Annotated in this window: 49 protein-coding genes (1 of these 49 running past the window's edge); 33 read left to right on the top strand and 16 right to left on the bottom strand. The window is 61.2% G+C overall.

What is annotated here, in order from left to right:
* Positions 1-589, bottom strand: partial view of an Nramp family divalent metal transporter gene (locus ACH82I_RS09790; RefSeq protein ID WP_413332241.1) — the start only. It extends 719 nt beyond the left edge of the window; the window shows 589 of its 1308 coding nt (coding positions 1-589); the start codon lies at positions 587-589; its stop codon lies off the left edge, out of view.
* 117 nt (positions 590-706) lie between these two features.
* Here ACH82I_RS09790 and ACH82I_RS09785 point away from each other — a divergent pair, with 117 nt between their 5' ends.
* From ACH82I_RS09785 to ACH82I_RS09775, 3 genes are all read left to right on the top strand, one after another.
* Complete coding sequence (locus tag ACH82I_RS09785) at positions 707-4249, top strand: SNF2-related protein (RefSeq protein ID WP_413332239.1); 3543 nt, start codon at positions 707-709, stop codon at positions 4247-4249.
* A 106-nt stretch (positions 4250-4355) separates the two neighbouring features.
* Positions 4356-5033 (top strand): hypothetical protein, encoded by a 678-nt coding sequence (locus ACH82I_RS09780; RefSeq protein WP_413332237.1) that lies wholly within the window; start codon positions 4356-4358, stop codon positions 5031-5033.
* Between the two features lie 100 nt (positions 5034-5133).
* Positions 5134-6651, top strand: coding sequence for a PepSY-associated TM helix domain-containing protein (locus ACH82I_RS09775; protein WP_413332236.1), 1518 nt, complete (start codon positions 5134-5136; stop codon positions 6649-6651).
* Here the strand turns inward: ACH82I_RS09775 and ACH82I_RS09770 are convergent.
* Positions 6646-6999 carry a PadR family transcriptional regulator gene (locus ACH82I_RS09770; RefSeq protein WP_413332234.1) on the bottom strand — a complete coding sequence of 118 codons (354 nt, stop codon included), beginning with the start codon at positions 6997-6999 and terminating at the stop codon, positions 6646-6648. The genes ACH82I_RS09775 and ACH82I_RS09770 overlap by 6 nt on opposite strands.
* A gap of 2 nt (positions 7000-7001) precedes the next feature.
* Positions 7002-7463, bottom strand: coding sequence for a hypothetical protein (locus tag ACH82I_RS09765; RefSeq protein ID WP_413332232.1), 462 nt, complete (start codon positions 7461-7463; stop codon positions 7002-7004).
* 110 nt (positions 7464-7573) lie between these two features.
* Here ACH82I_RS09765 and ACH82I_RS09760 point away from each other — a divergent pair, with 110 nt between their 5' ends.
* From ACH82I_RS09760 to ltaE, 5 genes are all read left to right on the top strand, one after another.
* Positions 7574-9910, top strand: coding sequence for an MMPL family transporter (locus ACH82I_RS09760; RefSeq protein ID WP_413332231.1), 2337 nt, complete (start codon positions 7574-7576; stop codon positions 9908-9910).
* A 164-nt stretch (positions 9911-10074) separates the two neighbouring features.
* Positions 10075-10638 carry a MarR family winged helix-turn-helix transcriptional regulator gene (locus ACH82I_RS09755; RefSeq protein WP_413332229.1) on the top strand — a complete coding sequence of 188 codons (564 nt, stop codon included), beginning with the start codon at positions 10075-10077 and terminating at the stop codon, positions 10636-10638.
* A gap of 34 nt (positions 10639-10672) precedes the next feature.
* Entirely contained in the window at positions 10673-11764 is a 1092-nt protein-coding gene (locus ACH82I_RS09750; RefSeq protein ID WP_413332227.1) for a pirin family protein, read from the top strand.
* 28 nt (positions 11765-11792) lie between these two features.
* Positions 11793-12170: a GNAT family N-acetyltransferase gene (locus ACH82I_RS09745; protein WP_413332225.1), complete on the top strand. Its 378-nt coding sequence runs from the start codon at positions 11793-11795 to the stop codon at positions 12168-12170.
* Positions 12167-13183, top strand: coding sequence for a low-specificity L-threonine aldolase (ltaE, locus tag ACH82I_RS09740; RefSeq protein WP_230745285.1), 1017 nt, complete (start codon positions 12167-12169; stop codon positions 13181-13183). Before ACH82I_RS09745 ends, ltaE begins: the two co-directional genes overlap by 4 nt.
* Before the next feature lie 30 nt (positions 13184-13213).
* Here ltaE and arr read toward each other — a convergent pair whose 3' ends face one another.
* Positions 13214-13624, bottom strand: a complete 411-nt coding sequence (gene arr, locus ACH82I_RS09735; protein WP_413332222.1) for an NAD(+)--rifampin ADP-ribosyltransferase — start codon at positions 13622-13624, stop codon at positions 13214-13216.
* A 146-nt stretch (positions 13625-13770) separates the two neighbouring features.
* On the opposite strand from arr, the gene ACH82I_RS09730 reads away from it, so the two are divergent.
* Complete coding sequence (locus tag ACH82I_RS09730) at positions 13771-15081, top strand: Nramp family divalent metal transporter (RefSeq protein ID WP_413332220.1); 1311 nt, start codon at positions 13771-13773, stop codon at positions 15079-15081.
* A 15-nt stretch (positions 15082-15096) separates the two neighbouring features.
* Here the strand turns inward: ACH82I_RS09730 and ACH82I_RS09725 are convergent, their stop codons facing one another.
* Both ACH82I_RS09725 and ACH82I_RS09720 read right to left on the bottom strand, forming a co-directional pair.
* Positions 15097-16119 (bottom strand): aldo/keto reductase, encoded by a 1023-nt coding sequence (locus ACH82I_RS09725; protein ID WP_413332218.1) that lies wholly within the window; start codon positions 16117-16119, stop codon positions 15097-15099.
* Positions 16116-16607, bottom strand: a complete 492-nt coding sequence (locus ACH82I_RS09720) for a MerR family transcriptional regulator (protein WP_413332216.1) — start codon at positions 16605-16607, stop codon at positions 16116-16118. Before ACH82I_RS09720 ends, ACH82I_RS09725 begins: the two co-directional genes overlap by 4 nt.
* A 359-nt stretch (positions 16608-16966) precedes the next feature.
* On the opposite strand from ACH82I_RS09720, the gene ACH82I_RS09715 reads away from it, so the two are divergent.
* Together ACH82I_RS09715 and ACH82I_RS09710 are read left to right on the top strand one after the other, a co-directional pair.
* A complete protein-coding gene (locus tag ACH82I_RS09715; RefSeq protein WP_230745279.1) occupies positions 16967-17743 on the top strand; it encodes a carboxymuconolactone decarboxylase family protein in 777 nt (258 codons plus the stop codon).
* Positions 17744-17806: 63 nt separating this feature from the next.
* On the top strand, positions 17807-19087 hold the full coding sequence (locus ACH82I_RS09710) for a hypothetical protein (protein WP_413332214.1): 1281 nt from the start codon (positions 17807-17809) through the stop codon (positions 19085-19087).
* 121 nt (positions 19088-19208) lie between these two features.
* Here ACH82I_RS09710 and ACH82I_RS09705 read toward each other — a convergent pair whose 3' ends face one another.
* The 4 genes from ACH82I_RS09705 to ACH82I_RS09690 all read right to left on the bottom strand — a co-directional run bounded on the left by ACH82I_RS09705 (position 19209) and on the right by ACH82I_RS09690 (position 23136).
* Positions 19209-20027: an SDR family NAD(P)-dependent oxidoreductase gene (locus tag ACH82I_RS09705; RefSeq protein WP_413332212.1), complete on the bottom strand. Its 819-nt coding sequence runs from the start codon at positions 20025-20027 to the stop codon at positions 19209-19211.
* A gap of 166 nt (positions 20028-20193) precedes the next feature.
* Positions 20194-21717 carry a TRAP transporter large permease gene (locus ACH82I_RS09700; RefSeq protein ID WP_413332210.1) on the bottom strand — a complete coding sequence of 508 codons (1524 nt, stop codon included), beginning with the start codon at positions 21715-21717 and terminating at the stop codon, positions 20194-20196.
* A 13-nt stretch (positions 21718-21730) separates the two neighbouring features.
* Positions 21731-22267 (bottom strand): TRAP transporter small permease, encoded by a 537-nt coding sequence (locus ACH82I_RS09695; RefSeq protein ID WP_230745272.1) that lies wholly within the window; start codon positions 22265-22267, stop codon positions 21731-21733.
* Positions 22268-22350: 83 nt separating this feature from the next.
* Complete coding sequence (locus tag ACH82I_RS09690; protein ID WP_230745271.1) at positions 22351-23136, bottom strand: SDR family NAD(P)-dependent oxidoreductase; 786 nt, start codon at positions 23134-23136, stop codon at positions 22351-22353.
* A 306-nt stretch (positions 23137-23442) separates the two neighbouring features.
* Here ACH82I_RS09690 and ACH82I_RS09685 point away from each other — a divergent pair, with 306 nt between their 5' ends.
* From ACH82I_RS09685 to ACH82I_RS09610, 16 genes are all read left to right on the top strand, one after another.
* Positions 23443-24546 (top strand): LLM class flavin-dependent oxidoreductase, encoded by a 1104-nt coding sequence (locus tag ACH82I_RS09685; RefSeq protein WP_413332207.1) that lies wholly within the window; start codon positions 23443-23445, stop codon positions 24544-24546.
* Positions 24547-24644: 98 nt separating this feature from the next.
* The gene (locus ACH82I_RS09680; protein ID WP_413332205.1) at positions 24645-25886 is read left to right on the top strand and encodes an acyl-CoA dehydrogenase family protein; all 1242 of its coding nucleotides are present in this window, start codon (positions 24645-24647) and stop codon (positions 25884-25886) included.
* Complete coding sequence (locus tag ACH82I_RS09675; protein WP_413332203.1) at positions 25883-26674, top strand: enoyl-CoA hydratase/isomerase family protein; 792 nt, start codon at positions 25883-25885, stop codon at positions 26672-26674. The genes ACH82I_RS09680 and ACH82I_RS09675 overlap by 4 nt, the downstream gene beginning before the upstream one ends.
* A 5-nt stretch (positions 26675-26679) precedes the next feature.
* Complete coding sequence (locus tag ACH82I_RS09670) at positions 26680-27471, top strand: enoyl-CoA hydratase/isomerase family protein (protein ID WP_230745263.1); 792 nt, start codon at positions 26680-26682, stop codon at positions 27469-27471.
* Positions 27472-27518: 47 nt separating this feature from the next.
* Positions 27519-28805: a TRAP transporter substrate-binding protein DctP gene (dctP, locus tag ACH82I_RS09665; protein ID WP_230745261.1), complete on the top strand. Its 1287-nt coding sequence runs from the start codon at positions 27519-27521 to the stop codon at positions 28803-28805.
* Positions 28806-28919: 114 nt separating this feature from the next.
* Entirely contained in the window at positions 28920-29912 is a 993-nt protein-coding gene (locus tag ACH82I_RS09660; protein ID WP_230745259.1) for a phosphotriesterase, read from the top strand.
* A gap of 57 nt (positions 29913-29969) precedes the next feature.
* Positions 29970-31145 (top strand): flavin reductase, encoded by a 1176-nt coding sequence (locus ACH82I_RS09655; RefSeq protein ID WP_230745258.1) that lies wholly within the window; start codon positions 29970-29972, stop codon positions 31143-31145.
* On the top strand, positions 31142-32350 hold the full coding sequence (locus tag ACH82I_RS09650) for a CaiB/BaiF CoA transferase family protein (protein ID WP_230745257.1): 1209 nt from the start codon (positions 31142-31144) through the stop codon (positions 32348-32350). Before ACH82I_RS09655 ends, ACH82I_RS09650 begins: the two co-directional genes overlap by 4 nt.
* Positions 32351-32566: 216 nt before the next feature.
* A complete protein-coding gene (locus ACH82I_RS09645) occupies positions 32567-33265 on the top strand; it encodes a TetR/AcrR family transcriptional regulator (RefSeq protein ID WP_413332199.1) in 699 nt (232 codons plus the stop codon).
* Between the two features lie 188 nt (positions 33266-33453).
* Positions 33454-34905: an MFS transporter gene (locus ACH82I_RS09640; RefSeq protein WP_413332197.1), complete on the top strand. Its 1452-nt coding sequence runs from the start codon at positions 33454-33456 to the stop codon at positions 34903-34905.
* A 41-nt stretch (positions 34906-34946) separates the two neighbouring features.
* Complete coding sequence (locus ACH82I_RS09635; RefSeq protein ID WP_413332195.1) at positions 34947-36119, top strand: CaiB/BaiF CoA transferase family protein; 1173 nt, start codon at positions 34947-34949, stop codon at positions 36117-36119.
* A complete protein-coding gene (locus ACH82I_RS09630) occupies positions 36116-37354 on the top strand; it encodes an acyl-CoA dehydrogenase family protein (RefSeq protein ID WP_413332193.1) in 1239 nt (412 codons plus the stop codon). The genes ACH82I_RS09635 and ACH82I_RS09630 overlap by 4 nt, the downstream gene beginning before the upstream one ends.
* Positions 37355-37427: 73 nt before the next feature.
* Entirely contained in the window at positions 37428-38396 is a 969-nt protein-coding gene (locus ACH82I_RS09625) for a LysR family transcriptional regulator (RefSeq protein ID WP_413332191.1), read from the top strand.
* 299 nt (positions 38397-38695) lie between these two features.
* Positions 38696-39844 carry an acyl-CoA dehydrogenase family protein gene (locus ACH82I_RS09620; RefSeq protein WP_413332189.1) on the top strand — a complete coding sequence of 383 codons (1149 nt, stop codon included), beginning with the start codon at positions 38696-38698 and terminating at the stop codon, positions 39842-39844.
* A gap of 22 nt (positions 39845-39866) precedes the next feature.
* Positions 39867-40733, top strand: a complete 867-nt coding sequence (locus ACH82I_RS09615) for a MaoC family dehydratase N-terminal domain-containing protein (RefSeq protein ID WP_413332187.1) — start codon at positions 39867-39869, stop codon at positions 40731-40733.
* A gap of 9 nt (positions 40734-40742) precedes the next feature.
* Positions 40743-41480, top strand: coding sequence for a CoA transferase (locus ACH82I_RS09610; protein WP_413332184.1), 738 nt, complete (start codon positions 40743-40745; stop codon positions 41478-41480).
* A 74-nt stretch (positions 41481-41554) separates the two neighbouring features.
* Here ACH82I_RS09610 and ACH82I_RS09605 read toward each other — a convergent pair whose 3' ends face one another.
* Positions 41555-42286 carry a hypothetical protein gene (locus ACH82I_RS09605; RefSeq protein ID WP_413332182.1) on the bottom strand — a complete coding sequence of 244 codons (732 nt, stop codon included), beginning with the start codon at positions 42284-42286 and terminating at the stop codon, positions 41555-41557.
* A gap of 451 nt (positions 42287-42737) precedes the next feature.
* Here ACH82I_RS09605 and ACH82I_RS09600 point away from each other — a divergent pair, with 451 nt between their 5' ends.
* The 4 genes from ACH82I_RS09600 (at position 42738) to ACH82I_RS09585 (ending at position 49605) form a co-directional block, all read left to right on the top strand.
* Entirely contained in the window at positions 42738-43145 is a 408-nt protein-coding gene (locus tag ACH82I_RS09600) for a (deoxy)nucleoside triphosphate pyrophosphohydrolase (protein ID WP_413332180.1), read from the top strand.
* 2 nt (positions 43146-43147) lie between these two features.
* Positions 43148-46153 carry a DUF3427 domain-containing protein gene (locus ACH82I_RS09595; protein WP_413332178.1) on the top strand — a complete coding sequence of 1002 codons (3006 nt, stop codon included), beginning with the start codon at positions 43148-43150 and terminating at the stop codon, positions 46151-46153.
* A 236-nt stretch (positions 46154-46389) separates the two neighbouring features.
* On the top strand, positions 46390-47889 hold the full coding sequence (locus tag ACH82I_RS09590) for a peptide MFS transporter (protein WP_413332176.1): 1500 nt from the start codon (positions 46390-46392) through the stop codon (positions 47887-47889).
* A gap of 42 nt (positions 47890-47931) precedes the next feature.
* Positions 47932-49605, top strand: coding sequence for an amidohydrolase (locus ACH82I_RS09585; RefSeq protein ID WP_413332174.1), 1674 nt, complete (start codon positions 47932-47934; stop codon positions 49603-49605).
* A gap of 228 nt (positions 49606-49833) precedes the next feature.
* Here the strand turns inward: ACH82I_RS09585 and ACH82I_RS09580 are convergent, their stop codons facing one another.
* Positions 49834-50814 carry a helix-turn-helix transcriptional regulator gene (locus ACH82I_RS09580; RefSeq protein WP_413332172.1) on the bottom strand — a complete coding sequence of 327 codons (981 nt, stop codon included), beginning with the start codon at positions 50812-50814 and terminating at the stop codon, positions 49834-49836.
* Between the two features lie 128 nt (positions 50815-50942).
* Here ACH82I_RS09580 and ACH82I_RS09575 point away from each other — a divergent pair, with 128 nt between their 5' ends.
* Entirely contained in the window at positions 50943-51338 is a 396-nt protein-coding gene (locus tag ACH82I_RS09575; protein WP_413332170.1) for a RidA family protein, read from the top strand.
* A gap of 85 nt (positions 51339-51423) precedes the next feature.
* Here the strand turns inward: ACH82I_RS09575 and ACH82I_RS09570 are convergent, their stop codons facing one another.
* The 3 genes from ACH82I_RS09570 to ACH82I_RS09560 all read right to left on the bottom strand — a co-directional run bounded on the left by ACH82I_RS09570 (position 51424) and on the right by ACH82I_RS09560 (position 55757).
* Positions 51424-52101 (bottom strand): hypothetical protein, encoded by a 678-nt coding sequence (locus ACH82I_RS09570; RefSeq protein WP_413332168.1) that lies wholly within the window; start codon positions 52099-52101, stop codon positions 51424-51426.
* Between the two features lie 125 nt (positions 52102-52226).
* Positions 52227-54191: a primary-amine oxidase gene (locus tag ACH82I_RS09565; protein WP_413332166.1), complete on the bottom strand. Its 1965-nt coding sequence runs from the start codon at positions 54189-54191 to the stop codon at positions 52227-52229.
* Positions 54192-54197: 6 nt separating this feature from the next.
* The gene (locus ACH82I_RS09560) at positions 54198-55757 is read right to left on the bottom strand and encodes an APC family permease (protein ID WP_413332164.1); all 1560 of its coding nucleotides are present in this window, start codon (positions 55755-55757) and stop codon (positions 54198-54200) included.
* Between the two features lie 146 nt (positions 55758-55903).
* Between ACH82I_RS09560 and ACH82I_RS09555 the strand changes: the two genes are divergently transcribed.
* A complete protein-coding gene (locus tag ACH82I_RS09555) occupies positions 55904-56509 on the top strand; it encodes a TetR/AcrR family transcriptional regulator (RefSeq protein ID WP_413332161.1) in 606 nt (201 codons plus the stop codon).
* Positions 56510-56565: 56 nt separating this feature from the next.
* Here the strand turns inward: ACH82I_RS09555 and ACH82I_RS09550 are convergent, their stop codons facing one another.
* Positions 56566-57609, bottom strand: a complete 1044-nt coding sequence (locus ACH82I_RS09550; RefSeq protein WP_413332159.1) for a hypothetical protein — start codon at positions 57607-57609, stop codon at positions 56566-56568.
* Positions 57610-57671 lie beyond the last annotated feature (62 nt).

Below are 57671 nucleotides of genomic sequence, written 5' to 3'. Positions count from 1 at the left end.
CAAGGCCTTTGACCGCATCGAGGACATTCGGTGCCGCGAAGGCCGCCGAGCCGACGACGGTGAGGAACATCAGCCCGACGAAGACAGCGACGAGCTTCTCGATGGCGTGGTACTTCCCGATCCACACGAGTCCCGCGCCGACGAGGCCGGAGAAGATCGCGTAGACGATGAAGGGGATCTGCGGGAAGACGGTGTAGATCGGCAGCGCCGAGGCGGACATCGCCGTGGCACCGTAGACGAAGCCCCAGATCATGATGTAGGGACCGAAGTAGATCGACGTCCACCGGCCCAGCCTGCGCCAGCCCTCGAAGATCGAATGTCCCGTCGCCAGCGACCACCGGCCCGCTCCCTCGACGAGGAAGATCTTGATCACCACTCCGGCGATGACCGCCCAGAGCAGGGCATAGCCGAACTTCGAACCGGCGACGAGGGTCGCCACGAGGTCTCCGGCGCCGATGCCGGTGGCGGCGACCACGAGGCCGGGACCCAACAGCCTCCATCTGGGCGGCGGCCCGTCATCGTGCGTGTCGGCGGCGTCGATGCCGCTCGGGTTCTCAGGTGGTGTCTGATCTGCGCTCACGGCAACCATCCTCGTGAGATGTCGGTCACGGTCTGTGTTTCACTCTACATGCTGGTGCTGACATGATTCGGCCGTGCGGTTCGCCATGTCAGTGGGGCATGAGAAGCTGAGGCAATGGATCGAGCGATGAGCGTGGTGCCGACCGAGGTGCTCCTCGACCTCGCCGGCGAGGCGGCGTTCGCGCGGGGGCAGGCCTATCTCAATCAGGGTCGCGTCCTCCGTGCCGTGTGGTCGAGTGATGGGCAGGAGCTCGTCGGCGACGTCGTCGGATCGAGCGGCCTCTACAACGTCAGCGTCGTCTTCGATGACAATGAGGGCGAGGGACTGGGGGAGGTCGCCGGTGCCCATTGCTCCTGCCCGGTCGGTCGTAGCTGCAAGCACTGCGTGGCGCTGCTGCTGTTCAACAATGCACGTGTCTTCGATGACGACGCACGCGAGCGTCCACGGAGCGCTGAAGCCCACGGACAGGACGTCGCGGCTCCGCGCCGATTCCCCAGCATACGATCCTCGGGCAGACCGGCACCGACCCCGGAGTGGAGGAGGCGCCTCGACCGGATCGTCGAAGTCTCCCGTCCGCGCGCGACCGCGCCCGAAACCCCGCTGGCGCTCGGCTTCGAGCTCCACCGTCCGCAGAATCGCCGCTACTTCCGGTCCAAGGCTCCCGGCAGGCTCAAGGTCTCCGAACTCGCCGAGGAGGTCGAACCGGAGCTGCACATCCGCCCCCTCGTACCCGGGTCGAAGGATAATTGGATCAAGGGACAGTCCGGTTGGCACTGGTTCTCGACCCGAATGAATTCCGCCCGTTTCGATCCCGAACAGTTCGAGTGGTTCTTCCGCCTGGCCACCCTCGACGACGCGATCGGCTATCGCGGGTACTCGAACTCCTCGGCGACGATCATCCTCGACGACTTCTCCTCACCCTTCCTGTGGACCCTGCTTGCCCAGGCGAACGATGCCCACATCCCCCTGATCAGCGCCGATAAGCAGATCGACGTGCGCCTCGCCGAATCCGCGTCTTTTCGCATCGACATCACTCGGTCAGGAGATGAGCTCAACCTCGCCCCCGAAGTGGCGCTCGAGGGCCGGACTGTCCCGCTGGAGACGGTGCGTCCGATCGGTTCCGAGGGCGTCTACTCGCTGACCCTGACGGGACAGTCGAAGGCCACGATCACGCTCGCCCCGCTGAGCTCAAAGCTCAGCCCGGGGCAGCGGACGTTGCTGGCGACCACCTCGGCGACGGAGATCCCTGCCGAAGCCCACGAGAACTTCTTCAAACGGATCCTGCCGCTGCTGCGCTCGCCCGCCGGTCGCGGAGATACGGACTCGATCATCAGCAGCGACGACTCGGTCGAGCTGCCCGTGGAACGCCCTCCGCAGCTGAACCTGCAGCTCAGCTATGCCGGCCCGGCCGCCGGCGGCAAGGAGAAGGAAGGTCGTCGGACCGCGGCGGGACAAGGCCGGACAACCGGTCGACAGCTCGACCGGCAGTCCGGCGGAAGCCTCCGACTCGAATGGTCGTGGACCTACTTCTCGCCGAAGCGGACCTACCCCTTGGTCGGCCACCACAGCGAGTTCGCAGAGCCGAACCAGGGGCGTGATTCGAAGTTCGAACGCGCCACACTGGCGCGCGTGCACGGGATCGACCTGACCGCCGCCAGAACGGAATCGGCGAGCCTGACCGGCATCGAGGTGGCGACCTTCTCCACCCGCATCCTCCCGCAGCTCGAGGCACTCGAGGAGGTCGCGGTGAGCATCAGCGACCCGGATGCCGCCCCCGAGTTCCGTGAGCTCGAGGCCGAACCTGCGATCTCGATCCGGACCGAGGGCAGCGACGGCTCCGACTGGTTCGACCTCGGCATCGACGTGAGCATCGACGGCCACGAGATCCCCTTCGTCGACCTGTTCAGGGCCTTGGCCACCGAGGAGAGTCACCTGCTGCTCGAGGACGGATCGTACTTCTCCCTCGACGATCTCGCCTTCGACCGACTGCGTGAACTTCTCGCCGAGGCGGCCTCGCTCGACGGGTTCTCACCGGAGAAACCCCAGATCAGCCGCTACCAGACCGCCCTGTACGACGAGTTCGAAGACCTCGCCGACGACGTCGCCGAGGATCCGCGATGGGCCGGCCTGATGGATGGGCTCAGGCAGCTGGACTCCATCGCCGAGGCGGCGGTGCCGCAGACCGTGCATGCCGAGTTGCGGCCCTACCAGGTCGAGGGATTCCGGTGGTTGGCGTTCCTGCTCGAGCACAACCTCGGCGGGATCCTCGCCGACGACATGGGGCTGGGCAAGACCCTGCAGACGCTCGCACTCATCGACCACGACCGGACCAGGCGGAAGACCGCTGGGGGTGCGGCCGGGTCTGTCGTCGCCGGTCCAGTCAAGGGGCCGCGAGCGGGAGCCGGTGAGAGTGCAGCAGATGGGCTCCCGCCGTTCCTCGTCGTCGCCCCCACCTCGGTGGTGGCGAACTGGGTGCTCGAGGCCAGGAAGTTCACCCCGCACCTTACGGTGACCGCGGTGTCCGCGACGACGAAGAAGAGCAAAGTCCACGTCGCCCAGGCGGTCGCCGGTGCCGATATCGTCATCACCTCGTACGCGGTGATGCGGTTGGACATCGAGGAGTTCGCCGGACTCGACTGGGCGGGAGTGATCTTCGACGAGGCGCAGTTCATGAAGAACCACCAGGCGAAGACGCACCGCGCAGCCAGACGGCTCACGGCCCCGTTCCGCCTGGCGATCACGGGCACGCCGATGGAGAATTCGCTCACCGATGTGTGGTCGCTCGCGGCGATCACGGCGCCGGGACTGTTTCCGAATGCGAAGGCGTTCCGCGAAGACTACGTCAGGCCGATCGAATCGGGAGAGGACCCGGAGCGGATGACGCGGCTGCGCTCGCGGCTGCGGCCGTTCATGCTGCGGCGGACGAAGGACCTCGTCGCCGCCGATCTGCCGGAAAAGCAGGAGCAGGTGCTCTCCGTCGAACTCGAACCGGCGCACCGCAGGCTCTACGACACGGTCCTCCAGCGCGAACGCAAACAGGTGCTCGGCCTCCTCGGCGATTTCGAGAAGAACCGCTTCGCGATCTTCCGCTCGCTCACCCTGCTGCGGATGCTCGCCCTTGACCCGGGCATCGTCGCCGAGCATGCCGAGTCGGGGATCGGGTCGAGCAAGCTGCATGTGCTCATGGAATATCTGGGCGAGATCACCGCCGAAGACCACCGGGCGCTCGTGTTCAGCCAGTTCACGAGCTACCTGCGAGCGGTCGCGGCCGAACTCGAGGAGGCCGGAATCGACTATGTCTACCTCGACGGGTCGACGAAGGACCGGACCACTGTCATCGAGTCCTTCCGCGAGGGGCGGGCTCCGGTGTTCCTCATCAGTCTCAAGGCAGGCGGCTTCGGGCTGACCCTGACCGAGGCGGACTATGTGTTCCTCCTCGACCCGTGGTGGAATCCGGCAGCCGAATCGCAGGCGATCGACCGGACACATCGGATTGGGCAGACCCGCAACGTCATGGTCTACCGGCTCGTCGCGGAGAACACGATCGAGGAGAAGGTGCTGGCGCTGCAGGCGAAGAAGGCCGAACTGTTCACCGCGCTCATGGACAACGGCAGCGCCTTCAACGAGGTGATCTCCGCCGCCGACATCAGAGGGCTGCTCGAGGAGTAGAGGCTGTTCCAGGGGTAGGGGGCTGTCCGAAGGGCAGGGCTCCTCGGTCGGTCGAACGGCGACCGGCCGGTTGAGGGCAGACCTCCGTGTGACAATGGTGGACGTGATGACTCAGGCGAGAGGGCGACGGGCCCGGCGCGGCAGTGCAGCCGCCGGCTTCGCCACCTTCGTGGCCCTGACCTCACACGTCATCGGCGGCGGGGCACTGCCCACACTGATGGGTGTACTTGTGCCGCTCGTTCTCTCGACGCTCGTCTGCGTCCTGCTCGCCGGCCGGAGGCTGTCGCTGCCCAGACTGTCACTGTCGGTGGTGGCCAGCCAGTCACTGTTCCATCTCCTCTTCTCCGTCTTCATACCGATGGCCGGAGCCGCCGGTCCGACGAACGCGGTGGAACGTCATGCGATGCACCACGGCGGAGCCGCGTCGATGCCCGGGTCCATGGCAGGAGCGCACGGTGCGATGTCCGGAATGTCCGGGTCGATGTCGAGCTCGGGCGCCGATGCCATGGCGGCCCACTCGCACACTTCGCCGGCCATGCTTGCAGCCCACCTCGTCGCAGCCGTTCTCACCATCGCCATGATCTATTGGTCGGAGGTGCTACCGGAGCGGATCGGCAGCTTCGTCCGACTCGTCGTCCGCGCGCTGCTGCCGAGCCCGGCCCGGCCGATCCCGGTTCCGAGCCGACCGATGCGCCGCCTCGGCGTTGTCGATATCCTGCCGCGCCACCTCGGCGTGCTGCGTTCGCCGGTGCTGACTCGCGGGCCTCCCGTGACGGCTTTCTGACTTCATCATCTTTGACCTCAGCGTCAGCGGATTCCCGCTGGTGCGTGCTCGGCTGACCGACTTCTCCCGGCGGCGAGCACTTTTCACAGAAAGCTTCAGCATGACCATTCACTCATCACCCCTGCCCGAAAGTCGGAGTAACGACTCCGAGAAACCGGGGCACGGTTCCGCACCACCGAGTCACGACTCCGCCTCGCCGGGATGCGCCTCCACGTCACCGGGCCCAGCCAGACGCGGTTGGTTCGGCCAGTTTCTGCGTCGCCTGCACTTCTACGCCGGAATCTTCGTCGGACCGTTCATCCTCGTCGCCGCGCTCAGTGGGGCTCTCTACGCACTCAGTCCGCAGCTGGAGAAGCTCGTCTATGCCGATGAGCTCTCCGTCCCACCTGCGGCGGAGACCCTGCCCTTGGCCGATCAGGTCAGCGCCGCCGATAACTACATCGGGCCTGGTCACACGATCAGCGCAGTCCGGCCCGCCCCCGAACCCGGAGCCACGACCCGGGTGATGTATGCCGACCCCGAGCTCGGGGAGAGCGAATCCCGGGCGGTCTTCGTCAATCCCGCCACCGCCGAGGTGACCGGCGACCTCACGGTGTACGGAACCTCGGGCGCCCTGCCCCTGCGAACCTGGATCGACCAGCTGCACCGGGGGCTGCACCTCGGCGATTTCGGTCGCTACTACAGCGAACTCGCGGCCTCCTGGTTGGGCATCATCGCCGCCGCCGGTCTGGGCCTGTGGGTGACCAGGTTCGTCAAGGCGCGACGGAAGTCAACGCTGCTGCACCCGACGACACGACACAAGGGACTGCGCCGCACCCTGTCCTGGCACGCCTCGGTCGGCGTGTGGGTCGGGATCGGGATGCTGTTTCTGTCCGCGACGGGAATCACCTGGTCACAGCTGGGCGGGGACAATGTCACCAAGTTGCGCGAGGCTCTCGACTGGACGGCACCGGCGGTGTCGACCGACCTGGCGGAGTCGGACGGGGCTTCCGGGGCCGGTGAGCACGCGCACCACCAAGGTGCGGGTGATTCGACCGAAGCCGACACCACCGGACCAGCCGTCGACCCAGGAGATTTCGACATGATGCTGTCCATGGCAAGGCAGATCAATATCGATTCCACGCAGGTGGAGATCCTGCCGCCCGAGGACGCCAGCCAGGCGTGGGTCGTCCAGGAGATCCAGCGCAGCTATCCGACTCAGGTCGATGCCGTGGCGTTCGACCCGGACACCATGGAGGTCACCGATCAGGTCGACTTCTCCGACTACGGGCACGTTTCGAAGCTCGCTCGCTGGGGCATCGACATCCACATGGGCACGATGTTCGGGCTGGCCAATCAGATCGTCATGTTCCTCGTCGCCATCGCGATCGCGGCCATGGTCGTGTGGGGCTACGTGATGTGGTGGCAGCGCCGCCCGAAGCACGACCCGTCGAGGAGGTTCGGCATCACCCCCGCCCGCGGAGTCTTGCGCGGTGCACCGTGGTGGGGTGTCGCGGCAGTGGTCGTCGGTGCGGTGGCGGTCGGTGTGCTGCTGCCGCTCGTCGGGCTCAGCCTCATCGCCTTCGTGGTCGTCGACGTTCTGCTGGGTGCCAGGGCCCGGCGGCGATCACGCTCATAAAGCAGGATCGACGAGGTTGCTTGTGATTCCCTCAAGATACCGCTGTCCCAGCGGGGTCAGCGAGAGGTCCTTGCGTTTGGCACCGGTGCGCGGTGCGTCGACGGCGGCGCTGGCGATGAGTCCGGAATCCTGCAGGCGCTTGATCGTGCGGTAGAGGCCGCGTTCGGTCACGTGCCATCCCGTGGATCGGGCGACCGCCTCGGCGATGGTGGTGATTCCGGCGGGCTGGTGGCGGCCGATGATCGAGAGGATGACCGGGGTGAGCATCGACTTCTTGTAGGTCTCGACCCAGGAGTCGATCTTGTCGGCCAGCCACTCCTCGCTCTCCTCGGGGCGGGACGGGGCCACGTTCAGTCCTCCCAGCCGCGGCCGAGTACCGAGCCGAGGAGGTGGAAGAGCAGTCCGAGCCCCCACAGGGCGCTCATCACGAGCGTGGCTCCGAACCAGGAGCTCTCGAGCAGGGCCCGTATCGGGGCGCCGGCGCCATCGACCTCGAAGGGGGTGAACATCACGCGGATGATCGCGTGCAGATTATAGGAAGTCGTGATGGTGACGAAGGCGATGACATGGGCGATGACCACGCCGAAGCGCACATGCCGCAGAGCACGCTGCTTGAGTATCAGCCACACGGCGATGCCGATGGCGACGAGCGCGGTGAGTCCGCCGGCGAGGATCGTGACCTCGCCGCCGGTGAGCGCGATGACGATCTGGATGACGAGCATCGCGCCGATGAGCCCGAGTGCATAGGGGAGAAGGAGGGTGCGGGAGTTGGGGGAACTTGTCTGGACTGGGGTGTTCTGCGTTGTGCCCATACAGGTACTGTACCAATGGTTCACTACATTGTGAAGGGTCGCGTCGTCGCGGTCCGCGGGATTGCGGACGCGGAGTCCTCCTCGAGCTCGCCTGAGCGTAGGGTGGTGTCATGCCGCAGTTTCTGCTCACTTCCACTCCGCCGACAGGCTCCTCCGGCGACGCTTCTGAGAGCGGGGGATGCGGAAACGGACACGGGAACGGTCGCGGAACTGCGCACCTGGGACACCAACCCCCACCCCGCGAACGCGGCCCCGTCGTGCGCGGCCGCCGCTCGCTCATCACGCTCTGCGCCGTCCTTCTCATCGCCTGGGTCGGGATCTCGGGAGTCGGTGGACCGTACTTCGGGAAGATCTCCGAGGTGGCGACGAACGACCGCTCGAGCTTCCTGCCCGAATCGGCCGAATCGACCCGCGCCCAGGAACTCATCGATCAGTTCAGCGACCTCGACTACGTGCCCGCGATCGTCGTCCTCGAGAACACCGACGGCGTCGACGATGCCGAAACCACCGACCTCGAGGACCTGACGACGACTCTCGAAGACGAGGGCCTGCTCGCCGCCGACGCCTCACCGGTGATCCCGGCCGAGGACGGCGACGCCCTCCAGCTCATCCTCCCGGTCTCCTCAGAGACCACCGGAGATGACGTCGAACGCATCCGCGCCGCCATCGCCGATACATTCCCGACCGCGGCCGCCTCCAGCGGGACCGCTGACGTCAAAGCCCCCACCGTCACAGCCGACGTCTACGTCACCGGCCCCGCCGGGTTCGCCGCCGACCTCTCCGAGGCCTTCGCCGGTATCGATGGCATCCTCCTGCTCGTGGCCCTCATCGCGGTCTTCGTCATCCTCGTCATCGTCTACCGCTCACCCCTGCTGCCGGTCATCGTTCTCTTCACCTCGGTCGCCGCGCTCGCCGCCTCGATCTTCGTCATCTGGCACCTTGCCGACGCCGGCATCCTGCTCATCAACGGGCAGGTCCAGGGCATCCTCTTCATCCTCGTCGTCGGCGCCACCACTGACTATTCCCTGCTCGTCGTCGCCCGGTTCCGCGATGCCCTGCTGACCGAGACCGACCGTGTCCGCGCGGGCCTGTCTGCTCTCAAGGGCGTGATCGAACCCATTGCGGCCTCCGGCGGCACGGTCATCGCCGGTCTCCTCGTCCTCCTCGTCACCGACCTCGCCTCCACCCGCGCGCTCGGTCCGGTCGCCGCGATCGGCATCCTCGTGGCCATGCTCGCAGCCCTGACCTTCCTGCCCGCGGCGCTGATGATCATCGGCCGCTCCGTGTTCTGGCCCTTCCGTCCCCGGGTGCGCACCACCTCGGCGACGGTGGCGAAGAAAGGTCTGTGGGCCCGGATCGCCGAGGTGGTCGGCAAGCGGCCGCGGACCATCTGGATCACCCTCGTCATCCTCCTCGCCCTGCCGCTCATCGCCGTCCCGCAGTTCAAGGCCTCCGGGGTGGCGCAGAGCGAATTCGTCCTCGGCGAATCCGAGGCCCGCGACGGTCAGTCCGTCCTCGCCGAGCACTTCCCCGGCGGATCCGGCTCGCCCACCCAGATCGTTCTGGCCGAGGGTGAACTCGAAGATGCGGCGAAGGCGATCGGCCGCCTCGGCGGGGTCGAATCGATGTCCGTCACGTCGGAGGACTCACCCAGCGGGAACCTCGGGATCGACGATGAGGGCGCGCTCGAGATGCCGCGCACGGGCGGCGGACCCACGGGCCCGACCGCGCCGCCGTCTCCCACCGAGGTCGACGGCAACGTCCTGCTCGAGGTCACCCTCTCCGACGCTGCCGACTCCCTGGCGGCCGAGTCCACCGTCACCGACATCCGCGCGGCCGTCCACGACGTTGACCCGCAGGCCCTGGTGGGCGGGGAGACCGCGGTCGACCTCGACACGAACACCACCGCCGAGGCGGACCGGACCCTGGCGATCCCGCTCATCCTGCTCGTCATCACCGTCATCCTCATCCTACTGCTGCGCTCACTGCTGGCCCCGGTGCTGCTCGTCGCGCTCACGGTGCTCTCCTTCGGCACGGCGCTGGGGGTCTCGGCGCTCGTGTTCAACAACATCATCGGCTTCGCTGGGGCGGATCCCTCGGTGCCGCTCTACGCCTTCGTCTTCCTCGTGGCGCTGGGCATCGACTACAACATCTTCCTCATGTCCCGGGTGCGGGAGGAGTCGCTGCGGATCGGCACCAGGCGGGGAGTTCTGGATGGGCTCGTGGCCACGGGTGGAGTGATCACCTCGGCGGGGATCGTGCTCGCCGCGACCTTCGCCGCCCTGTCGGTGATTCCGGTGATGTTCCTCGTCCAGCTGGCCTTCATCGTCACCTTCGGCGTCCTCCTCGACGCGATCCTCGTGCGCTCCTTGGTCGTGCCGGCGCTCGTCCACGATGTCGGCCGCAGCGTCTGGTGGCCGTGGCGGAAGCGGATCCCCCGGGACTGAAATGAATTACCCCCGCACGAGATTCTCGTGCCGGGGGCATGGGGATTATCCGGATACATCTGTCGAGGGGGATCGACATGGCCCTTCAGCGGGTCGGACACTACCATTGAACTACGGGTTTGTTGCCAGTGCAACAAATTGTGAGGGAGGAAACAGGAAGTCCGATGAGCGAGCAGAGCAATGAGACGACGCCTGTCAGCACCCTCATCAAGCGTTTCGGCCCGATTCAGATTGCGTCATGGCGGCTGATGATGGAGAAGCATCAGGACTTCATGGTCCAGTTCGAGCGCGGCTTCGGTCGGCGCCATGGGCTCACCCTCAACGAATTCGATACCCTCATCAACTCCGATCCCGAGAAACCTGTGCGGCAGCGGGACCTCCTGCGCAGCATGGTGCTCAGCCGCAGCGCGCTCAGCCGACTCCTTGGTCGGCTCGAGGCGCGTGACCTCGTCATCCAGTCACCGGATCCCGATGATCAGCGGGGAGTGCTCGTCACCCTCACCGAGGCGGGGGCGCAGCTGCGAGAAGAAGCCGCGGCAACGAACGCCGAGATCATCATGGCCGGCTTCGCCGGGGTCAGCGAAGACGAGGCCGAGAATATCTTCGCGCTCGTGAGCAAGATCCGCCCGGTGCCGGTCCCGGACCCCGCCGAAGTGGGGGAGCCCGGCGGCGACGAGACGGGCGAGCCCGGTGGCGGGCCGGCTCCCGGCGAGGAACACTCGAGCTGAACCACCCCCTCGACACCGGGCGTACGATACGGGCATGAGCAATGTCGAGACCGCCCCGCAACAGGTGCTCTGCCGGCCCGGCGGGCGACCCGGCGAACACTCCGGCGGCCTGCCCGGTCCGGACTGCGACCAGAAGGATCGATCCCCGGTCGAGATCATCACCGCCCGGGAGGTTCCGCTCGGCGGCCCCCGTGCAATGACCGTGCGCCGAACCCTGCCGCAGCGACAGCGCTCCCTCATCGGACCCTGGTGCTTCGTCGACCACTACGGACCCGCCGACGTCTCGACCACCGGCGGCATGGACGTCGCCCCACACCCGCACACGGGACTGCAGACGGTCAGCTGGCTCTTTGAAGGCACCATCGAACACATCGACTCCGGCGGAGGTGCCGGCCTCGTCCGACCGGGCGAAGTCAACCTCATGTCCGCCGGCAGCGGCATCTGCCACTCCGAGGTCTCGACCACCGACACCTCCACCCTCCACGGGGTCCAACTCTGGCTGGCCCTGCCCGATTCCGTGCGCAACCTGCCCGAACGCCGCTTTGAACATTTCGCCCCCGCGCCCGTGGCCCTCGACGGTGGCGATCTCATCGTCTTCCTCGGACAGATGGCGGGACAGTCCTCCCCGGTGACCACCCATTCGCCGGTCCTCGGCGCCGAGCTGCGGCTGCGCCCCGGTGCCACGATCGACCTGCCCGTCGACCCCGAGTTCGAACACGGAGTCCTCGTCGACTCCGGCGACATCAGCGTCGAGAACGTGCCCCTGCCGCGCCACAGCCTGGGATATACGGGACTCGGCGTCGAAACGATGCGCATCGGCAACCTCGGCGAAGATGAAGGCCGGGTGGTCATCCTCGGCGGGGAGCCGTTCGGCGAGGAGATCGTCATGTGGTGGAATTTCGTGGGCCGCAGCCACGACGAGATCCGCGCCTACCGCGATGACTGGCAGGCCGAGAGCTCCCGCTTCGGCGCAGTCGACGGATACGTGGGCAAGGGCGGTCCCGGCCGCAACGCCGATGGACTCGGCAGGCTCCCCGCGCCGAGGCTGCCCGACGTTCACATCAAGGCGCGGAAGAATCCCCCGCCCCACGTTCAAGGCGGACCCGAGCGGATCGACGATCCCTGACAGCCACCCCAACGAAGGAGTCGCAAACATGAGTGAGAATCTCAAGGATTCGACCGGAGCACCCGTGACCGTCGAACTCGACGAGGACGGGAAAGCCTATACGATCGCGGTCGACGCAGGCACAATCGCCGGTCGAGCCCACTACCTGCCCGGACCCGTGCCCGAGACGGAGCGGATCTTCTATCACACGGTCGTCGACGAGGAGTTCGGCGGCAGAGGGCTCTCGAAGATCCTCGTCGCCGAGGCGCTTGCCGACTGTCGGGAGAAGGGACTGACCGTGGTCCCGATCTGCCCGCTGTTCGTGCGGAAGCTGCAGGAGACCGGGGATGACTATCAGGCCGAAGGCGGACGCTTCCGCAACGCCACCGGAGCCGACTACGCCATCGTCAAAGAGAACTCGCGGTGACCGACCGGGTCGACTTCCGCTCCGACACCGTCACTAAGCCCAGCGTCGGCATGCGCCGGGCCATGGCCGACGCCGAGGTGGGCGATGCCGTCTACGACGAAGATGCGACGACGAAACGGCTCGAGTCGATGGCCGCCGAGATGCTCGGGAAGGACGCGGCACTGTTCTTCCCCTCGGCGACGCAGGCCAACCTCGCGGCGATCATGGCCCACTGCGGGCGCGGCGACGAATTCATCGTCGGCCAGACCGCGCACGCCTACCGTGACGAGGGCGGGGGAGCGGCAGTGCTGGGATCGGTCCAGCCGCAGCCGCTGCCGAACGAACCCGAGGGGATCATCGATCTCGAGGCCATCGCCTCGGCGATCAAACCCGATGACTTCCACAACCCGGTCACCCGGCTGCTCACGTTGGAGAACACGTTCAACGGGCTGCCTTTGCCCGAAGCCTACGTCCAGGAGGCGACCGAGCTGGCGCGCGATCGCGGGCTGGCGACCCACCTCGACGGGGCGCGGATCATGAACGCCGTCGTGTCCACAGGTCGCGCAGCTGCGGCAGTGGCGGGGCGGTTCGATTCGGCCACGCTCTGCCTGTCGAAGGGCCTCGGCGCCCCGGTCGGTGCGCTGCTCGCCGGCCCTGCGGAACTGGTGGGCAGGGCCAAACGACTGCGGAAGACCCTGGGCGGAGGCATGCGTCAGACCGGAGTCATCGCCGCGGCAGGGATCTATGCGCTCGAGAACAATGTCGAGCGTCTGCGCGAGGATCACGATCGGGCTGCCCGGTTGGCCGAGATCTTCGCCGACTACCCCGAGCTCGGCGCCGGTGAGGCCCGCACGAACATGGTCTTCCTGTCCCCGGACGGTGTGGACATGGAGGCCTTCAGCTCTTTGTTGAGTGAGCGCGGCATCGTCACCGGCGGTGCACACGGCAAACTGCGCTGGGTCACGCATCTCGACATCGACGACGAGGCGATCGAGCGCGTCCGGCGTGTGTGCAAGGAGTTCTTCGGCAGGTAGGGGAGGTCCGGGCTGGGTGCCGGAGCCTGCTCAGTTGATGATCTCTTTTCCGTCGTCTTCGCGGATCGCGGCCAGGCGCTGCCGCCAGGTCGCCAGGTCCTCGGGACTCAGCCGCGTCCAGTCGGTGACCTCGCGGATGATGCGCAGAGGTGAGGTGCTGCGGTAGGAGCGGGTGGGGTTGCCGGGGAACTTCTTGTCCGTGACGTTCGGGTAGTTCTCGAACTCGCCGGTCGGTTCGACTTCGTAGACGTGGGGGATGCCTTCGAGCGCGGCGATCTCGGCGGCCAGTCCTGCACCATCGGGCAGGGCAGTGAAGTAGATGTGGTTCATGACGACCTCGGGCCGGTAGTTCGAGTTGAAGCCGGGAGTGAGGAGATCGCCGGGTTCCAGCTGCGCCTTCGTGCCGTGGAAGAACGGTCCGTCATCGAGTGCCGTGGTCATGGGATCAATATAGTCCTGCTCAGGATCTGCCCAATTGCTGAGACCAAGGAGTGCCGATGGGCGGACAGCAGTCAGACTTGAGCGGTCCCATTCGAGCGGCACGAGCACGTTCAACGACGATTACACGAAGGAGCCCCACCCCGCCTATGTCCGCCCCCTCACCATCGCCGACCACCGTCACCACCGCCTCGGCGCCGGGGACACTGACCGGACGGCTGCGGCTGATCGGACCCGGGATCGTGCTGGCACTGGCCAGCGTCGGGGCTTCGGACATGATCACGACGATGAACTCCGGGGCCGAGTACGGACTGGCTCTGATCTGGGTGTTCACGGTGGGCATCATCCTCAAGTTCGTCCTCTCCGAGGCGGTATCGCGGCTGCAGATGAGCGGTGACCGTTCGCTGCTGTCGCACCTGACTTCCTTCGGCGGGCGAACATTCCCCGCACTCTTCCTCATCGCCGAGCTTCTCGTCGGCCTGTTCTTCGGCGCCGGAGTGGTGGCCGTGACGACGAACATCCTGCAGGCGATCTTCCCGGTCCTGCCGTTCTGGCCCACCGCCGTGGTCGTGCTCGCCTCAGCAGTGATCCTCATCGGCATCGGCCGCTACGGCCTCGTCGAGAAGGCGATGATGGGCTTCGGGATCCTCATGTTCTTCGGCATCATCGCGCTCGCGATTTCTGTGTACCAAGGGCAGGGCGCGCAGGACGTTGCCGTCGAGACGATTGCCCCGACCTTCCCGCAGGGTTCGATCATCACCGTCATGTCGCTCATCGGCGGGGTCGGCGGGGCCACGGGAATCCTCGCCTACTCATACTGGATCCGGGAGAAGTCCTGGCGCAGCGCCGACTGGAAACCCGTCGTGCGCATCGACCTGCTCATCAGCTACGGACTCGTCCTCGTCTTCGCCGTGGCGATGAGTGCCGTCGGCGCGTTCATTCTCTACGGGCAGGGCTTCACGATCTCGGACAACGACTCACTGTTCGCGATCGCCGACAACCTCATCGGCCGCATCGGCGAGGTCGGGCGGATGATCTTCCTCATCAGCTTCCTCGCCGTGGTCTACACGAGCGTGCTCGGCGGGTTCTCCGGCATCGCTTACGTGACCTCCGACTGCATCCGCGTGTTGCGGCGCTACCCGCACCAGGATGAGCCCGAACACGAGATGTCGGCGAAATCGATCGAGTTCCGCGGGGCGCTGGTCTACCTCGCCATTGCGGCTCTGGTCATCATGAGCTTCGGCAAACCGGTGACGCTCGTGCTCATCTACGCCGCGATCAGCGCCTTCATCCTGCCCGTGCTCGCCGTGGCCCTCCTCGTCATCCTCAACCGTTCCTCAGTGGCGGCCGAGCTGCGCAACCGCTGGCTGTCGAACGTCCTGCTGGGCGTCTGCTTCCTGCTGTTCGGATTCCTCGCCGTGCTGCAGGTCAAGGAGTCGGTGATGGGGTTGGTTGGGTAGGGGCCTCCCTTCGCCTCACTCCCTCCCCGAGCTGATCCAGGTCGGATTGTCGACGATGTTGCGGGTGCCCTCGACGAGGCTGCGGATCGAATCCAGCTGCCCCATGTCTTCGGCGTCGAGCGTGAGGTCGAGGGCGCCGAGGTTCTCCAGTGCTCGTTCGGGCTTGCGCGATCCGGGAATCGGCACGGCGGTCACACCCATCTGAGCCCCGCGGTGGAGCAGCCACGCCAGCGCTACCTGAGCGTTGGTGGCATCGTGACGGCGGGCCACCTCGGCGATGATGTCGAGGATCTGCTGGTTGGCATCCCAGGCCTGCCCCATGCGCTCGGTGCCGCTGCGGAAGTCGCCGGCCACCTGCTCCTTGGTCAGGGTGCCGGTGAGGAAGCCGCGGCCCAGCGGGCTGTAGGGCACGAAGCCGATGCCGAGCTCCGCGCAGGTCGGCACGACGTGGTCCTCGACGTCGCGTGACCACAGGCTCCACTCCGATTGGAGCGCAGTGATCGGGTGGGTGGAATGGGCGCGCCGGAGTTCCTCGGCGGTGACCTCGGAGAGGCCGATGTGGCGGACTTTGCCGGCCGCGACGAGTTCCGCCATGGCGCCGACGGTCTCCTCGATCGGGACGTCCGGGTCCGGGCGGTGCAGGTAGTAGAGATCGATCGTCTCCACGCCGAGGCGGTTCAGCGATGCCTCGCACGCCTGGTGGGCGTAGTCGGGGCGTCCGTTCGTGCGTTTGGTCGATCCGTCCGTGCCGGTGCGGATCGCGGTGATGCCGAACTTCGTGGCCAGTTGGACCTCCTCGCGACGGCCGGCGAGAAAGGGTGCGAGCATCTCTTCGTTCGTGCCGGCCGGACCGGTGGCGCCCTCGCGGGGCTCGCCGTAGACGTCGGCGGTGTCGAGGAAGGTGATGCCGGCATTGACGGCTGCGCCCAGGGTGGCGCGGGCGGAATCGTCGGTGGTGCCGCCGTAGACGTGGGACAGGGCCATGCAGCCGAAGCCGATGGGCGAGACACTGAGCTCGCCGAGGTGGGTGGTCGTCATGATGAGGTTCCTTCGGGTTCGTGGTCGATGGCTGATGAGGTTGTTGAGGTTGTTGGGGCACCGCCGTAGGTGGCGATCTTGTACTCCGTCGTGTCCAGGGCACGTTCGAGTTCGCGGATCTGGGTCCGGATGCGTTCGCGCTGGGCGAGCATGATCTGCAGGCGCTCTTCGGTGGTCGAGTCCCCGTCGCGGACGAGGTCGACGTAGCGGCTGAGTTCGCTGATGCCCATGCCCGAGGTGCGCATGCGGACGAGGAAGTCGAGCCGTTCGACGGTCTTGCGGTCGTAGATGCGGTGGCCCGATTGGGACCTGTCGACCGTGAGCAGTCCGGCGCGTTCGTAGTAGCGGGCGGTGTGTGCAGTGATCCCGAGGAGTTCGCTGACCTCGGAGATGGAGAGCGGGACGTCCACGTTGGGTGGTTCCTGTCGGGGCAACGGCGGCGGGTGCGGAATCGTCGTTGCGGCTGAGGCGACTGCTGGCTGAGTCATGACCATAACGCTACGACTGTGAGTGCACTCGAAGTCAAGGGTTTGAGTGCCGGGATCACAGCCCGGTGGGGCGGTATATGCGCTGCCTCGCCTCCACTGCCCCACGGATCTCCCAGAAGGCCAGGGCCGATCGGTGCTGGTCATGGCTGCCAAGATGACGTCCGGAGGTTCGTTTTTGATGCGGCGCAACTTGCTCCAGAAACAATCTGGACAGCGGCTATATGCCAAATGTGGCGCAACCCCTTTTCTGGACCCATGGTGAACATCTGACCACGAAAGTTAGACAAGACTGTTCAGAAAGGTATAATTGTCCGAAGCTGATGCATTAATCACGGTGTCATAGGTGGCTTTGGGGTGACATGGAATTGAGACAAGGATGTCGGGTCAGTGCTCGATCAGAATTCGAGGATGCGCACGGGTACTGGAATGACTCGCTCGATGACCTGCTCAATGCAGACCCTAAATATTTCGCGGCCTACGATCGGCTTTTGCGGGTCACTCAGAAGCGCGGTAACCTCACCGATGCGCAGAGGGAACTCATTTGCGTGGCTGTTAATGCACAGGTCACTTATCTTAATGAGAAACATACAAGGCACCACATTCGGGAAGCTCTGAAATCGGGCGTGACGAATGAAGAAATAGACGAGACGCTCCAACTGTCAGCATCCCTGGGGATTCACTCGATGCTGGTCGGTGTGCCCATAGCTCACGAGATATTCGAAGAACTTGGCGTCGCTGTCGACGCTGAAAAGCTCGACGCTCATCGCGAAGCGCTCAAACAGCGCTTCATCGACGAGAAGAAATACTGGTCCTCACACTGGGACGTTGTCCTCGCCTACTCGCCGGAACATTTTGAAGCATATCTCGATCTGTCAGGGCTTGCTTGGACGCATGGCGTACTCCAGCCCTGGTTCAAGGAGCTCATCTATATCGCTATTGATGTAGCTACCACCCACCTCTTTGCTCCTGGTATCAAGACCCATACTGCGCAGGCGATTCGCTACGGAGCGACCCCGGACCAGGTCATCGACGTGATGACGCTAGCCAGCAACATCGGAGTCCACACCACACTCATGGGGATCACGCAGATTCCTGCGGGCACTTTCGAACCCACCGAACGCAAATTTCCCCGATGACTCAGCCAGCCGCCCGAAATAGTAGCGGTTGTGTCCAGCACCTGATTGAGAGAAGGAAACGCAATGAGACGAACGATCGGACTGCGTATTTCTGCGCTGTTTGCGGTCCCTGCGATTGCCCTAGCCGGGTGCTCGAAAGCAGACAGAGTTGCGTCCGCTGACGCCGGTGAGAGCGTCGAAGTGGGTGCGACAAAAGAAGAATTCCAAGAAGCACTAGCAGACACGGAACCGTTGGAGCTCACCTATCAAGTGTCTGCTGCGTCTGAATCATCGGCGTCCGGGCAGCGGGACAAGGCATTTGCTGATTCGGTCCACGAGTGGTCTGGCGGAAAGATCACCCTTGATGTCGTATACGCGAATGCGATCGTGCCGCCGGACGAGATCTCGTCGGCACTCGGTGACGGCCGCTTGGACTTGGCACACTGGCTCACTTCCTACCACGCCGACGAAATGAAGGCATTTGTTAATCTCCAAGATGCGCTCGTCGCCGTTCCGACCAGCCCGCTTCAAGGTGAGATCGTTCAACACTTCGTCGCCCAGGACGTCGCGTTCAACACGCCTGAGATCATGTCGGAGTTCGACGCGCAGGGCATGACCGTTCTCAACCCGTACAACACCTTCGGATCTACTGCCCTTGCCTGCGCCGATGAGAAGAAGTCACCTTCGAACTTCAATGGTGACCAGATTCGCGCGAACGCGGCCGCTCAGACAAATCAGATCGAAGGTTTGGGCGCGTCCGACATCACTCTTGAGCTTGCCGAGACGTTCGAGGGTCTGCAACGCAGCGTCATCCAATGCACTTTCGGTTCGCCGACTTCGATGGTGAGCAACGGCTGGCTCGAGACTGCTGGCAATGTCTATATGCCCAAGGACTCCAGCTTCGTGTCCGGCCCCGGCAGCATCGTCGCAGGGTCGAGCTGGGAGCGGCTGCCACTCGCTGCACAACAGCTCATCTTCGACCGAATGGTCACTTACAATTCGGGTGAGTTGGGCTCCGCCTTCACCTCTCTGATCCAGGCGATCGAGCAGTCGAAGGAGTACGGCTCCGGAATACACTTCCTCGATGAAAAATCCGAGGACAATCTCCAACTCGGCAACGAAGCGATTCTCACAGCCGTGGCAGGATCCTCGAACCTGGACGGGGACAGGCTCATCGAATCGGTCAACGATTCGGCTGAGAAGTGGACGAAGATCGTTAATGAGATGGGCTATGCGGATCGCGGCGACTATCTTGACTTTCCCGAATGGTACGAAGGCAACGGCGAAGTCGTCGACCCCGAGTACATCGATCCAATTGCCGAACGACTCTATGAAGAAGTGCTGCAGTCCAACCGGCCCTCCTGACCCGACCGGCGCCGATATGGAACGGTCCGAGCGAAATGTCTCGTTCGGACAGTTCGCTGCCTCCGCCTGACTGCACAAAGAGAAACAGGTAACCTGCCGATCGTCGAAGCATCGCTCTAGATCACACCACTCCGCGAATATTGTTTCCCGCTGTTTCACCACCGTCTACTGCGATGCTGGCGCCGTTAGTAAAACGCGATTCGTCGGAGATGAGGTAGACGACGAGCGCTGCCACCTCCTCCGGCCATCCGACTCGCCCCGCGGGGATCTGCCCGATGCCACGTGCCAGGTTCGCGGTCAGCGGTGTCGCGATGCTGCCTGGATGGACGGAATTCACACGCATGCCTTGGTCCCCAAACTCCATGGCGGCGGTTTTTGTGAGTCCATGTACTGCCCACTTCGATGCCGAGTACGCAGGTGATCCCTTGAAACCCACCAGGCCCGCGATGGAAGAGATGTTGACGATGGAGGCAGAGTCGTTCTTCTTGAGCTCTGGCAAGCAGGATCGCATACCGAAGAAGACACCGTGGAGGTTGACCGACATGACCGTGTGCCATGTGTCGTCATCCATGTCTTCAAGTCCGCCGTGACCAGCGATGCCGGCATTGTTGACCAGCCCGGTGAGGCCGCCGAACTGATTGACTGCAACGTCGACCGCGACTGCCCAGGAAGCAGAGTCCGCGACATCCAGCCTGACGAAGAGCGCAGTGTCTTCACCGAGCTCTTCAGCGCGCGAGCGTCCCAATTCTTCGTCCCGATCAGCGATGATAACGCGGGCGCCCTCAGCACAGAGTGCACGGGCTGATGCCCACCCGATCCCGGAAGCGCCGCCAGTGACGAAAACGATCTTGTCGTCGACTCGTCCCGGGCGCTCGGATGTTCCCGCACAATCCCTTCTTTTCGTCGGATGATTCTGCTGGGAATTTGTAGCTGCCAACATGGTTACTCCGCTATTTGGTGGGGCGACCGGTTATCCGGGCGCGAGATTGTTCCTCAAACGTGCAGATACTGGGCCAGATCGTTTCAGGTCAAATATGCCCACTTGGAAGACGACGACGTGCACCCTTCCGTGTATGCGGAAAGGTGCACGTCACATCTTCGCTCGATCATGCGTTGGAGATCCCGGGAAGCCAAAGCGCTATGTCCGGCCACAGAATGAGGACGATGAGGAAGGCGATCGACAGAGGCAGGAACCACGCGAGCGACATGAAGACGTCGCCCAAAGAGATCCTGATACCTGTGTTGACCTCTCGCTTCTTACAAATGTTGTAAACGACGTAAGACAGCACTCCCACAGGCGGGGTGATCATGCCGATCTCTCCGAGGAAGACGATGAAGACACCGAACCACAGGAGATTGACGTCGTACGCAGCGAACGCCGGCATGAGTATCGGGATCGTCAGCAGCATCATGGCGAGAGTGTCGAAGAACATGCCCATGAAGATGTAGAGCACGATGAGGACACAGAGAAACAGGAATCGTGACAGCCCGAGATCGGTGATGAACGAGGTCACGCTTTCGGCTAGCCCGGTCACTGCGAGCATCCGGGTGAGCATCTCTGCGCCGATGAGGATGAAGAAGATAGCGGCAGATGAACGGACTGCGTTCATAGCTGCTGTTGCGACCTGTGCAATCGGCTTGTTGCGCCAGGTGTAGAAGATGGCGAGGACCAACGACATGCCTGCTGCTGCTGCTCCGGCCTCGCTCGGGGTGAAGACTCCGGTGAACATGCCGCCGAACAGCACCAGCATAATTAGCGGGAAGCCCCATATCTGCGCAAGTGCTCCAAAGCGCTCTCCCCAGGTGATGTTTTTCTCGTCTTCACGCACCTTGTTCTTGTCCCGCCCGACGAGTCGGGGAAGGAAGATGCCGATAAACAACAACATGAGTGCGTATGCGATTGCGATGAGTAATCCGGGAATGACGCCAGCCATGAGCTGTGGGCCGACTGGCACGGATGCGATGCCGGCATAGACGACCAAGAGAATCGACGGTGGAATGAGCTGGCCGGGCAGACCTGCGATGACAACGGTGCCGACCGCTATCCGTCGGTCGTAGCCGGCTCTGAGCATCTCAGGAATTCCAGCACGTCCCAAAGCGTATGTCATTCCAATCGTCGAACCGGAAACTGATGCAAGACCAGCACCAGCGGCAGTTGTGCCGATGCCCAGTCCGCCCGGCAGCCAGCCGAACCATAGCTCTGTCGCCTTGTACATCTTCTGGGTGAGACCAGCTTGCGTCAGCAGTAGGCCCATGAAGATGAAGAGCGGTAGAACCGTCATCGACCACGACGACGACGCGGTGAAAGCAGAGGTCTTGAGAACGTTCGTGAGAGCAAGCGTGCCGCTCACATAATAGATCCCCAATGAGCTTGCAATCCCCAAGGACAGAGGAATCGGCACACCGATGAACATAAGAGCGACCATCAACCCAATGCACCACAGGCCAGAAGCAAGGTCGCTGACGCTGGTGAACAGGCCGATCGCGCAGATGATAACAACCGCGATGGAGATGAAGAAGCCTAACGGCTTGCTTTTGCGGGACGAATCCAGCGGCCCCTTGCTCGCTTCGGTGCGGCCGACAGGTGCCTCGTCGAGGGCCTGGTCCGTTGCTGAATGACTGGATGACATGATGGACACTCCCTCAGACCGTCTCTTCTTCGGCATCGTGATTGATGGACTTGCCGGTTCCGGTGTTGATGTCCTCATGGGGGTCTCGGAACGAGAGGACGGCGTCGAAAACGAACACAATCATTGCGAGTGCGAAGCCGATAGGAACCAGGAAGTAGAACTGCCACACCGGCAGGGAGGTGACGCCTGCAGTCGCACGGATTTCCATCTGCGACAGGGCCTCCTCCAACCCGAACCAGGCGATCGCCGCACACAGGATCGCGCTGGCTCCGTAACCGACGGCCTTGAGGAGCCCCAGTGAAGTCGGATTGAGGCGTTCTGTCACGATCGACACGACATAGTTCTCTTTCCACACCTGTGTGCTGGGAAGTGCGAGCAGTACTGTGATGGGCAGGAGCCACTGCGCGGAGATCTCATTCGCGCCGTGGATCGGGCTGCTGAACCATGTACGGCCCAAGGCGTTGGTGACGCTGAGTATGATCATGGCGATCAGCGCCAACGCAGCGATCGCACAGAGTGCGGTCTCCAAAGATTTGACGACTTTCAACATTGAAATCCGGCTTTCTGATCAGTGGGTGAGGTTACTCGGGAAGTTCCGCCGAGGTTGTGAACTCGGCAGAAGTGTCAGGGAGTTCAACGGACGAACGGCGATGCTGATTCGAACGCGCTTCGTATGCCGCCGTCCAGGCGAATGACCTCTGCGTTGATATAGCTGTTCTGCGCGATGTGGTGAGCCAGCGCGGCATATTCGTTCGGATGGCCCATCCGATTGGGGAAAGGTATATGGCGAGGCAGGCGAGGTGTCTCTGCAAGGATCGGCGTATCAAACAGTCCTGGTGCGATCGTCGCGATGCGAATCGCCCACGGTGACAGCTCTCGCGCTAGTGGAAGGGTCATTCCGATCACGCCGGCTTTCGAAGCTGAGTATGCCGACTGTCCGGGTTTGCCTTCAAATGCTGCGCCAGACGAGGTGAGGATGATGAAGCCACGTTCCTCGTTCGCTGGCGTGTCGCGCGCAGTCATTGCGGCGATCACATGGCGCAGGACTATGAATGTCCCGCCGAGATTGACGCGAAGTGTCCGCTCGATCGTGTCCAGATTGTCGATGACCTGACCGGAGGTCGGTGCAACTAGATGGCCAGGGTTGTCTGGTCCGAATTCTGCGATTCCAGCGCAGTGGATGAGCCCCGCGATCGGAGCGTGTTTAGCCGCAGCCGTTACGGCTTCACGCACGCTCTCGTTGTTGGAAACATCGACCCGAAACGGGACGAATTCGGCGTTGCCGCTGCCTTTGAGCCGCGCCGGTGTCCCGAAGTCGAAGCCGAAAACCGTATAACCGTCCTTGAGGAAGCGTTGCGCTGTGGCGAATCCCAATCCTCCAGAGGATCCTGTGACGACGACTGCATTGGCACTGGACATTCTCATCCTTTCGAGGCCGGTCGTTGAGTTCCAGATAGGATGACCGACCGACGCGGCATTGAGTCGGTCCGCCGTAGACGGCGGCTTCTAGAGGAATCTATACAACATAGTCATGTTTTGTCTATACGTTGGAGTGGCTGGATTTCGAAAATCGACAGATTAGCGAGATTCGCGGCTGACTTGTTGTCACCTATTGCGGGCCTGGCATGATGTGGGCTGATCGTCTTGACATGTTTCATGAATAAGTGCTTTGATGATTCAGAACTAGACGCAAGTGTCTAGAAACATTCACGCAGAGTCGCATGTATGCAGATTCTCGTCGTCGAATCATCGGGAGGAAAGCCAGTGGCCCACAACGAACTGCACTTCGGAATCTTCAGCCTCACCAACGTGCCAGACTGGAGCACTGAATACGAAGCTGTCCACAAGGGCATCGAACAGATCAATCTCGCGGATGAGCTTGGGTTTGAGGAAGCTTGGGTTGCAGAGCACAACGCGCGTCAGTATGGCATCATCTCGTCGTCTCAGGTGCTTCTGGCCGCTTGCGCTGGTACGACGAAAAACATTCGCTTGGGTACCGGCGTCGCTCGTCTCCCGATGAACCACCCGCTTAAGCTAGCGGAAGACTTCTCGCTGCTAGACGTCATCAGCGACGGCCGCCTCAATTTCGGTATCGGCAAGGCGTACGACTTGCTCGAGTTCCAGGCTTACAACATCAACCCTGATGAGCGCGACGAGCGCTATCAAGAGACGTTCGAGATCATCATGCAGGGCTGGCGGACCGGCAAGATCAGTCATAAAGGCAAGCACTTCTCGGTTCCCGGCGAAGGTGAGCAGGCGGAAGAGATCCAGCTCATGCCGAGGCCCCTGCAGAAGCCTCATCCGCCAGTCTTCGTTATGGTGTCACAGACTGAGGCATCGTTGCGTGCGGCGGCTCGACAGGGCTTCGCCTTTGTAATGGGTCAGATGCCGACGTGGGAGGATATGGCTCGCCTTGTCAACATCTACCGTGAGGAAGCCAGGGACGCGGGCTACAACTACGACGAGATCGACGACCTCGTTGCTAGGTCGTCGCAGCTTAAGGCCATCCACGTCTCCGACGACCGTGAGACCGCGGCGAAAGAGTACGAAAAGGGTCTCATGTGGTATCTCAGCATTCTCAGCAACAGGGCGAAAGTCGGTCTCGGCCTCAACGAATTGAGCTTCCAGGAGTATCTCGACAAAGGTGCGATCATCCTCGGATCGTCTGACGATGTTGCTCAGCAGCTGGACGATTACAAGAAGGTCACGGGAATAGGTGGACTGGTCGGTTGGTTCGATGCCGGCAGCCAGCCTCAGGGCCAAGTCCTCAAGTCAATGACCAAATTCGCAAAGGAAGTGCGCCCGCAGATCAGCGGGTTGAGTTCCTGACACCACTCGTCCCGGCTTGACGGGACAGTCTCCGCGGCGCCCAGGGGCGACCCAGGGCGCCGCGCCCACACCCAGCAGCGGCGGAGGAAAACGCAGATATGAATGGCAGCGCGGCAGAACAGGCTGCAGAGCACAAAGAAATCATCGACGCTCTCTTCGGGTTCGTCGACAAGGCAGTCGAGCCGATCGAGCAGGCGAACGCCGAGCTCCTCGCCGATGATCGCCGAATCTACAACGACCGTGGCCTCATGACCCCGGAATACCTTGCGATCAACAGGCAGGTCCGAGAGCTGTCGGCCGAATCCGGCTTCTACTCGCTCTACGGGGCGGAGGAGCTGGGCGGCGGGAATCTATCGGCAAGCGGAATTGTCGCCATCCAGGAAGCGATGCATCATCGCTACGGGCCTGATCGCATCATCGTCCACGAGTCAGTCATCCCATCACCGTTCACCAACGGCCTGAGCCCGCTACTGCTCAAACTCAACGAGGATCTGCTGGCCGAGAAGATTGACGCCATCAGAGACGGCAGCGCCACTCTGTGTTTCGCCCTGTCAGAACCCGATGCAGGCTCAGACGTCTTCAACGTCAAGTCGAAAGCGACACCAGTCGAGGACGGGTGGGTCATCAATGGTCAGAAGCAGTGGATCTCGAACGCCGCCCATGCGTCACACGCCTTCGTCTTCGCAGTGACCGACCCCGAACAGTTCAAAGCTCGGAAGGGTGGAATCACCTGCTTCTTCGTTGACACCGACTCCCCCGGATTCTCAGTCGACACCGGTATCCCGATGATGGGCAACCGGGGCTCGAATGCGACTATCATCTCGCTCACGGATGTTCACGTGACCCCGAGGCAGATCGTGGGCGTGGAAGGCGAAGCCTTCAAACTTGCCCTGGGCGGCATCGGTCGCGGCCGACTCACGATGTCCGCGACGTGCGTGGGTCTCGCACGATGGGCGCTCGACAAGTCCATCAACTACGCGAACACGCGCAGCACCTTCGGCAAGACGATCGGCGAACATCAGCTCATCCAGGGAAAGCTTGCGGAGATGGCGATGGAAATCTATCTTTGCAAGTCGGCAGTGCTTCGGACTGCTGAAATGGTCGATGCCGGTGAGAAGTCCGTCAAGGAGACTTCGATCGTCAAGGCCCGGTGTACCGAGATGGTGGGCAAAGTCCTCGACGAGGCCATCCAGATCCACGGCGGACTTGGTCTGACAAACGAAATGGGCCTGGAATCGGCATATCGTTTCGCCCGCATGTTGCGCATTCCTGACGGAACCTCAGAAATCCAACGCCGCACCATTGCCAAACGTCTGCTCGCCGGGGAGACGGTGCTGTGAGCGACTTCGCAACTCTTTCCTACGTCGAGCGTGAACTTCGCGCGGGAGTGCTCACGATTACGCTCAACCGACCTGAGGCGAAGAACGCGCTCAGCATCGACCTCCGTGCTGACCTGCGCACCGCCCTGCTCGATGCCCATCACGATGAGGCTGTCCGCTGTATCGTTCTGACCGGAGCAGGTGACAGTTTCTGCGCGGGCGGTGACGTCAAAGGCATGGGGAAGAGCACCCCCGTCCAAGGAGCCGCGCGCATTGCGTTGGGCCGTGAGCTCATCGAGCTTCTGCGCGGAGTGAGGGTGCCGACGATCTCCGCAGTTCGCGGTCACGCGGTCGGTGCGGGTTTCGGCCTTGCTCTGGGGGCCGATCTCATCATCGCCAGTGACACCGCCAAGTTCCAGTTCGGCTTCGTCAAGCGGGGCCTCGCTCCCGACAGCTCCGTTCCCTACTTCCTGGCGCAGCAGATTGGTACGAGGACAACAATGTACTACGGGATGACCGGCGAGATCATTGACGCCGTCAAGGCACTGGAACTGGGCATCGCTGCCCAGAGCTACGGGGACGAGGAGTTCACTAACAAGGTCCAACGTTTCGCCGAGACTCTCGCGGCAGGGCCTACCGCCGCTATGTTTTCGACCCGCAAGGTCATACACGCAGCGTCGGATCTCACCTTTGCGCAGACTTGGGACTTCGAATCGTTTGCCTCTGCGGTGACGTCAACGACCCAGGACCATAAGAACTCGGTCGCAGCTTTCAAGGCGAAGACGGCCGTCGAATTCCACGGAGAGTGATTGCCATGAGTCTGGTAAGTACAGAACGCAATGGAGAGCACCGCTACGCTGTCATTACGATGCAGCGCCCGGAGAAGCTCAACGCATTCAACACCGAATTGCTGAACGACCTCTTTGCTGCACTAGCCGAACTCAAGGACGATGACTCCATCTCCGCAGTCGTCGTGCAGGGTGCCGGTGGGAATTTCAGTGCAGGTTACGACGTCGTGACGAGCTACACCGCTCCCACGGCCTATCAAGACTGGCGCAAACTCCAGAATGCAGTGGACCTGTGGGAACGAGTGTGGCGCTACCCAAAGCCGATCATCGCGGCGGTCGAGGGGCATTGTCTGGGCGGAGCGACGATGTTTGTCGCCTGTGCTGACCTCGTTGTCGTCGCCGACGATGCGAACATCGGGTGGCCCTCGATTCCCCTCGGCGGTGGTCTGCTCAGTCCCGTCTCTCTGTGGCACGTCGGTATGCGGAAGGCGAAGGAACTGTCATACATCGCTGGCAACAGTATGTCTGGCGCGGAAGCCGCGGACCTGGGGTGGGCGAACCGCAGCGTGCCAAAGGGTGAGGTGGAAGAGGCTGCGACTGTGCTGGCGCGCAGGGTCGGCAAGACACCGCTGGATCTTCTCTACCTCAAAAAGAACGCGCTCAATCGGGTATTCGACCGACAGGGCTTTGTCGAGGCATTACGGTCCGGTGCTGAGTGGGATTCAATCTCACACACCGCCGAGTCGATCGATCAGGTAAAGGACCAGATGCGTGAGCTCGGCTTCCGAGGGGCGATCAAGCACTTCACTGAAGGCTGACCAGCACGCGATCCCGCGTGTCTGTGGAATTACAAAGGAGTAATCACATGCGATCGAGATTCAAGTTAGGCGTTGCACTGCCTCTTGCTGTGGCGACGACGGTCATCCTGGCCGGATGTTCGAAGGCAGACAACGGCGGAGGCGAAGGCGGAGGTGGCGAGGGAATCGAGGCTGGTGCCTCTGCGGAGGAATACAAGAAAGCCTTCGAAGACGTCGAGCCGATCGAACTCGACTTCCAGGTCGCCTCGGCCAATCCGGAATCCTACGCGTCGTTGCGTGACCAGAAATTCGCCGATTCCCTCGAGGAATGGTCCGGCGGAAAGATCACGGTCAATATCCATTACGCGGGAGCGATTGCCGCACCGACTGATGTGCCGAGCGCCCTTGTTGATGGCCGTCTCGATCTTGCGCATTACTACACGACCTACGAGCCTCAACAGATGCAGGCTTTCGTGGACATGACCTCCTCGATGGTCCAGGTGCCCAGCACTCCGCTGCAGGGGGAGATTGTCACGCACGCCGCACTGATGGAGGTGGCTTTCAATACCCCGGAGATCCTCGAGGAGTTCGAGAGTCGTGGGATGCATGTGATCAACCCTGCGAACCCGAACGGCAATCCATCATTGGTTTGCAACTCGGAACGCAAGAGCCCTGCAGACTTCCGCGGTGCGCAGATCCGCGGTAACGCAGAGTCGCACCAGCGGGAGATCGAGTCGCTGGGGGGTACTGCGACGACAATCGAGCTTGCGGAGGGGTACGAGGCGTTCCAACGCGGAATCCTCGACTGTTCGCTGCAATCGCCAGGTACGGCGATTGCAGCAAGCTGGCTCGAGGTGGCACCACATGTGTACTTCCCCCAAGAGCAGAGCTTCGCCTCAGGCCCCGGCAGTCTCGTAGCCGGCCAAGCGTGGGAGTCGATACCACTGGTAGCTCGGCAGCTCATGTTCGACCTCCAAGAGGAGTACATGTCCGGGGAGCTGTACAACTCCCTCGAATCGATCCGTGACACGGCGGATGTCGCCGCGGAGAATGACGGAGAGGTAAACTTCCTCGATTCCGCGTCCGAAGAAGCCTTGTCGAAGGCGAACGAAGCACTGCTCGACGATGTCGCTGGAACCGACACCACGGACGGTGAGGCGCTTAATAAAGCTGTGGCCGAAAGCATCGACAAGTGGACTTCGATTTCCGAAGAGCTTGGATATACCAACGACGGAGGATTCGACGACTTTCCTGACTGGTACAAAGGCAGCGACGATTTCGAGGATCGTTCCTACCTCGAGCCTATCGCCGAGCGAATCTACGATGAGATCGTTCTTCCCAACCGTCCCAGCTGATCCGAAGTCATGATGTCTTCGGGTTCCATGCGATCAGACAGCTTGGCGGCCACGACCCGCAGCCAGAAGACCGACCATGAACATGTTCTGGCCACACGAATGGAGTGATCTCGGGTGATTCCCTCGCTCACCGGCAATGTCCCGACCGACAAGTTGGGAACGGTCCTCATGCATGAGCACGTTTTCGTGCTTAACGCAGAGCTCATGATCAACTATCCGGAGTTATTCCCCGAAGATGAAATGGTCGATCGGGCGGTTCGGACGCTTACCGAGGTCGGGCAGTCCGGAATCGATACATTCGTCGACCTCTCTGTGATGGGGACCGGGCGGAACATTCCGGTCCTCAAGCGGATCGCCGAGCAGGTCGATCTTAATATCCTCGTGGCGACCGGCTGGTACACGTATTTCGAAGCCCCTGCCTTCGCCAACCTCAATGGCCCGGGCCGATTGTTCGACGGCCCCGACCCACTTGCGGAGATCTTCATTCGCGACATCCGCGAAGGGATCAGTTCTACCGGGGTGCGTGCGGCAGTCCTCAAGTGCTCTGCAGACAAGTTCGGTGTGACGGAGGGGGTGCGCATCATCATGCAGGCAGTGGCTGATGCTCACCTTGAGACCGGTACACCGATCATGACCCATTCCAGCCCAGCGCACGATACAGGTTCTCTCCAACAGGACTATTTCGAATCCCGTGGAATCGACCTCGCCAGCATCGTCATCGGACATGTGGGAGATACCGATGACATCGATGTTCTGCGGCGCATCGCTGATCGTGGTTCCGTGCTCGGGATGGATCGATTCGGACTCGAGTCCCAACTACCTTACGAACAGCGAATCGACACTGTCGTGCGCATGTGTGAACTCGGCTACGCCGACCGTATGGTCTTGGCAACTGATTCATCGGTCTTCAGCATGAACTTTCCCGATGAGCATCGAAGAACGAACCTTCCACTCTGGGATGCGCGAGTTGTGATGCCGCGCATCGTCACGGACATTCGTGCTCGAGGTGTCTGCGATTCTGATATCGATCAAATGATGCGCATCAATCCGAGACGTATCCTCGGCGTCGGCAGCAACGAGGAGTCTGTAGGCGCAGCCGAGTCTTGAACGCAATATTCCAACAGCTGACACTCTTCCGACGTGAAAATGAAAGGACCGATCACAGTGAATGATTTCGACAGCAATGAGTTCCGACGCGTCATGGGCGCGTTCCCCACCGGAGTCGTCGTCGTGACTGCGACTCACGGCGATGGGGCCGGTTTAGCAATGACCGTAGGGTCTTTCGTATCTGTGTCCCTGGATCCGCCTTTGGTGGGGTTCCTTCCGACGAAGACTTCGTCGTCGTGGGCCGCGATCCGGGCAAGCGGAACGAAGTTCGGAATCAACGTCTTGGGTAACACCCAGGAAGATATCTGCCGTGCTGTCGCTCGGCGAAAGACCGACAAGCTCGATGGGTTCGGGTGGACGACGTCCCCGCTGGGCAACCCCCGGCTCGACGACGCGATTGCCTTCATCGACTGCGATACAGAGAGTATTTACGACGGTGGCGACCACGATATCGTCATCGGACGAGTTCATTCTTTGGAGACTGTCAAGAACAACCTCCCACTGCTATTTTTCCGCGGCGGCTACGGATCTTTCCGCCCAAGTTCGATGGCAGTCGGCGTAGGTATTCCCGCAGCTCGTCTAGCCGGGTTAGACATCGTCCGACCTTACCTGGAGCGACTCTCCGGCAGTCTCAGTACTGAAGTCATGGCCATGTGTCGGGTGGATGAAGACCTGGTCACTGTGGCGTCTGCCGGCAATTCGATCCGAGGCGGTCGATCCTCTCGAGTCGGACGTCACGTTCCATTCATGCCTCCGATCGGCGGCGTGTTTGCGGCCTTCGGCGGCCCGGATGAGGAGAAAGCTTGGCTATCAAGTATCCACGACGACCCGGACGGCTCGGCGATTCATTCATTCGAGCAGGTGGTTGAGCGAGTTCGTGAGACCGGATATGCGTTCGGCATCGGACACGAGGCGGGGGCTGCCATTGAGCTCGCCTCGGACTCCGCGAACAAGGCTCACACCTCGGAAGAACGTCGGCATCTCATGTCGACCATCAACGCCGCGTCTCACACGTTCAACAACACCGATGTCAGACGCGGCGAGGACTATGAGTTCCATTCTGCTACTGCGCCGATCTTCGACAAGGACGGAGACTGCGTCTTCTCCATGACGGTCTGGGGGCCGTCTTCGGGCACCATGTCTGGTGCCGATGTGCTTGCGACTATCGACAAGCTCACCCGTGGAGCCGAAGCCTGCTCGGCAGAACTCAAACGCGCGAAAGGCCGTCTGTGAGCTCGACACCTGACTACACACTGTCTTCGTTCGAAGATCTCGTCGTCCTCGAACTGGCACATATATACAACGGACCGTACACGGGACTCATGTTTGCCCACCTCGGCGCCGAGGTGATCAAAGTCGAGCCTCTCACTGGGGAGAAACTGCGGGGGCGTGCGCGAGGCGCATCTGACCCACAAGAGTTCATCATGCTGAACTCGAATAAGAAGAGCATCGCTCTCGACCTCAAGAGCGAGGAAGGGCACGAAACGCTCATGCGGTTGGTAGAAAAGGCCGACGTTTTGGTCGAGAACTACGCACCCGGGGCGCTCGAGCGGCTGGGCCTAGGCGTCGAAGCACTGCACGTACGCAACCCTCGGCTCGTTATTGCCTCTGGCAAGGGATATGGATCCACCGGGCCTTACTCTTCGATGTCTGCCATGGACCTCACTGTCCAAGCGATGTCCGGCACTATCGCTACCTCCGGCTTCTCCGACGGCCCCCCGGTCAAGGCTGGACCCGCATTCAGTGACTTCTCCGGTGGCATTCATCTGTTTGCCGGCGCCGTCGCAGCACTTTATGACCGAGAGAAGACTGGCAAGGGGCGCGTCGTCGAAGTGTCGATGCATGACACGATCTACCCGATGCTCACCTCTGCGCTAAGCGGGCTCTACAACTATCCGGACCGTGATCTCCCACAGAGGACGGGGAACCGACACTCCGGTTTGGCGATGGCTCCGTACAACGTTTACCGCGCAGCTGACGGGTGGCTTGCGATCATCAGCGCTTCAGAGGAGCACTGGCGCGGCGTGTGCACAGCTCTGGACAGAGGCGATCTCGTCGAGGACGAGCGATTCCTCACCGTTCACGATCGAGCCGACAACATGGAAGAGCTCGACACGATTCTCACTGAAGTCATGATGACCTTCTCCCGTGAAGAGCTGAGACAGCGTCTCGAGACGCAGAAAGTTCCGTGCGCTCCGGTGAAGGAACTACGCGAGGTAGACGATGATCCTCATCTCATTGAGAGGGGGATGATCCGCTACGTCGACCATCCGGAATATGGTCGCCGCCCGACGGTAGGAAATCCTCTGCGCTTCTCAGAGGAGGTGAATGAGCGTCCCCTCACAACGCCGCCCACACTTGCTCAACATCAGGAAGAAGTGCTGGGTCGGTTGCTGGGGATGCTTCCCGAGCAGGCAGCAATGCTGCTCGAACAATAATTGATGAGGGCTATCGCGCCACGCGCTACTTCACCATGAACTCACCAGGATGGTTGAATTGGGTATGGTCGGTGCAGCCATACTCGTTCAATGGTCCCTGGAAGATAGGACGATACGATGCGCGAACGGGGTGGGCGCCCAGCGTCTCCTCACGGAGTCGATGGCGCTGATGCTGCCGCAGCAGCCACCGGACTGCAGGACAGGAGAGAGCTACCAGTGAAGTTCCCCGCAGCAGTCGACGCAGATGTCGACAATATTGTCCGGGCGCTCAGTGTCTGGGCGGGTGCTCCACCACAGCCAGCACCGAAGAATAAGAGAGGCGAGAGGACGCGCGAACAGCTGTTGGACGCGGCAACCTTGGCTTTCGTCCGCAACGGCTACGTCGACTGCGCAGTCGAGGACATCATTCAGGAAGCAGACATCTCTCGGGGGACCTTTTACGCCCACTTCAAGAGCAAGAAGGCAATCTTCGCAGCGATCATCGAGAGATCCATCGAATCTCGACTGATGAGCACGGATGTCAGAGACGTCGACGTACCTTTGGTGCGCGACCGGATTGAGGCCTCAGTTCGAAAGTTCCTGGACTCGTACAGTCGCTCACTCGGGCTCTCGACTGTGCTCGAGCAGGCGGCTTACCACGATCCGTCGTTTCGACAGATCCGCCTCACTATTCGTGACAGCTTCGGACGACGCATTGCGAAGGGCATCCGTCGCCAGCAGGCTCGCGGTATCGCTGACCCCGAGGTCGATCCCGCCGAGGCTGGTCTCGCGATCGTGTCGATGATGACGTACTACGCGTCGACAGAGATCGGCTGGCGGGGCCGGGCGCCGAGCGAGGAGATGGTGGAGATGCTCACCCGCTTCTGGATACGGGGAATCGGATTGGACGAGACTGCCGAAGTTGACGCAGTCTGACCTCAGCTCTTCAGCCCTCTCATCGAGATAATCAGGACTGTACGCGATTGCACGCCGGGCCACGGGGATACGTTTCACAGAGAGTCGAAAGTATAGGCCCAGCCTATGGGGCCTAGTGATGATTCGATCTTGTTCGACTTCTCTCGTGGTGGAACTGTAGATAGCACCTCGTCAAAGGAGATGACTCGATGCAGCCAAAGAAGACACCACCGGAGAAAGCAGTCACCGGCACAATGCGAAGTGCTCACAAACGCGGAGTGAATCCGACGAAGCGTGACTGGGTGATTGTGGGACTCCTGTTGGTCTTCTTCACCCTCAACTTTGCTGATAAGGCCTCTATCGGGTTCAGCGCCAGCCAGATCAAAGCAGACCTGGCAATTGGAGACGCAGAATACGGGTTGCTCAGCAGTGGCTTTTTCTGGCTTTTCGCTGCCGGAGCGGTCGGCATCGGAGCCCTATTTCGATGGGTCAACCTGCTGTGGGGAGCGCCGGTTCTCATGCTCGCGTGGGTGGCTACGATGATACCGCTGACCATGGAGACTAGTTTTCTCGTTCTCTTTCTGTCGCGGATGGCCCTCGGATTCTTCGAGGGACCTGCTCATGCATTGTGCCAGGGGATTGTCGCTGTCAGATTTTCGCCTCAGAAGAGGGCTCTGGCCGGCTCGATCGTCAATGCAGGATCTTCCCTGGGCCCGTTGCTCAGTGCTCCGGTTCTGACCTGGGTGATCATTCGCTTCCACTGGCATGCAGCATTTTTGGTACTCGTCATAATCGGACTTGTCTGGGTACTTATATGGCTGATGACAAACCGAGGACGTCTGCAGATGTTCAATTCTCGGCTCCCCGAAAGCGAGCGGGCCCTTCTCGCTGGTCGGGAGGAAAACACTGATGCGAACGAGGATATTCGAGTTCCTTTCTACACCTATTTCCGGCTTGGATCTTTCTGGGGTCTCGCGATTCTGAGTTTCGGTGGGTATATCATCACCTCACTCAAGACTTCGTGGCTTCCTGTGTTCATGCATGAAGGTCTTGGGTACTCACAGGAGGCGACCGGAGTTCTCGTCACAATCCCCTACGCATGTGCAGTCGTTGTGCTCATATCATCAGGAGCCATATCCGGGTGGCTGCTGACCAAGGGATTCACCTCGAAAGTGGCTCGCAGCTATCTCACGGCAGTCCTTCTCATCTTCGCCGGAGTCTGCCTTATAACTTTCAGCGGGATCGACCATGGTTGGCCACAACTTGTACTCGTAGTCTGTGCCTTCTCAATCAACAGTGTGGCCTTTTCAACGGCTTTTGCCGGAGCTTCGGATTTCTTGCCAGCAAAGCATCGAGTCGGCTTTTTCGGCTGCATCATCGCCGTCTACAGCGTCGCCGGAATCCTCGCACCCTATGTTGTGGGCATCATCGTCGATCGTTCAGACACCGTCCAACACGGTTACTCGTTTGCTTTCCAAGTTGCAGGTTTCGCAATTGTCATCTGCGCGCTCATCGGTGGCTACCTGCTCGACCCCGAACGGTCTCGTCGTGTGCTTCTGACGATCACCGCCCGGCGAGAAGGCCGCTTGCGGGCCGCCGGCTGTGAATCACTGTCCGCCGACTCCAAGGATATGGGGCAGGCGCCTACCGCGCGCGAATGAACCCGTGAAATTCAGTACACGCGAATATCGAAAGGACCCTTATGAGCCTCACCGCCTTCCAAGGCCTGACAGTTCTTGACTTAGGCCAGTACATCTCCGCGCCGATGGCGGGGCAGAACCTCGCAGACCTCGGTGCACGTGTGATCAAAATCGAGGCGCCAACCGGCGAGCAGGCACGAACGATTGGTGTCTTCGGCGAGGCAATCGTCGAAGCGTGCAACCGCGGCAAAGACAGTATTGCGCTCGATCTCACTCTCGAAGACGATCGCGCGCAGCTTCAGACGCTCATTGCCTCTGCCGATGTGCTTATCCACAATTTCCTCCCGCGCACAGCGCGGAAGCTCGGTGTCGACTGGGATACGGTCTCAGAACTCAATCCACGTCTGATATGTGGTGTCGCCTCTGGTTTCGGGCGGCGAGGGCCAAACCGAGAGACACCCGGCCTCGATATCATGGCGCAAGCAGAATTCGGCATCATGGGGGTTACTGGTGAAGCCGAAGGGCAGCCACAGCGGGCCGGTTTCGCAGTGTCAGACGTGCTCGCATCGCATTCGCTGACAACCGGAATCCTCGCTGCGATTCTGGAACGGAATACGACTGGTCGGGGCATTCTGGTAGAGACCTCGCTCATGGAGGCAACAGTCCATGCCCAGGCAGTGCAGTGGGCCGAGTACGCGATGACTGGAAACTCTCCACGGCGAAAAGGCAACGGTCAGCCAACGGCCGCACCTGCGGCGGACGTCATTACAGTATCTGACGGTGAGATCGTCGTCTCGGCCTACACTCGTTCGAAGTGGGAAGCACTATGCAATGTACTCGAACGTCCCGAACTTGCTGTTGATCCCCGTTTCATCTCGAACCCGCAGCGTGTGGCCAACCGAGAGAGTATGCTCGACATCCTCCATGCCGCATTTGGCCATCTGACCACTGCCCAGGCTATCGACCTCCTCCGCTCGGCAGGGATCGTCTGCGGTCGGATCCGAACGCTTGACGAGATTATCGGCGATCCGGATCTCATCGCCAGCAACCTGCTTACGAACATCGATCTTCGCGGCGAGCAAGGCGCACAGGCAGCAGGACTCCCGAGCTTGCCTGTCGTGTTCGACGGTAAGAGATCCGTTGCGCATGGTCGGGCACCTGCGGTGGGCTCAGCGCCGACAACTAATGCCTCGACCCATTCTGTACCTGCCAGTGCGCCGTCACCGGTTCAGTGACCCAATCCAACGACTACGAACCTCAGAACAAAAGACCGGAGTGGAACCTAATGATCGATCCTGCCGTCAAATCGATGAGTTTTAATCGATATCTCGCGCATATCGCCGAACTAACTTCCGAGGTGCTTATTCCGGGTGAGGAAGAGCTCGTCGCCGCGGGAGCGGTACCGCAGAGAATCCTTAACCGCATGATCGATGCCGGGCTATTCGGCATCTCCATTCCGCGAAAGTCGGGAGGACTCGGCTGGTCGATGGAAGAGCAGGTGCGGCTGACCCTGGAATTCACCCGTGCCTCGCTGGTCTATCGCTCGCGATTCTCTACCGTGATCGGATTATGCTCTCAAGGGCTCATCGACCACGGAACACAGGAACAGCAGGAGTCCCTGTTGCCGTCTATGGCGGCTGGAGAGACGGTCACTGCTTTTGGGCTGACCGAACCGGAAGCTGGATCTGATGCACAATCGCTGCAGACCCGCGCGGTTCGAGTCGGTGATGAGTGGCTTCTCAACGGTAGCAAGCGGTTCATCACGAACGCTGCTTGGGCAGACCTGCTTTTCATCTTCGCACGGACAACAGAAGGAATCAGTACATTCCTCGTGCCCCGTGATACTCCAGGTGTCAGTACAAGAGCGGCCGATACCATGAACGGTCACGCCGAGGCGCCTGTCGGGGAGATCGAACTCGCTGAAGTGCGGGTGCCTGACTCAGCTCTTGTCGGTGGTGTTGAAGGCAACGGGATGCAGATGGCACTTCGCGGTATCAATCATGCCCGCCTCCACGTCGCCGCGACAGCGGTGGGTCAAGCGACCCGAATGCTCGAAGAGACTGCCCACCATGTCAACTCCAGGCACCAGTTCGGAGGATCGCTAGCCGAGCTCGGAGTCGTGCAAGACAGTCTCGGTGCATGCTTTGCCCAGCTGGAGGCAGGGCGTGCGCTCACTCTCGAAGCCGCAATCGCCTTTGACTTAGGAAAGGTTCCACGGCATCGGATCTCGGCAGCGAAACTCTTTTGTACCGAGATGGCAAGCCAGGTCGCAGACACTTGTGTGCAGCTGTTGGGCGGAGATGGCATAGTCGGCCGTCATCCGGTACCGAGGATGTGGCGAGACGTGCGGGCATTGAGGATCTATGAAGGCTCGTCTCCCGTGCACCGCAGGAACCTTGGTCGCGCAATGGCCAAAGAATCACGCTTGCACGATCGTCTCCCGGACTCCTACCGCATCGACCGACGTTGAGAGTTCCAATAGCTGGATCCGGAGATTGATCTGGGAAAATCGAGACTCACTGTGGCAAAGACTGGGGTAGGAAATGGAACTGAGGCAGCTCGAGTACTTCATCGCCGTCATTGACAATGGTGGGGTCGGGCGCGCCGCACAGGCCCTGCACGTAGCGCAACCGACGATATCCCAGGCACTTCGTGCCTTGGAGCGTGAGCTCAACGTGGAGCTGTTCGTGCGAACCGGCCGAAGACTCATCCCGAGTACCGCAGGACTGGCACTCGCTCCGGATGCCAGAAACACCCTCGGCGGCGTTCTCGCCCTTTCTGACCGTGCGAAAGAGATACAGGACGCTCGGACAGGAGTCGTGACAATTTCGACCATGCCCGAGCTGTCGAGCGATGCAGTTGTCTCCTGGGCCTCCGAATACATCCGGCGGCACCGGAACTTCCACTTCGTGTTTTCCGAGGAGCAGAGTTCGACGGGGCTCGTCTCAGCAGTGGAAAACGGACAGTCGGAAATGGGATTCAGCTCGTTTCCGATAGAACACAACGACAGCCTCGTCCATGAAGAGCTTTCCACACAGAGGCTTCTGTTGGTCGGACCACCGAACAATCAGGAACTCCGGGGAATTGCCGATTCGAACGGGCTCATTTCAGTCGATGAGCTGCCCGACATTCCGATTGTGGTTTCGCACCTTGCGAACATGGAGAACACCATGGTTTCGGCAGTATTGGGCGGCACGAACCCGAAATTCTCCCCTCACGCCGTTGTACCCAATCGCCTGACGCAGCTGTCATTCGTGATGTATGGCGAAATGTTCACGTTCTTGCCGTTACGTATGGCTATGGACGCCTGCCGGAGTGGTGCGCAGATTTACGAGACCTCACCGATAGTGAAATCGTCGTTCGGCATTCTGCATCGTTCAACCGGGCTGAGTTCCGCGGCGAGCCAACTAGTTGAGGCGTGCAGGTCCTCGCTCGGAGAGTGGAACAGAATCATCGACAGTGCGTATTCAGAACAGGGCTCCTACGCTGCCGCAGTGCGCAGTCTTGCATAGTTGAGCTGCTCAGGCGCTTTCGACCTAGGACGCTCTGTTGGCGAATTCGACCCGCGTCAAACGGATGCAATTGCGTGCGGACAGGGGTGGGGCGGCCCGCGCGGCTTCTACGCTTCCATCTTCGGATACGGACCCGACAGACCCGACAAAGACGCGAAGGCATAATGACATCACCCGGGAACTGCGGCATACGATGCGAAGAGATGCCGGAACGAGAGTCTGTCGCAGACGCTGCGCCCGACTCGTGCCCGCGACATGGGCATTTCGACGGAGATAGTCTCGCAACGAAGGAACACACTATGGCAGTGAGCAGCGAAGAGCAGATGATGATCGACACGGTCGCCGAGTTCGTCGACCACGACGTCAAACCCCACGTCAACCGTGTCGAGCACGCGAACGAATACCCCGAAGCCTGGATCCAGACGATGAAGGACATGGGCATCTACGGGCTTGCGATCGACGAACCCTGGGGTGCGGGGAAGGTCTCGACCGAGGCCTATGCGCTCATCACCCAGGAGCTCGCCCGCGGATGGATGTCCCTGGCCGGAGCCATGGGCGGGCACACCGTTGTCGCGAAGCTCATCCAGGAATACGGCACCGACGAACAGAAAGACACCTACCTGCCGCGCATGGCCACCGGCGAGCTGCGGGCGACCATGGCGTTGACCGAACCCGGCGGCGGCTCCGACCTGCAGGCGATGCGCACGAACGCAGCCAAAGACGGCGACGACTACGTCATCAACGGCTCGAAGACGTGGATCACCAACGCCCGGAAGTCCGACCTCATCGCCCTGCTGTGCAAGACCGATCCGAACGCCGAGCCGCGGCACAAAGGCATCTCAATCATCCTCGTGGAGAAGGGGGAGGGCTTCACGGTCTCCCAGGACCTCTCGAAGCTCGGGTACAAGGGCGTGGAGACTTGCGAACTCAACTTCGAGGACCTCCGCCAGCCGCAGTCGCAACTGCTCGGCGAGGTCGAGGGCATCGGGTTCAAGCAGATGATGAAAGGTCTGGAGATCGGACGTATCCAGGTCGCCTCCCGGTCCTTGGGTCTCGCTCAAGCTGCACTCAACGATGCGGTGAAGTACTCGCAGGAGCGCGAGTCCATGGGCAAGCCGATCTGGAAACACCAGGCCGTGGGCAATCAACTGGCGAAGATGGCGACGAAACTCGAGGCTGCCCGGCAGCTCGTCCTTCATGCGGCGCGGACCTATGACTCGGGGGCACGGGTCGACATGGAAGCAGGCATGGCGAAGTACTACGCCTCCGAAATGGCCGCCGAGGTGGCCCTCGATGCGATCCGGGTCCATGGAGGTTACGGGTACTCCACCGAATACGACGTTGAACGGTATTACCGTGATGCCCCGCTGATGATCGTCGGCGAAGGCACGAACGAAATCCAACTGAACGTCATCGCCAAGCAGCTCATCGGGCGGAACAAGGCCTGAGAACGAGCACGGGAGGAGAGCCATGAGCAGCGACATTGTTGAACTTCAGGAATGGGTGGGAAAGACAACCGTCGCCGAGGAGGTGGCTTCGGGGGAGAGGTCCGCTCGCTTGGCCTCCCTCCTCGGTCACGAGGGTGATCCGACCGTGCCATTGCACCCTCTCGGGCACTGGCTGCACTTCTCCGAAGACGACGTGTCGATGAGCGAACTCGGCGCCGACGGGCATGTGAAGCTCGGTGGGTTCATGCCTCCCGTTCCGTTGCCCAGGCGCATGTGGGCGGGCAGCGAGCTGACGTTTCACGCTCCGGTCCTGCCCGGGCAGACGATATCGCGGACCACTACGATCGAGTCGATCACGGAGAAGACCGGCAGCACAGGATCTCTGTGCTTCGTCGTGCTGTGCCACGAGGTGTCCGCTGATGGGGTTCTGGCCACCACCGACCGGCACACCATCGTCTACCGAGAGGTCACCTCGAAGCCCGCGGGATCAGCGGCAGCACCGCCACGACCGGACTCGCCAGAACCGGAGGGCTGGGATTGGGCCGAGAGCGTGCGGCCGAACGAAGTCATGCTCTTCCGATACTCGGCGCTGACCTTCAACTCCCACCGAATCCACTACGACTATCCGTATGTCACCGAGGTCGAAGGGTATCCCGGCTTGGTGACGCACGGGCCACTGACCGCGACTTTGTTGCTGGACGCGTTCATGAAGAACCACCCCGAGGCCACGGTCACGAGCTTCGACTTCCGCGCGAAGTCACCCCTGTTCGCAGGCGAGCAGATCCACCTCGTCGGGCGGGCCACGGGGGAGAACACCCCCGAACTCGAAGCCATCGCCCCCGGTGGCAAGACCGCCATCGCGGCGACCGTGACGACCGCCGAAAGCTGAGGAGCACCCATGTCAGAGACTCGACCGGCACCGCTAACCGGACTCACCGTCGTCGAGATCTCAGCGTTCGTCGCAGCCCCCTTGGGCGCGATGACCTTGGCGCAGCTGGGCGCCGACGTCATCCGCATCGACCCGATCGGCGGCAACATCGACGCCAACCGGTGGCCGATCAACCTCGGCTATATCGCCGAGGTGCAGGCCACTGGCAAGACGCGTGGGCCGCTGGGCAATGGGCTCTACGATGCGTACGGACCGTCGTTCGAGACTTCTGACGGTCGGCAGATCATGGTCGCGGTCATCTCGAATAAGAATTGGCGTGGTCTGGGCAAGGCGACCGGACTGACCGAGAAGCTTGAGAGGATTGGGCCGCTGTTGGACGTCGACCTGTCGACGGAGGGCGGTCGGTTCGAGGCGTGTGAGGCCATCGATGCGGTGGTGCGGCCGTGGTTCGCTGCGCACACCGTCACCGAGGCGGCTGCCGCCTTGAGCGAGGCCGGAGTGCTGCAGGGAGGGTCCCAGACGTTTGAGGAACTCGTGAAGTCTGATCCCCGTTGTTCGTTGGAGAACCCGTTGTTCTCTGAGATTGATCAGCCCGGGGTTGGGACTGTGATCGCGCCGCGGGTGCCGCTGGTGTTCTCGGGGACGCCGGCTGCTGCGGTGGTTCCTGCTCCGTCATTGGGCGGAGATACCGCCAAGGTGTTGAGCTCGGTCTTGAGTGCACGCGCGAATTGGGCGTCTGAGAAGTGAGTTAGCGGGATAATGACATGACTGTGCGGGGAAGCCAGCTTGGTTATTTGTAATCGGCATCGGCGCGAATGTTTCTAGTTAGGATCTAAGGGTTCTGCTCCCGAGGGAATGCGAGATTCTTCGTCACGTATGTGTTGACGTCTGTCAACGATGGTCCAGATTTCCAGGGGAAGCCATGCGACTACCAGCATCAGGCTGAGGGTTACAAATATGACGCTGTAAACAATTCGAGCAACGGTTGTCCAAAGAAAGCTTATGAGGGCAGAAGTTAAGTTGGACATCCAGTGTTTTAGGCCTATCAAGGCCAACAAGGTCGTGAGTGCAAGCAGACCCAAAAAAGCTTTCACGGCAGTGAATGCCCAGTCGGTAAAAACGCTACCGGCAAGCAAGGGGGCCGGGCCGATTTGGACAGCCGCGAAGAACAACAGCCAGACGGTATTTGGCCAAGGCGAGATGGCCATCATGTTGCCGCGGTGCTCAAATTGTCTGATATCAAGTGGCCCACCTAGCAGGATATACAAGCCCATCAATGTGATCATCGCTCCGACTACCTGCAGAACCAAGGATTGCCAGTAGAACGATTGAAACTGAATCCCTGGTGGCGCATGCAATCCAAAATATTCAGCCGGGCCGTCTGCGCCGAATGCATAGAGGATTTCAGAAATGAGTTCACTCGGACGTGAACTCTGCAAAACTGAACATATCGCCAACACTGCGGCAGTCCAGGACACAAACATGAAGATCGCGCTTCCATCTCTGTGAATTTTGCGACCAAATTCCAAAGCGGCATTTGCTGTAGCGAACATGTAAGTCCCTTCGCAGAGTCGTTGCTTGTGGTGCAAGCGTCCCTTACGCCACTGACATGGACCAGTGTCCGTGCCGGCGACCAATGGGTGTGACTATGGAAGGTCGAAACTCTAAGGGAGCGTCAATTCTGAGGCGCATCGTGATTCATGCATGTTGTGCCCTAACCAACAAATCTATTGAACACTCTAGAACGTTGACGGGTGAGGTCGCGATCGATCAGTCGGGCAGATAGCTCTGTGGGTAGAGAGACTGTTCCCGGGGTTCGCTGCATGACGATATGCGCGAAGATTAGTTGCGTGAATCAGTAGGTAGATGCTGCTATGTCGTATGGAACGAGACCGCAACTGGTAGGTACCAAGTACTGGTAGTTCTGGCCACGTCTTCGGTGTGAACCGAGGGCCCAGTGGATAGGCTGTAAGTGACTTCGTCCCACAAGCAGGAGCCCTGGCAATGAAGAAGGAAATCAACGTCGTTGGCGCCGTCGTAACCAATGACGGAACGGTACTCGCAGCTCAGAGAAGCGAAAACATGTCGTTGCCAGGCATGTGGGAGTTCCCTGGAGGCAAGATTGAACCGGGCGAGACTCCCCGGACTGCACTGGTGAGAGAGATGAAGGAAGAGCTCCTGTGCACTGTCGAGATCGGCGACCAAGTCGCTTCAACTCGACATGAATACGACTTTGGATTCGTTACGCTGACGACCTTCTATGCGACGTTGGTCGAAGGTGCACCACAGCTCACCGAGCACTCTGAGATCCGATGGATTGATGCGGCCAATTTGGATTCTGTCGAATGGGCGCCAGCCGATGTGCCCGCAGTCGAAACAATCATGGCCGCGTACTCAACTCAGGGACGGTAAGCGTGGAGCTCGTTCCTGACCTGATTCGGCACGACACGTCGTTTGGATTCCTCGATAAGTCCGGTGCTGCCGAAAAGCTCTTCAACCCGCTGTTGGTCTCTAATCACGAGTCCAACACCATGTACAAGACCATCCTCGAAGAGCTGCGCAGGTCGAAGAGTTTCACCTTCTCGGTAGCTTTTGTCAGTCCTGATGCCATCGCGTCGCTGAAGCAACCGCTAATCGAGTTTCAAGGCCGAGGCCGAGGCCGAATCATCACGTCCACGTACCTCGGTTTCAATTCTCCGGCGTCATTCCGTGAACTAGCGAACTTGGCGGACATCGGGATCGAAGTGTTGGTCTATGAAAATGGGCGCCAAGGCTTTCATCCGAAAGGCTTCATCTTTGAACAGGAACACGGCACGACTGCCATTGTCGGTAGCTCTAACCTCACTTCACTGGCGCTCAAACGTAATCATGAATGGAATCTGAGATTTTCAGCGTTGCCCGGTGGTGACATAGTCGAGCAGTTGAGCCAGACAATCGACACCCAACTTGCGGCATCGACTCCACTCACCGAGGAGTGGATTCGCCACTACGAAGAGCAGTACGTCCCGCCTCGGGCCAGTCAGTCTGTGTCCGGTGTTCTTTTTCCTGGAGCGGGCGAACTATCGCAGATCCGCCCAAACACGATGCAGGCGGAGGCGCTGGAGGAAATCGCTAAGGTGCGAGCATCCGGGGAGAAGAAGGCTCTGGTCGTCTCTGCGACCGGAACAGGTAAGACGATTCTTGCAGCCCTCGACGTAAAGGCTGTCGATCCCGAGAGAGTTCTCTTTGTCGTCCATCGGGAGCAGATTCTCGATCGTGCGATTGAAGAATTCAGCAAGGTGCTCAATCTGACCAGCGCCGACATTGGGAAATTTGTTGGGGCGCGGAAAGAGCTGAACCGTCGATTCGTCTTCGCAACAGTCCAGTCGCTCGGGACCCTCGAGAAGCTTCACTCAATTTCTCGAGACTACTTCGACTACATTCTGGTCGATGAAGTGCATCGTGCCGGCGCCACCATGCATCAGAGCATCATCGGGTACTTTGAGCCCGATTTCATGCTGGGGATTACAGCTACGCCCGAACGTACCGACGACTTCAACGTCTACAGCCTTTTCGACTACAACGTGCCCTATGAAATTCGGCTTCAGAAGGCGCTCGAAGCAGACATGCTTGCACCCTTCCACTACTACGGAGTCACAGACTTCGAAGTCGACGGCGAAGTCATTAGCGACGCAACAAAGCTCAGCACCCTTGTCGCTCCCGATCGCGTCAACCATCTGCTGAAAGCGATCGAAACTTACGGCCACGTCGGAGACGCCGTCCGCGGTCTCATGTTTTGCAGTCGAAAAGACGAAGCGATCGAGCTATCGTCAATGCTCAATCAGCGGGAGATCCACGGTCGTCGACTCCGGACGAGAACCTTGACTGGTGATGATCCGGTCCCAGTACGCGAAGCTGTCGTCAGTCAACTAGAGACCGGGGATCTTGATTACATCATCACGGTGGATGTGTTCAACGAAGGCATCGACATCCGTACGGTGAACCAAGTTGTCATGCTGCGTCAGACGCAATCCAGCATCATCTTCACGCAACAGCTGGGTCGTGGTCTACGGAAAGCGGCTGGCAAAAGCCACCTCATTGTTATCGACTTCATCGGCAACTATGCCAACAACTTCCTCGTTCCAATCGCTCTCTTCGGCGACAGCAGTCTCAATAAGGACTCCATCCGCAAGAAAATGATCGAGGCTCAAGACGTGGGCGCAGTCTCAGGACTCTCCAGCATCAACTTTGATGCCATTGCTAAGGAACGGATCTTCCGGTCGATTGCGACAACGAGACTCGATAGCCTCAAGAATCTCCAGCAGTCCTTCAGGGACCTTCATACTCGGCTCGGACGACCGCCTCTCCTCATCGACTACGCTCGGTTCGACGTTGTCGACCCGGTCGTCATTGCTGGGGCGAAGGGCAACTATTGGAACCTACTCAATAGTTTCAACGTCGGCGAAGAAGTACCGACACCTGCCGAGGACAAGGCACTGACATTCATCAGTTCTGAGTTCCTCAACGGTAAGCGACCACACGAACTGCTTCTCCTGCAGCATCTTATAGAAACGCGATCTTCCACATCTGAAATTGGCCTCCGTCGGATACTAGAGAGTGCTGGAGCGAGCGCGGATCAAGCGACCATCGCATCGTTGGAAAGAGTGTTCAACCTGGAATTCTTCACCGAGGGTGATCAAAAGAAGTACGGATCGCCAATTATTGAGTGGAGTCAGGAGAGAATTGCGTTCACTAGCGAGTTTGGTCGATCGCTCGACGAGAGTCCGATGTTCAGCGATCACGTGAAGGATGTCGTCGACACCGGCTTGTTCCTGTCTCGGCACCGCTACCAGTGGGATAGACAATTGGAAGTGGGCAAGAAGTATTCGCGAAAGGACGTCTGCCGCCTGCTGAATTGGAAGAGTGACCAAAAGGGCACGATGTATGGGTACAAAGTCGACGTGTACTCGAACAGTTGCCCAATCTTCGTGACGTATCACAAAGATGATGAAGTCTCGGCAAGCACTTCGTACGAGGACTCCTTCCTCAGCGAAAACACTCTTCGTTGGTTCACGCGAAGCAAAAGAACTTTGCAGAGCAAAGAAGTCCAGGCGATCGTCGGGAATCATATTCCCCTCTACCTCTTCGCGAAAAAGGACGATGCAGAAGGCACCGACTTCTACTACTTGGGCCAGGCGACGTCGTCGAAACCTGAACAAACGAAGATGCCGGGCGATGGCGGCAAAAGGCTCGATGTTGTCACCATGAATCTGAACCTGGAGTCTCCCATCGAGCTGGCTCTCTACGACTATTTGACGACTGGTCCAGCGCTGTCCGATGAAGAGCAAGTTTCGCAGTCCACGGTGGAGCCCGAAGACCAAGGCCGTAAGTTGCATAGCGAACAATACATAGATGACGAGCCCTCAACTACTCTGTTCTGAAATGGGCGAGCGTCGCGAGGACAGAAGCGAATTCCGAGAGGTACTTCATTCGCGAGGTCTGGCTGCTCGTGCCCATCTGAAAATCAGACAGTGACTATCTAGAACGACTGTTGGTACTGGCGAACGAGCGTCACTAGGCTCAAAATGTCCTAGCTGCACGCTCCCCATGCTAAATGCGTTGGAGTAGCTCGCACGCTATAGCTGCTCGTCAGAGCACCAAACATGCCGAGGAAGTCATGTCCGAATTCCAGACAGTCGATGCCGCTGGTGCTGCCGAACACCCAAGCCCCGAGCAGCCAGCAAAACCAAGGGTCAAGCAGCCGATCGGGCTCTTCACCCTCTCGTCCATTGAGATGTGGGAACGTTTCAGCTTCTACGGACTCCAGGTCATTCTTGCCTACTACATCTACTACTCTGCGGGCGACGGAGGTCTGGGGCTGACGGAGATCGAGGCTCTGGCCATCGCCGGCGCCTACGGCGGTGCCGTCTACCTCTGCCAACCTGTTGGAGCTTGGTTCGCCGACAGGCTGATTCCGGCTCGGACCATGGTCATGGCCGGCGGGGTCATCATCATGTCCGGCCACATCAGCCTCGCACTGATCCCAGGCATTCCTGGTCTCCTCATCGGTCTGGCGCTCATCACCATCGGCACTGGTGCTCTGACTCCCAACACCCATGCAATGGTTGGTCGCCTGTACCAGGAACAGTCACCTCGGCGGGATTCCGGGTATGCGATCTTCTACACCGGCATTCTCATCGGTGCGCTCTTCGGTCCCCTGGCCACCGGCTACCTACAGGCCGAATTCGGATTCCACTATGGTTTCGGAGCCGCCGCCATCGGCATGGCCATCGGACTCGTCACCTACTTCCTCGGCCGCAACACAGTTCCGGCCGAATCGAAGGTCATTCCGAACCCAGTGAGCTCAACTGGGAAATGGAGGGCCGCAGGTTTCGGCATCGCGTTGCTCGCAGCCATCGCCGTATTGGTGAGCACCGGGATCATGTCGACCGGCAACCTCAACAACTATGTGCTCGGGACGATTCTCGTCGTCTCTGTCGCCTACTTCATCGTCATGCTCCGCTCGAAGAAGGTCACCGCCGACGAACGGCTGAAGGTCAAGGGTTTCATCCCGCTCTTCATCACCGGCGCCATCTTCTGGACCATGATCCTCCAGCTCTTCACCACCTTCGCCGTCTACGCCGACACCCGTGTCGACCTCAACATCGGCGGCTACTCGATGCCCGCCGCCTACATCAGCACCTTCGAAGTCATCGCCGGCATCATCGCCGGGCCGCTCATTGCCGCCTACGGACAGAAGCTCGCCGCCCGACCCAATCGCAAGGTGCCGAGCACCGTCTCGAAACTCGCCCTCGGCTTCGTCCTCATGACGCTGACCTTCGGACTCTTCGCGCTCTTCCCCCTGCTCTTCACCGGCCGGATTCCCCTCATCCCGGTTATCATCGGCATGATCGTCATGGGAATCACCGAGGTGATGTACGCACCGATCGGCCTGTCCGTGGCCTCTCAGCTGTCTCCGGTCGCGTTCAACTCCCAGATGATGGCCCTGTGGGGACTGACCACCGCTGCCGGCGCCAGCCTTTCTGGCTTCATGGGCCAGCTGTACTCTTCAACGAGCGAGGTCGGGTTCTTCACGCTCATGACTGTGATCAGTGTGCTCACTGCCGCCTTCCTCTACGGAATGCGCAGCCCGCTGCGCCGCCTGGGCGTCGCCTGACTCTTCAACCACCCGATTGTCCTACCACCAAGGAGTGACCTCATGCCGATTGCCGACCGTGTCTACCGAGTCGGAACCATCCACACCCTGGATCCCACGACACCGACGACTGATGCCGTGGCCGTCCACGAGGGAACGATCGTCGCTGTGGGGAAGGCCGATTGTGTAGAGGTGACTGGCTCCAGCACCGAGGTGGTCGACCTGTCCGGTCGCACCCTCATTCCTGGGTTCCATGACGCGCACGCCCACCCTGTCCTCGGCGGGCTGGGCTTGGTCGAGTGCAACCTCGACGACATCCACGGCTACCAGCCCTACCTTGACCGTATCGCGAAGTACGCTGCCGAGAATTCAGACGATGACTGGGTGCTCGGTTCCGGCTGGTACGGCGATGTCTTCACCGATGGTTTCCCTCATCGCCGTGACCTCGACTCCGTCGTCAGCGACCGTCCGGCCTCGATCACCAGCCATGATGCCCACGGTACTTGGGTCAACACCCGCGCCCTCGAGGTCGCCGGGATCACCCGCGACACCCCGGACCCCGACGGCGGACGCATCGTCAAGGACGCCGAAGGCAACCCGACCGGACTGCTCTTCGAAGCGGCGGCGGAACTGGTGACGGGACTGTTCCCGGCGAGCACCTCGGCGGATGTGGAACGGGCGCTGCGCAACTCACAGGAGTACTTCCATTCGCTTGGCATCGTCGGCTGGCAGGATGCCGGGGTCGGTGTCCTCACCGGGTCACCGGTCGACAGCTTCCACCCGTACGTCTCGATCGCCGAGGACGGCGGATTCGCCAGCAAGGTCACGGCCGCCCTGTGGTGGGATCGCACGGTGCCCTATGCCCAGCAGATCAAGACCATCAAGGAACGGCGGGCCGTGATACAAGGCCTCGACCGTGACCGACGTCGAGGTGGTCTGCAGTCCACGGTCGTCAAGATCATGCTCGACGGGGTCTGCGAGAATCTCACCGGTGCGCTCAAACGCGCCTACCGCGGTCACGATCATGAACATGGACTGCTCATGTTCAAGGCCGAGGAGCTCAACGAGATCGTCAGCGGGCTTGAAGCCAACGATTTCGACATCCACATCCATGCCGTGGGCGACAACGCGCTCAAGCTAGCCGTCGACGCCCTCACTCAGAACGGCGGCCCGTCGTCGGAGCGCCGCCATCAGGTGGCCCATCTCGACATCGCCGATCCGGCCGAGCTGGCTCGGATGGCTGAGGCCGGAATCATCGCCAATGTGCAGCCGCTGTGGGCTCGTCGTGACTCCGTCCTGGTCGACACCAAACTCCCGCTGCTGCACGAAGATCAGCAGTCGCACCATTTCATCTTCGCCTCGATGCATGACGCCGGCGTCCGGCTCTCCTTCGGCAGTGATTGGCCAGTTTCGAGCCCTGACCCGATCTGGGGCATACACGTTGCGGTGAACCGGACGGCCCCGCACAATGACCCCCACGGTCAGGACGATGTCGCGCAGAACGAACCGCTGCTTGGCGAGGAGAAGATCACCGTCGGTCAAGCACTGCGTGCCTACACGCTCGATGCGGCCTATGCCAATGGTTTCGACGATGTCTCGGGAAGTATTGAGGTCGGCAAGTCAGCGGACTTCGCAATCCTCGACCGGGATCCGTTCGAGGTTGCGGTGGGGGACCTGGGCGACATCCTGGTGGAGACGACGGTGTCGGCGGGAGAGGTTGTGTATTCGCGGGGCTAAGTCCTCCTTTAGGCCGGCGGCGAGTTAAAGGTGCTCGTCGACCGATCCAAACCTCCGCCGACTAGTCTGGAAACGAGGCTCTCCCGAGACGGACGGCTACGGCAACGACGAAAGCACCGAAGGCTATCGGCAGGACGGTCGACGGCCACATCAGATGTGAGCACTACTCGACCGAGCTCGACATCGACATCATTGCCGTCTGCGTAGCTGCAAGGCACATTCGTCGTACTACTTCGCGGTCGATGAGTCGCTGTAACGGCCGAGCAATTCCTCGGCGCGCTCGCGAATCGAAGTGCGCAGCTCTTCGGGGCTGAGAGCCTCGGCGGCGGTGTCCAGCTGCCAAATCGCCCACCTGGCATGACGGAGATCTTCGAAGGTGACCTCAAGGCGGATCCATCCGTCGGGCTCGGGCATCTCCGCGAGGACCGCGCGTACGTTGGTCAACAGGTCACCACGTCGAGTGGGATCGATCCTCAGTGTCACCGAGATGTGACCCTCAGACAAGAACCGAGTCCGCCGTTCGTCCCAGATACGATCCAGGTCGACCCGGTCTGGTCGATCCGCCGGTTTGGGCAATTCCTCTGCCACCAGCATGCGTGAGAGCCGATAGGTGCGATCGGCTCCAGTTTTCGTAGCCAGCAGATAGGTGCGATCTCGGATCGTGACGAGCCCGATCGGATCAACCGTATGCCAACCGACGGCCTTGTTTGCTGCTTCGTAGAGGAAGCGAAGACGGTGCCCTGAAAGGACCGATTGGAGGACTTCAGCCGTCACCGCAGTTGGTGCATTCTCCACATTGGTCGAGCGTGAGAGCAGATCAGCCTCAGGCTCAATGAGGAGGCGCGCAGCCGCGTCATCGAGGGTGGCGCGGTTGTCCTCGGGCAGGGCATCGATGACTTTGCGCATCGCCGAAGCCAATGCGGAACTGAGCCCGAACGCCTTCTCTGTCTTTCCCGAACCAGCGGTGAGCAGAGCGAGCGCTTCCTGATGACTCAACCCAGTCAGTTCCGCGCGAAACCCGGGGAGCAGAGAGTAGCCCCCGTGCCGTCCCCGGTCGGCGTAGACGGGAACCCCTGCGGTGGACAGAGCGTCGATGTCGCGCAGCACCGTGCGAACGGAGATTTCCAGCTCCTGAGCCAGTTGGTGCGCCGTCATCCGACCTCGCTGGCGCAGCAGCAGCACCATCGAGACCAACCGATCAGCACGCATGGCTTCAGTATTACCAGAAATCACGACATGAGATGTCGTGTTTCATTGGAAGTCTGTCACTTGAAGGCGTTGGGGATGGTGACTGTCGAGTCGCCGGAGCGCTTCATCAGAGATCGAGCGGAGCAGCAATGGAACGCACAGCAGTGAACCCGGTGACATGGTCGCAGGAGATGGGCTTCAACCAAGGAGAGCTCGTCACCGGCAGCACAAGAACGCTGTACATATCGGGACAGACGGCGATGAGCGTTGATGGCAGGCCCGAGCACGAGGGTGACATCGCCGCACAGCTCGCCCTGGCTGTGGACAACCTTGAAGCGGTACTGAACGAAGCCGCCATGTCGTTGCCCAATCTCGTGCGGGTCAATGTCTACACCACCGATGTGGGTGCGCTCTTTCCACACTATGGTGTGCTCTCGGGTCGTCTGGGCGCCGCCGGAGTCGCTCCGACCACGACAATGCTCGGCGTGACTCGGCTCGCGGTTCCCGGCCAGATGGTTGAGCTCGAAGGAACTGCGGTGGACTGATTGGGCAGTGATTCGACGAACGCCGAGGCGGTCCGACGATATCGTTCGTCGGACCACCTCGGCGAGGTTGGAGTTCGAGATTGGGTCAGTGCATGAACTGCATGATGGTGAGCATCGTGGCCATGCCGAGCGACTCAAGCAACAGGCCCGGGCGCTTGCGCGCGAGTGCCTGAACCGCGCAGAGAATGAGCAGCAGCGAGACGCCGATGACACTCAGCGTGATGACGCCGCTGACGAACGAGCCGTCGAAAGCGCTCCCATGGTGCTGATGGGCGGAATGCGCGCCTGCGGCCGAGCCGGCGGCATGATGCGCCCCGTGATTGAGAACCTGCCACGCCATGATCGGATATGCAGCCGTGGAGAGGATTGCGGACGTTCTTCCCAGCCGAGGGAACGGGCGGGCCTTCTGCCACTCGGTCGGGCGCTCCAGGGACGACGATTCGGAGGAGCCGTCCCTGGGGCTGTCTGTGAGGGAGTGTGCAGCGTTGGTGCTGACGAGAACCTTGTCGGGCAAGGCGGTCATCGCCTGTTCCTCCGTCTGCGCCTTCAATCTCGACCCGAGCCTGATTGCTAGGCACAATCCGGTGAGGAGAAGCAGCCCCGACCAAAGGACCGGCGGAAGAAGACTCACGAATGCCAAATCGACCATAACCAACAGCATCACTGTCGACGCAGTGATCGACAGTCGACTCCGCGATGTGATGGAGCCGATGACGCAGGGCACCGCGGCGGCGACCATGAGGATGGATGCGATGGGACTCATACGGAGTTCGCCCTCCTTTGGGCTTCGGTCATCCACGCCTTCGAACAGACGACCTGGTAGGAGTGAGAGTACGTGAAGGGCGGTGTTCGAGCCATTGTGTCCGAACACCGCCCTAGCCTGAGTGCTCAGCCGCACTCGCAGGCGTGACCGGACTCAGTGCCGCAATGGCCCGATTTGGGACGTGGCACATCAAGGGCGGGATTCTGGTCGAAGAAGCCATAGGGCTTCATCGAGAACCCGAGCCGGTCGACGGGCATGATCGGCCAGTCTTCGGGACGCGGGAAGTGCGTCATCGCGAACGAGCACCAGAGGACGATGTCGTCACCGTCGACCGGGCGCTGCTGCTGAACCCACTGGGTGATGGTGCCCTGGCCCGGGTTCTGGTTCGGATAAGTGCCCGAGGGGAAGCGCTCGTTCTCGTCGAACTGAGTCAGCCACACGTGCTTCGACCCGAAGCCTGCTCGCTTCGAGATCGACGAGCCCTCGGCGGCCATCATCGTCGGCTCGTCAGGCATGTGCAGCTGGTAGCCGACGGGGAACCCATGCCGGTTCTGCTTCTCCGGGTTGATGATGTGCCAGACTCGACCGGCCTCACCATTGGCGAGCCTGCCGCCTTCCTCGGTCAGTCGAGTCTGCTTGCGGGTGAACGCATTGCCGTACGGGTTGTCGTCACCGAAGGGGACCCGGACGACCTCCTGCTCGTCAACCGCATTCTCGATGCCGTCGACCTGCATATCCAGGCGTGCGCAGAACATGTGCTGGTGGAAGGGCATGCCCAGCCCCTCGTCGCCGAGGGGTGAGGACCATCGCTGACGCTGAGCTTCGTCACCGTAGGCCGCGGTGTAGACGATGCCGGTGGCCTTGCACTCGAGTTCGATCGTGCCGTCGAGGTAGAGGTACCAGTAGAAGCCGTAGTCGTAGTTGCCGACGGTGATGAAGAAGGAGATGACGATGCGGCGGTTGCGGCGCACATCGGCGGCCCCGGTGAACTCATCGGTGTGCTTGAACAGGATGCCCGCATCCTCTTCGTGGATGCAGATAGCGTTCTTGATCGTGCGTGCGTGACCCTGCTCGTCGGCGAGCACGGCGTCGGAGTACTGGATCTCGCCGAGGCAGTCGCAGCCGAGTTCGAGCGAGTTCGCGCTCTTGCCCATCGAGTATTCGCCGGCGTCGAAGTAGTTCTGCCAGAAACGGACGGGGTTCGGGTCGCCGTAGGGAACGACCATCTCGGCCACCGAGGCGCGGTAGACGATGGGGCGCTGTTGTCCGTTGTCATCGAAGCCGATCTGGTGGAGGACCAGGCCTTCGACCGGATCGAAGCCGAGGCGGACCTGCCACTTCTCCCATGTCAGCACGTCGCCGTCGAGGGAGAAGCTCACGCCTTCGGGCTGTGAGATCTCGATCGGCTTCTGCGTGGTGCGAGGTTCGGGCAGCCACGAATCGAGGTGATAGTCGAAGCGTTCCTGGGGCACCGGGACGATGTCGGTGTCGACGACGTCGATGACCTCGCCGGTGTTGAGATCGAGATAGGCGACGAGTCCTTCGAGCGGGTGCGCCCAGGCGTTGTCCTGCGGGTCCGACTGGATGAACGAAGAACCGCGCACGAGGCGGCGGCCCTCCTCGCCGGGAATGTCGAAGCGACCGGCGGACAGCGCGCAGATGCGCACCGTCTCGATGTCGGTGATGCCGCGAGCCTCGACTGCGGCACGGAAGGTGGCGTCGTTGCGGATCAGCTGCTCGGCCGACTCATACTCGGTCATCGTGATTGGGGCTTGGCCCTCGTTGGCGACGTCGAGGACGCGGGCCAGGAGAACCCTGCGCTCGGTCAGGGACACGAGGACTTCGGTCTGCTCACCGCTGCCGCGTTCGATGAGCAGGGAGCGGACACGACGGTCGAGCCCCGTGGCTCCGGCGATCACGTCACGTTTATCGGGTTCGACGAGGCTGACGAGAGCGAACAGCGTGTGCTCGCTGACGTGGCCGGCGTCGACGATGATGGCGCGATTGAGTTCGATCTCTTCGCCGGTCAGACGGTCGAGCGGGTGAGAGGTGGTCGAGGAGACCGTGCCGGTCGTTGTAGTCGTGGTCATGATTGGTCAGACACCTTCCTGAGTTCTGAGATTGTCGTTGTCTTCGAGATTGACGTCGAGACCGGCCTGCAGGGTCTCGGGGTCGAGGGCGGGACGATATGCGCGGATCTTCGCGCCGCGGACGTACCCGACGATCGCGAGGGCGGCAAGGACGATGAGGGTGCCGAGGGTGAGCGCGGTGAACGGTCCCTGGTCGACGCCCCACTCGTCGAGGAAGTTGTACTCGAGTCCGAAGAGTCTCTCAAGTGTTCCCGGGAAGATTGCGACCCAGGACCCGAGGAGCACCCAGAGGAAGGCGATTCCGCCGAGGATGGTGAAGCCGACATCGCCGACCGGTACGCGGAAAGGACGCTCGATGTCCGGATTCTTCCACCGCAGCTTGATCGCCGCCGGGATGATGAGCAGGTAGCTGAGCAGGAATGTCGAGATGGAGATCGAGAGAACGACTCCGAAGAGTGCACCGGCGTCACCGCTGAGCTGCATGGCCGCGATGAGGAAGACGGTGGCCACGGTGCCCGAGAGCAGGTTGACGTTGACCGGAGTGCCGAGGCCGCGGGAGATCTTGCCGAAGAATCCGCCGAAGAACGCCCCGTCGGCCGCGGTCAGAGCCTGCATGCGATCGCTCATGATCATCCAGGCGGCGCCCTGTGAGGCGAGGATGATGACGAACATCAGTGCCGCGAGGACAACCATGACGTCGGCAGCCGGACCGTAGACGGCGAACACTGTCTTGACCGCATCGAGGAGTCCGCCGATTCCGGTGATGGTCTCCTGCGGCAGCACGAGGAGCATGGCGAGGACCGGCAGGAGGTAGCACAGAGCCGAGATGAAGCCCGAGCGTGCGATCGCTGCGGGGATGTCCTTCTTCGGGTTCTTCATCTCATCCGAGGCGCTGTTCGAGGCCTCGAAGCCGAGGTAGGAGAAGAGCAGCAGGGGAACGAGGCCGAGGAAGCCGCCGAATGTGGGGCTGAAGTCGGAGAGATGCAGCGGCTGCACTCCGTGTTCGAACGCGTAGATGATCGTGGTGACGAGGAAGAACGCGATGAAGATGACCTTGAGGGCACCGCCGAGAGTCGGAAGCCATTTCGCCTTCGACAGCGAGACGATCGCCGCGAGCACGGTGATCCAGATGAAGACGATCTTGAAGACCCAGTCACCGACGGAGCCGGCGTCGATCGGACTGATGAACTGGTTCCACGTCCCGGTGGCGAGGAAGGCCATGGAGCCCCCGACCCACACTGGCTGGGTGACCCAGCTGAGGATCGATGCGATCGCACCGGCGGGACGACCGAAGGCCTGCCGGACCCAGATGTAGGCTCCGCCCTCACCGACGAACGTGCTGCCGGTTTCGGCGAAGACGAGGGCATAGGGCACGAGGAAGAAGACGGCGAGGACGAGAGTCCAGGTGAAAGTCTCTGCGCCGAAGCCTGCCGTCTCGGCGAGGACTTCGATGCTGAGTACGGCCGACATGACGATGAGCACGATGTCGAAGCGTCCGAGAGTCTTCTTCAGATGCTGTTTCTGTTCGTCCGCATAAGCGGTTGTGTGTTCGTGTGAAGACACCATCCACCTCCTTGTGAGTGGGCGTCCATTTGATTCTTTGGGCTATACCCAAAAGAATTGCACGGACGGCCGGCGTTGAACAGAGGAAAGTGGAGGATTCGGCATAGCGATCAGTGTTGATCTAAATCACTTCAGGAGATAATGAGGGTATGGCGAGACCGAAGAATCAGAAGGCGCGTCGTGAACAGTTGGTCCACGCGGCCAAGCAGGCCATCGTCGAGCGGGGCCTCAACGGTCTGCGTGCGATCGATGTGGCGGCGTACTCCGAGCTGGGTGCCGGGTCGGTTGCCTACTACTACCCAGACCTCGGCGACCTGGTGCGCGAGGTCCACGAGGATGCCGTCTCCCGCTTCTACTGGAACCGCAAGCAGTCAAGCGTCGACGACGATCAACCGCGACTCAAGCTGCGCCGAACCATCCGCAGCGGAATCCCGACGTCGCGAGACGATATCGACTTCCAGGTGCTCAACGAGCTGCACACCCATGCCTACCGGGATACGTTTCATGCCGAGCTGATGGCCGAGCTGTATCGGCTCGAGGTCTCTCTCTACGTCGACGTGCTCAGCGAAGGAGCGGAGGCAGGCGAATTCACGATGACGTTGTCGGCCGAGACGGCGGCAAGCAACCTCGTGGCGATGGAGGACGCCTACGGTCTGCACTTCATGGGCGGAACGCCGCTTGAGGTCGATGAGATCTTCCGGCTGATCCTTGCCAACGCCGAGGTGCTCACGGGGTGCCGGCTGCTGGAGTCGTGATCGCGCGCTTCCCCTGAGCTCGGACGGTCGCCGAGGGGCAGGGATCGTGCCGAGGATCAGTGGCTGACTCCGGACAGATCGTTCACTGCACGCCCGCGCGAAACCGGCCTTCTCCTCTTCTGGACTGACCGGGAGTAGGCAACCCCGACGGCAATGAGGACGATGAACGCTGCGGTCCCGATCCAGATCATCTCGGGAGTGACGGCGCTGACTCCGGAGTCCTCTCCGCGAACCCGCCCTCCGCCGTTTCTCGACACGACCATCCACGCGGTCAGGGTCGCCGTGGACACGGCGGCCAGCGCGGCGGCGACTCGCAGCAGTGTGAACCCGATGCTCTTGCCTGGCGCAGAACGAGGCGAGAGCAGACGTGCCAGGAGCAGGCCCAGCAGCGGCAGCTGGGCCAGCCAGACTGCGCTTCTGAGCAGACCTCCGAACCAGACGTTGGTCCCGTACAGCAGCGTGTGCCAGATGCTCAGCACATAGACGATCACGATGGAGGCGTGGACCAGGCGCCACACCACCGGCCCCAGGAGCCGCCGCGAATAGAACGCCATTCCCAGCACCACCGTCAGGTACAGCGCGATGATCCCGATGAGTATGGCCAGCTCTCCGCTGCCGCCCGAATACACGCCGGGCACGAAGCTGTACGCGAATGCCATGCCGAAGCTGCGCAGAAACCCGAGTTCGGACAGCTGATCCAGAAGGGTGAGGACGAGGAACATCAGAACGTGAAGGAGCATCAATGCCATCGTCGTCAGGCTCAGCGACCGATGCCACAGTTCGACCGATCGTGCTGAAGCAGTGAACCACGAGCTTCTCGTCGAGCTGCGCAGCAGCCCCAAAGCGATCGACAGCCAACACCAGATCAAGCCGGTCCAGCCGAAGGCCTGGCAGAGGACATTGGGCCAGTAGGCCCCGAAGTGAGCCATGTCAGGCATGAGTTCGACAGTGGGAGAGGCCCCGGTCTCCATGCGATAGGTCAAGATGCCCGCGAGAACGAGTGTGAGCACCAGAGACGCCAGACCGTTCGCCCAGGAGTGTCGGACATCGGCACTGAGGGAGCTGATGTCGAAGAGGCGGGAGCTGTTTCGTCTGTTCATCGATTACCTCCGGTGTGCGAGATCTGCCGGAGGCTGCTCCGAGTGAAGCGTCCGGTTCAATT

It is taken from the genome of Brevibacterium sp. GP-SGM9 (genome assembly GCF_047300845.1).
GTDB lineage: Bacteria > Actinomycetota > Actinomycetes > Actinomycetales > Brevibacteriaceae > Brevibacterium.
The sequence above is the reverse complement of the archived record's forward strand: the minus strand, read 5'-3'. Positions and strand labels throughout refer to the sequence as shown.

What these genes read in the sequence shown, in the direction of transcription:
- ACH82I_RS09635 (WP_413332195.1), top strand. Translation starts at nt 34,947, where the DNA reads ATGAGCCTCACCGCCTTCCAAGGCCTGACAGTTCTTGACTTAGGCCAG.
- arr (WP_413332222.1), bottom strand. Translation starts at nt 13,624, where the DNA reads ATGACCACGGCACTCGATGACGGACCGTTCTTCCACGGCACGAAGGCG.
- ACH82I_RS09705 (WP_413332212.1), bottom strand. Translation starts at nt 20,027, where the DNA reads ATGTTGGCAGCTACAAATTCCCAGCAGAATCATCCGACGAAAAGAAGG.
- ACH82I_RS09700 (WP_413332210.1), bottom strand. Translation starts at nt 21,717, where the DNA reads ATGTCATCCAGTCATTCAGCAACGGACCAGGCCCTCGACGAGGCACCT.
- ACH82I_RS09570 (WP_413332168.1), bottom strand. Translation starts at nt 52,101, where the DNA reads ATGAGTCCCATCGCATCCATCCTCATGGTCGCCGCCGCGGTGCCCTGC.
- ACH82I_RS09715 (WP_230745279.1), top strand. Translation starts at nt 16,967, where the DNA reads ATGGAATTGAGACAAGGATGTCGGGTCAGTGCTCGATCAGAATTCGAG.
- ACH82I_RS09605 (WP_413332182.1), bottom strand. Translation starts at nt 42,286, where the DNA reads ATGTTCGCTACAGCAAATGCCGCTTTGGAATTTGGTCGCAAAATTCAC.
- ACH82I_RS09750 (WP_413332227.1), top strand. Translation starts at nt 10,673, where the DNA reads ATGAGCAATGTCGAGACCGCCCCGCAACAGGTGCTCTGCCGGCCCGGC.
- ACH82I_RS09670 (WP_230745263.1), top strand. Translation starts at nt 26,680, where the DNA reads ATGAGTCTGGTAAGTACAGAACGCAATGGAGAGCACCGCTACGCTGTC.
- ACH82I_RS09680 (WP_413332205.1), top strand. Translation starts at nt 24,645, where the DNA reads ATGAATGGCAGCGCGGCAGAACAGGCTGCAGAGCACAAAGAAATCATC.
- ACH82I_RS09625 (WP_413332191.1), top strand. Translation starts at nt 37,428, where the DNA reads ATGGAACTGAGGCAGCTCGAGTACTTCATCGCCGTCATTGACAATGGT.
- ACH82I_RS09725 (WP_413332218.1), bottom strand. Translation starts at nt 16,119, where the DNA reads ATGACGACCACCCACCTCGGCGAGCTCAGTGTCTCGCCCATCGGCTTC.
- ACH82I_RS09600 (WP_413332180.1), top strand. Translation starts at nt 42,738, where the DNA reads ATGAAGAAGGAAATCAACGTCGTTGGCGCCGTCGTAACCAATGACGGA.
- ACH82I_RS09575 (WP_413332170.1), top strand. Translation starts at nt 50,943, where the DNA reads ATGGAACGCACAGCAGTGAACCCGGTGACATGGTCGCAGGAGATGGGC.
- ACH82I_RS09590 (WP_413332176.1), top strand. Translation starts at nt 46,390, where the DNA reads ATGTCCGAATTCCAGACAGTCGATGCCGCTGGTGCTGCCGAACACCCA.
- ACH82I_RS09775 (WP_413332236.1), top strand. Translation starts at nt 5,134, where the DNA reads ATGACCATTCACTCATCACCCCTGCCCGAAAGTCGGAGTAACGACTCC.
- ACH82I_RS09720 (WP_413332216.1), bottom strand. Translation starts at nt 16,607, where the DNA reads ATGACTCAGCCAGCAGTCGCCTCAGCCGCAACGACGATTCCGCACCCG.
- dctP (WP_230745261.1), top strand. Translation starts at nt 27,519, where the DNA reads ATGCGATCGAGATTCAAGTTAGGCGTTGCACTGCCTCTTGCTGTGGCG.
- ACH82I_RS09710 (WP_413332214.1), top strand. Translation starts at nt 17,807, where the DNA reads ATGAGACGAACGATCGGACTGCGTATTTCTGCGCTGTTTGCGGTCCCT.
- ACH82I_RS09785 (WP_413332239.1), top strand. Translation starts at nt 707, where the DNA reads ATGAGCGTGGTGCCGACCGAGGTGCTCCTCGACCTCGCCGGCGAGGCG.
- ACH82I_RS09730 (WP_413332220.1), top strand. Translation starts at nt 13,771, where the DNA reads ATGTCCGCCCCCTCACCATCGCCGACCACCGTCACCACCGCCTCGGCG.
- ACH82I_RS09555 (WP_413332161.1), top strand. Translation starts at nt 55,904, where the DNA reads ATGGCGAGACCGAAGAATCAGAAGGCGCGTCGTGAACAGTTGGTCCAC.
- ACH82I_RS09690 (WP_230745271.1), bottom strand. Translation starts at nt 23,136, where the DNA reads ATGTCCAGTGCCAATGCAGTCGTCGTCACAGGATCCTCTGGAGGATTG.
- ACH82I_RS09580 (WP_413332172.1), bottom strand. Translation starts at nt 50,814, where the DNA reads ATGCGTGCTGATCGGTTGGTCTCGATGGTGCTGCTGCTGCGCCAGCGA.
- ACH82I_RS09760 (WP_413332231.1), top strand. Translation starts at nt 7,574, where the DNA reads ATGCCGCAGTTTCTGCTCACTTCCACTCCGCCGACAGGCTCCTCCGGC.
- ACH82I_RS09755 (WP_413332229.1), top strand. Translation starts at nt 10,075, where the DNA reads ATGAGCGAGCAGAGCAATGAGACGACGCCTGTCAGCACCCTCATCAAG.
- ACH82I_RS09610 (WP_413332184.1), top strand. Translation starts at nt 40,743, where the DNA reads ATGTCAGAGACTCGACCGGCACCGCTAACCGGACTCACCGTCGTCGAG.
- ACH82I_RS09640 (WP_413332197.1), top strand. Translation starts at nt 33,454, where the DNA reads ATGCAGCCAAAGAAGACACCACCGGAGAAAGCAGTCACCGGCACAATG.
- ACH82I_RS09565 (WP_413332166.1), bottom strand. Translation starts at nt 54,191, where the DNA reads ATGACCACGACTACAACGACCGGCACGGTCTCCTCGACCACCTCTCAC.
- ACH82I_RS09685 (WP_413332207.1), top strand. Translation starts at nt 23,443, where the DNA reads ATGCAGATTCTCGTCGTCGAATCATCGGGAGGAAAGCCAGTGGCCCAC.
- ACH82I_RS09765 (WP_413332232.1), bottom strand. Translation starts at nt 7,463, where the DNA reads ATGGGCACAACGCAGAACACCCCAGTCCAGACAAGTTCCCCCAACTCC.
- ACH82I_RS09550 (WP_413332159.1), bottom strand. Translation starts at nt 57,609, where the DNA reads ATGAACAGACGAAACAGCTCCCGCCTCTTCGACATCAGCTCCCTCAGT.
- ACH82I_RS09780 (WP_413332237.1), top strand. Translation starts at nt 4,356, where the DNA reads ATGACTCAGGCGAGAGGGCGACGGGCCCGGCGCGGCAGTGCAGCCGCC.
- ACH82I_RS09585 (WP_413332174.1), top strand. Translation starts at nt 47,932, where the DNA reads ATGCCGATTGCCGACCGTGTCTACCGAGTCGGAACCATCCACACCCTG.
- ACH82I_RS09615 (WP_413332187.1), top strand. Translation starts at nt 39,867, where the DNA reads ATGAGCAGCGACATTGTTGAACTTCAGGAATGGGTGGGAAAGACAACC.
- ACH82I_RS09695 (WP_230745272.1), bottom strand. Translation starts at nt 22,267, where the DNA reads ATGTTGAAAGTCGTCAAATCTTTGGAGACCGCACTCTGTGCGATCGCT.
- ACH82I_RS09745 (WP_413332225.1), top strand. Translation starts at nt 11,793, where the DNA reads ATGAGTGAGAATCTCAAGGATTCGACCGGAGCACCCGTGACCGTCGAA.
- ACH82I_RS09560 (WP_413332164.1), bottom strand. Translation starts at nt 55,757, where the DNA reads ATGGTGTCTTCACACGAACACACAACCGCTTATGCGGACGAACAGAAA.
- ACH82I_RS09620 (WP_413332189.1), top strand. Translation starts at nt 38,696, where the DNA reads ATGGCAGTGAGCAGCGAAGAGCAGATGATGATCGACACGGTCGCCGAG.